This is a genomic window from Sandaracinaceae bacterium, assembly GCA_016706685.1.
Taxonomy (GTDB): domain Bacteria; phylum Myxococcota_A; class Polyangia; order Polyangiales; family Houyiibacteriaceae; genus JADJJE01.
Map to the genome: position 1 here is coordinate 54,173 of JADJJE010000056.1, position 56,527 is coordinate 110,699.

Annotated in this window: 51 protein-coding genes, 1 tRNA gene and 1 pseudogene (2 of these 53 cut by a window edge); 31 read left to right on the forward strand and 22 right to left on the reverse strand. The window is 70.2% G+C overall.

The genetic code is table 11. The features are described 5' to 3' along the window. From rpsF to IPI43_32870, 3 genes are all read left to right on the forward strand, one after another. On the forward strand, positions 1 to 156 hold the 3' end of the coding sequence (gene rpsF, locus IPI43_32860; GenBank protein MBK7778852.1) for a 30S ribosomal protein S6. 378 nt of this gene lie to the left of the window's left edge; the window shows 156 of its 534 coding nt (coding positions 379-534); its start codon lies off the left edge, out of view; the stop codon is at positions 154 to 156. A 133-nt stretch (positions 157 to 289) separates the two neighbouring features. Continuing rightward, on the forward strand, positions 290 to 550 hold the full coding sequence (locus tag IPI43_32865) for a 30S ribosomal protein S18 (protein MBK7778853.1): 261 nt from the start codon (positions 290 to 292) through the stop codon (positions 548 to 550). Positions 551 to 557: 7 nt separating this feature from the next. Continuing rightward, entirely contained in the window at positions 558 to 1,019 is a 462-nt protein-coding gene (locus IPI43_32870) for a 50S ribosomal protein L9 (GenBank protein ID MBK7778854.1), read from the forward strand. A 419-nt stretch (positions 1,020 to 1,438) separates the two neighbouring features. On the opposite strand, the gene IPI43_32875 is transcribed toward IPI43_32870, so the two are convergent. Beyond that, complete coding sequence (locus tag IPI43_32875) at positions 1,439 to 2,008, reverse strand: YqgE/AlgH family protein (protein MBK7778855.1); 570 nt, start codon at positions 2,006 to 2,008, stop codon at positions 1,439 to 1,441. 73 nt (positions 2,009 to 2,081) lie between these two features. On the opposite strand from IPI43_32875, the gene IPI43_32880 reads away from it, so the two are divergent. The 6 genes from IPI43_32880 (at position 2,082) to IPI43_32905 (ending at position 8,228) form a co-directional block, all read left to right on the forward strand. Beyond that, positions 2,082 to 3,287, forward strand: coding sequence for a DUF2236 domain-containing protein (locus IPI43_32880; protein MBK7778856.1), 1,206 nt, complete (start codon positions 2,082 to 2,084; stop codon positions 3,285 to 3,287). A 3-nt stretch (positions 3,288 to 3,290) separates the two neighbouring features. Beyond that, on the forward strand, positions 3,291 to 4,634 hold the full coding sequence (locus IPI43_32885) for an FAD-dependent oxidoreductase (GenBank protein MBK7778857.1): 1,344 nt from the start codon (positions 3,291 to 3,293) through the stop codon (positions 4,632 to 4,634). 27 nt (positions 4,635 to 4,661) lie between these two features. Beyond that, entirely contained in the window at positions 4,662 to 5,495 is an 834-nt protein-coding gene (locus tag IPI43_32890) for a 1-acyl-sn-glycerol-3-phosphate acyltransferase (protein ID MBK7778858.1), read from the forward strand. An 8-nt stretch (positions 5,496 to 5,503) separates the two neighbouring features. Next, positions 5,504 to 6,331 carry a hypothetical protein gene (locus IPI43_32895; protein ID MBK7778859.1) on the forward strand — a complete coding sequence of 276 codons (828 nt, stop codon included), beginning with the start codon at positions 5,504 to 5,506 and terminating at the stop codon, positions 6,329 to 6,331. A 4-nt stretch (positions 6,332 to 6,335) separates the two neighbouring features. Then, positions 6,336 to 6,824 (forward strand): acyl-CoA thioesterase, encoded by a 489-nt coding sequence (locus IPI43_32900; protein MBK7778860.1) that lies wholly within the window; start codon positions 6,336 to 6,338, stop codon positions 6,822 to 6,824. A gap of 114 nt (positions 6,825 to 6,938) precedes the next feature. Next, entirely contained in the window at positions 6,939 to 8,228 is a 1,290-nt protein-coding gene (locus IPI43_32905; GenBank protein ID MBK7778861.1) for a tetratricopeptide repeat protein, read from the forward strand. A 7-nt stretch (positions 8,229 to 8,235) separates the two neighbouring features. Here the strand turns inward: IPI43_32905 and IPI43_32910 are convergent, their stop codons facing one another. Next, on the reverse strand, positions 8,236 to 8,889 hold the full coding sequence (locus IPI43_32910) for a hypothetical protein (GenBank protein MBK7778862.1): 654 nt from the start codon (positions 8,887 to 8,889) through the stop codon (positions 8,236 to 8,238). A gap of 131 nt (positions 8,890 to 9,020) precedes the next feature. On the opposite strand from IPI43_32910, the gene IPI43_32915 reads away from it, so the two are divergent. The 3 genes from IPI43_32915 to bamD are packed head-to-tail and all read left to right on the forward strand — an operon-like array spanning position 9,021 to position 11,573. Further along, positions 9,021 to 9,473 carry a hypothetical protein gene (locus IPI43_32915; protein ID MBK7778863.1) on the forward strand — a complete coding sequence of 151 codons (453 nt, stop codon included), beginning with the start codon at positions 9,021 to 9,023 and terminating at the stop codon, positions 9,471 to 9,473. 32 nt (positions 9,474 to 9,505) lie between these two features. Continuing rightward, on the forward strand, positions 9,506 to 10,684 hold the full coding sequence (locus tag IPI43_32920; GenBank protein MBK7778864.1) for a serine hydrolase: 1,179 nt from the start codon (positions 9,506 to 9,508) through the stop codon (positions 10,682 to 10,684). A 52-nt stretch (positions 10,685 to 10,736) separates the two neighbouring features. Continuing rightward, the gene (bamD, locus tag IPI43_32925) at positions 10,737 to 11,573 is read left to right on the forward strand and encodes an outer membrane protein assembly factor BamD (GenBank protein MBK7778865.1); all 837 of its coding nucleotides are present in this window, start codon (positions 10,737 to 10,739) and stop codon (positions 11,571 to 11,573) included. A 24-nt stretch (positions 11,574 to 11,597) separates the two neighbouring features. Here bamD and IPI43_32930 read toward each other — a convergent pair whose 3' ends face one another. Beyond that, a complete protein-coding gene (locus IPI43_32930; GenBank protein ID MBK7778866.1) occupies positions 11,598 to 12,311 on the reverse strand; it encodes a tetratricopeptide repeat protein in 714 nt (237 codons plus the stop codon). A gap of 120 nt (positions 12,312 to 12,431) precedes the next feature. Between IPI43_32930 and IPI43_32935 the strand changes: the two genes are divergently transcribed. The 4 genes from IPI43_32935 to cysK all read left to right on the forward strand — a co-directional run bounded on the left by IPI43_32935 (position 12,432) and on the right by cysK (position 17,283). After that, positions 12,432 to 12,734, forward strand: a complete 303-nt coding sequence (locus tag IPI43_32935; protein MBK7778867.1) for a (2Fe-2S)-binding protein — start codon at positions 12,432 to 12,434, stop codon at positions 12,732 to 12,734. A gap of 79 nt (positions 12,735 to 12,813) precedes the next feature. After that, positions 12,814 to 13,920, forward strand: coding sequence for a PhoH family protein (locus IPI43_32940; protein ID MBK7778868.1), 1,107 nt, complete (start codon positions 12,814 to 12,816; stop codon positions 13,918 to 13,920). After that, on the forward strand, positions 13,917 to 16,328 hold the full coding sequence (locus tag IPI43_32945) for a hypothetical protein (GenBank protein MBK7778869.1): 2,412 nt from the start codon (positions 13,917 to 13,919) through the stop codon (positions 16,326 to 16,328). The genes IPI43_32940 and IPI43_32945 overlap by 4 nt, the downstream gene beginning before the upstream one ends. 46 nt (positions 16,329 to 16,374) lie before the next feature. Further along, a complete protein-coding gene (gene cysK, locus IPI43_32950; GenBank protein ID MBK7778870.1) occupies positions 16,375 to 17,283 on the forward strand; it encodes a cysteine synthase A in 909 nt (302 codons plus the stop codon). Positions 17,284 to 17,759: 476 nt separating this feature from the next. On the opposite strand, the gene IPI43_32955 is transcribed toward cysK, so the two are convergent. From IPI43_32955 to IPI43_32965, 3 genes are all read right to left on the reverse strand, one after another. Next, positions 17,760 to 19,070, reverse strand: a complete 1,311-nt coding sequence (locus IPI43_32955; protein ID MBK7778871.1) for a citrate synthase — start codon at positions 19,068 to 19,070, stop codon at positions 17,760 to 17,762. Between the two features lie 64 nt (positions 19,071 to 19,134). After that, the gene (locus IPI43_32960) at positions 19,135 to 20,673 is read right to left on the reverse strand and encodes an HAD-IG family 5'-nucleotidase (GenBank protein MBK7778872.1); all 1,539 of its coding nucleotides are present in this window, start codon (positions 20,671 to 20,673) and stop codon (positions 19,135 to 19,137) included. A 130-nt stretch (positions 20,674 to 20,803) separates the two neighbouring features. After that, positions 20,804 to 20,876 (reverse strand) — tRNA-Ala (locus IPI43_32965). 153 nt (positions 20,877 to 21,029) lie between these two features. Here IPI43_32965 and IPI43_32970 point away from each other — a divergent pair. After that, positions 21,030 to 22,871 carry a PDZ domain-containing protein gene (locus IPI43_32970; protein MBK7778873.1) on the forward strand — a complete coding sequence of 614 codons (1,842 nt, stop codon included), beginning with the start codon at positions 21,030 to 21,032 and terminating at the stop codon, positions 22,869 to 22,871. A 243-nt stretch (positions 22,872 to 23,114) separates the two neighbouring features. Here IPI43_32970 and IPI43_32975 read toward each other — a convergent pair whose 3' ends face one another. Further along, positions 23,115 to 23,516 (reverse strand): TfoX/Sxy family protein, encoded by a 402-nt coding sequence (locus IPI43_32975; protein MBK7778874.1) that lies wholly within the window; start codon positions 23,514 to 23,516, stop codon positions 23,115 to 23,117. Positions 23,517 to 23,551: 35 nt separating this feature from the next. Then, positions 23,552 to 24,028, reverse strand: coding sequence for a hypothetical protein (locus tag IPI43_32980; GenBank protein MBK7778875.1), 477 nt, complete (start codon positions 24,026 to 24,028; stop codon positions 23,552 to 23,554). A 194-nt stretch (positions 24,029 to 24,222) separates the two neighbouring features. Between IPI43_32980 and IPI43_32985 the strand changes: the two genes are divergently transcribed. Next, on the forward strand, positions 24,223 to 25,368 hold the full coding sequence (locus tag IPI43_32985; GenBank protein ID MBK7778876.1) for a hypothetical protein: 1,146 nt from the start codon (positions 24,223 to 24,225) through the stop codon (positions 25,366 to 25,368). Further along, entirely contained in the window at positions 25,365 to 25,859 is a 495-nt protein-coding gene (locus IPI43_32990; GenBank protein ID MBK7778877.1) for an acyl-CoA thioesterase, read from the forward strand. Before IPI43_32985 ends, IPI43_32990 begins: the two co-directional genes overlap by 4 nt. A gap of 8 nt (positions 25,860 to 25,867) precedes the next feature. Here the strand turns inward: IPI43_32990 and IPI43_32995 are convergent, their stop codons facing one another. From IPI43_32995 to IPI43_33030, 8 genes are all read right to left on the reverse strand, one after another. Continuing rightward, positions 25,868 to 26,515, reverse strand: coding sequence for a hypothetical protein (locus IPI43_32995; GenBank protein ID MBK7778878.1), 648 nt, complete (start codon positions 26,513 to 26,515; stop codon positions 25,868 to 25,870). After that, positions 26,512 to 26,916 (reverse strand): hypothetical protein, encoded by a 405-nt coding sequence (locus IPI43_33000; GenBank protein MBK7778879.1) that lies wholly within the window; start codon positions 26,914 to 26,916, stop codon positions 26,512 to 26,514. Before IPI43_33000 ends, IPI43_32995 begins: the two co-directional genes overlap by 4 nt. Before the next feature lie 68 nt (positions 26,917 to 26,984). Continuing rightward, positions 26,985 to 28,172 carry a hypothetical protein gene (locus IPI43_33005; protein MBK7778880.1) on the reverse strand — a complete coding sequence of 396 codons (1,188 nt, stop codon included), beginning with the start codon at positions 28,170 to 28,172 and terminating at the stop codon, positions 26,985 to 26,987. Beyond that, positions 28,163 to 29,098, reverse strand: coding sequence for a bifunctional riboflavin kinase/FAD synthetase (locus tag IPI43_33010; GenBank protein MBK7778881.1), 936 nt, complete (start codon positions 29,096 to 29,098; stop codon positions 28,163 to 28,165). The genes IPI43_33005 and IPI43_33010 overlap by 10 nt, the downstream gene beginning before the upstream one ends. Positions 29,099 to 29,200: 102 nt before the next feature. Then, positions 29,201 to 31,279, reverse strand: a complete 2,079-nt coding sequence (locus tag IPI43_33015; protein ID MBK7778882.1) for a hypothetical protein — start codon at positions 31,277 to 31,279, stop codon at positions 29,201 to 29,203. Between the two features lie 10 nt (positions 31,280 to 31,289). Continuing rightward, positions 31,290 to 33,992 (reverse strand): TonB-dependent receptor, encoded by a 2,703-nt coding sequence (locus IPI43_33020; GenBank protein MBK7778883.1) that lies wholly within the window; start codon positions 33,990 to 33,992, stop codon positions 31,290 to 31,292. 15 nt (positions 33,993 to 34,007) lie between these two features. Next, the gene (locus IPI43_33025) at positions 34,008 to 36,638 is read right to left on the reverse strand and encodes a TonB-dependent receptor (protein ID MBK7778884.1); all 2,631 of its coding nucleotides are present in this window, start codon (positions 36,636 to 36,638) and stop codon (positions 34,008 to 34,010) included. Between the two features lie 39 nt (positions 36,639 to 36,677). Then, a complete protein-coding gene (locus IPI43_33030) occupies positions 36,678 to 38,210 on the reverse strand; it encodes a serine/threonine protein kinase (GenBank protein ID MBK7778885.1) in 1,533 nt (510 codons plus the stop codon). A gap of 256 nt (positions 38,211 to 38,466) precedes the next feature. On the opposite strand from IPI43_33030, the gene IPI43_33035 reads away from it, so the two are divergent. The 3 genes from IPI43_33035 (at position 38,467) to IPI43_33045 (ending at position 41,936) form a co-directional block, all read left to right on the forward strand. Further along, positions 38,467 to 40,506, forward strand: a complete 2,040-nt coding sequence (locus IPI43_33035) for a hypothetical protein (GenBank protein ID MBK7778886.1) — start codon at positions 38,467 to 38,469, stop codon at positions 40,504 to 40,506. Between the two features lie 67 nt (positions 40,507 to 40,573). Next, positions 40,574 to 40,846 (forward strand): exodeoxyribonuclease VII small subunit, encoded by a 273-nt coding sequence (gene xseB, locus IPI43_33040; GenBank protein MBK7778887.1) that lies wholly within the window; start codon positions 40,574 to 40,576, stop codon positions 40,844 to 40,846. 28 nt (positions 40,847 to 40,874) lie between these two features. Next, positions 40,875 to 41,936 carry a hypothetical protein gene (locus IPI43_33045; protein MBK7778888.1) on the forward strand — a complete coding sequence of 354 codons (1,062 nt, stop codon included), beginning with the start codon at positions 40,875 to 40,877 and terminating at the stop codon, positions 41,934 to 41,936. Between the two features lie 7 nt (positions 41,937 to 41,943). Here IPI43_33045 and IPI43_33050 read toward each other — a convergent pair whose 3' ends face one another. Further along, positions 41,944 to 44,178, reverse strand: a complete 2,235-nt coding sequence (locus IPI43_33050) for a sulfatase (protein MBK7778889.1) — start codon at positions 44,176 to 44,178, stop codon at positions 41,944 to 41,946. Between the two features lie 336 nt (positions 44,179 to 44,514). On the opposite strand from IPI43_33050, the gene IPI43_33055 reads away from it, so the two are divergent. The 6 genes from IPI43_33055 (at position 44,515) to dctP (ending at position 51,119) form a co-directional block, all read left to right on the forward strand. After that, positions 44,515 to 44,877 (forward strand): carboxypeptidase regulatory-like domain-containing protein, encoded by a 363-nt coding sequence (locus IPI43_33055; GenBank protein MBK7778890.1) that lies wholly within the window; start codon positions 44,515 to 44,517, stop codon positions 44,875 to 44,877. A gap of 99 nt (positions 44,878 to 44,976) precedes the next feature. Then, the gene (locus tag IPI43_33060; GenBank protein ID MBK7778891.1) at positions 44,977 to 47,316 is read left to right on the forward strand and encodes an OmpA family protein; all 2,340 of its coding nucleotides are present in this window, start codon (positions 44,977 to 44,979) and stop codon (positions 47,314 to 47,316) included. Between the two features lie 51 nt (positions 47,317 to 47,367). After that, entirely contained in the window at positions 47,368 to 47,958 is a 591-nt protein-coding gene (locus tag IPI43_33065; GenBank protein ID MBK7778892.1) for a hypothetical protein, read from the forward strand. After that, the gene (locus tag IPI43_33070) at positions 47,955 to 48,890 is read left to right on the forward strand and encodes a matrixin family metalloprotease (GenBank protein ID MBK7778893.1); all 936 of its coding nucleotides are present in this window, start codon (positions 47,955 to 47,957) and stop codon (positions 48,888 to 48,890) included. The genes IPI43_33065 and IPI43_33070 overlap by 4 nt, the downstream gene beginning before the upstream one ends. A gap of 33 nt (positions 48,891 to 48,923) precedes the next feature. Continuing rightward, a complete protein-coding gene (locus IPI43_33075) occupies positions 48,924 to 49,952 on the forward strand; it encodes a hypothetical protein (protein ID MBK7778894.1) in 1,029 nt (342 codons plus the stop codon). A gap of 141 nt (positions 49,953 to 50,093) precedes the next feature. After that, positions 50,094 to 51,119 carry a TRAP transporter substrate-binding protein DctP gene (gene dctP, locus IPI43_33080; protein ID MBK7778895.1) on the forward strand — a complete coding sequence of 342 codons (1,026 nt, stop codon included), beginning with the start codon at positions 50,094 to 50,096 and terminating at the stop codon, positions 51,117 to 51,119. Between the two features lie 98 nt (positions 51,120 to 51,217). Here the strand turns inward: dctP and IPI43_33085 are convergent, their stop codons facing one another. From IPI43_33085 to IPI43_33100, 4 genes are all read right to left on the reverse strand, one after another. Then, positions 51,218 to 52,156 carry a hypothetical protein gene (locus IPI43_33085; GenBank protein ID MBK7778896.1) on the reverse strand — a complete coding sequence of 313 codons (939 nt, stop codon included), beginning with the start codon at positions 52,154 to 52,156 and terminating at the stop codon, positions 51,218 to 51,220. 79 nt (positions 52,157 to 52,235) lie between these two features. Further along, entirely contained in the window at positions 52,236 to 52,805 is a 570-nt protein-coding gene (locus IPI43_33090) for a biopolymer transporter ExbD (protein MBK7778897.1), read from the reverse strand. A 9-nt stretch (positions 52,806 to 52,814) separates the two neighbouring features. Continuing rightward, on the reverse strand, positions 52,815 to 53,291 hold the full coding sequence (locus IPI43_33095) for a biopolymer transporter ExbD (protein ID MBK7778898.1): 477 nt from the start codon (positions 53,289 to 53,291) through the stop codon (positions 52,815 to 52,817). Between the two features lie 67 nt (positions 53,292 to 53,358). Next, positions 53,359 to 54,012 carry a MotA/TolQ/ExbB proton channel family protein gene (locus IPI43_33100; GenBank protein ID MBK7778899.1) on the reverse strand — a complete coding sequence of 218 codons (654 nt, stop codon included), beginning with the start codon at positions 54,010 to 54,012 and terminating at the stop codon, positions 53,359 to 53,361. 529 nt (positions 54,013 to 54,541) lie between these two features. Here IPI43_33100 and IPI43_33105 point away from each other — a divergent pair. The 3 genes from IPI43_33105 to IPI43_33115 are packed head-to-tail and all read left to right on the forward strand — an operon-like array spanning position 54,542 to position 56,356. Continuing rightward, positions 54,542 to 55,147: a MotA/TolQ/ExbB proton channel family protein gene (locus IPI43_33105; protein ID MBK7778900.1), complete on the forward strand. Its 606-nt coding sequence runs from the start codon at positions 54,542 to 54,544 to the stop codon at positions 55,145 to 55,147. A gap of 10 nt (positions 55,148 to 55,157) precedes the next feature. Next, positions 55,158 to 55,721, forward strand: coding sequence for a biopolymer transporter ExbD (locus IPI43_33110; GenBank protein ID MBK7778901.1), 564 nt, complete (start codon positions 55,158 to 55,160; stop codon positions 55,719 to 55,721). A 2-nt stretch (positions 55,722 to 55,723) separates the two neighbouring features. Then, positions 55,724 to 56,356 (forward strand): biopolymer transporter ExbD, encoded by a 633-nt coding sequence (locus tag IPI43_33115; protein MBK7778902.1) that lies wholly within the window; start codon positions 55,724 to 55,726, stop codon positions 56,354 to 56,356. Positions 56,357 to 56,482: 126 nt separating this feature from the next. Here IPI43_33115 and typA read toward each other — a convergent pair. Continuing rightward, positions 56,483 to 56,527, reverse strand: a pseudogene (typA, locus tag IPI43_33120) (translational GTPase TypA) (it continues 1,789 nt past the right edge of the window).

Sequence of the window (56,527 nt, forward strand, 5' to 3'; positions counted from 1 at the left end):
CAGAGCGAGGACGAGCCCGAGCTGACGTTCGCGCAGCGCCTGGGCCTCGAGGAACGCGCCCGTCGCGACGACCGTGAGATGGACGTCCCCGAGGACGACGCGGACGAGCCCGAGGACGCCGCGAGCACCGACGACAACGAAGATGAGGAGGCCTGAGATGAACGACAACGACGACAACCAGATCGACGGCGGCTCGTCTGATGCCCTCGGAGCGCGTCGGCGTCGCAGCGGCGGCGGCGGTGGTGGTGGTGGTGGCGGCAACGACCGTGGCGACCGCGGCGACCGCAACATGGGTGGCGGCATGGGCGGCGGTCTGAACGGCCCCGGCGGCCCCGGCGGCCGCAGCAAGCGCTCGCCCGCCTTCTCCGGCGAAGAAGCCCAGAGCTTCGACTACAAGGACCCGCAGCAGCTGAAGTACTTCATCAGCGACCGCGGCAAGATCACCCCCCGCCGAGTGAGCGGTCTCTCCGCGAAGCAGCAGCGCGCCCTCACCCTCGCGGTGAAGCGCGCCCGCAATATCGCCCTCCTGCCCTACACCGACTCGAAGTGAGGCTCTGATGGCATCGAACGTACAGGTTGTGTTGAAGAGCGAGGTCGAGCACCTCGGAAGCTTCGGTCAGATCGTCAAGGTGCGTCGCGGCTACGCGCGCAACTTCCTCATCCCGCGTGGGCTCGCCGTCATGGCGACCCGCGCCACGATGAAGCAGGCCGAGCACGAGCGCGCCATGGCCGAGAAGAAGGCCCAGAAGCTCCGCGAAGAGCAGGAGAAGATGGCGGAGAGCCTCAAGGGCGTCGTCATCATGGTGGCCAAGGAAGCCAGCCCCGACGGCAAGCTGTTCGGGTCCGTCACGGCGCAGGACGTCGCCGAGGCGCTCGAGCGCAAGGAGATCCGCATCGACAAGCGCAAGCTGGTCATGCCGGACGAGGCCATCAAGGACGTCGGGTCCTACATGGTCGAGATCAAGTTCGCCTACGGCGTGCGCGCCCAGGTGAAGCTCGAGGTCAAGACGCGCTCCTGAGCGAACGTCTCTGACGAGATGAGAGAGCGAGCCTGGAAACGGGCTCGCTCTTTTGTTTTGGAAATGGGCACCCACGGCTTCAGCCTGAGGGTTCAACACATCTTGCTAGGGGACCGTCTCGCCTTGCGGCAAGGTTCTATGGGCACCCCCGGCTGGAAGCCGGGGGCAGCAGACCAGGCCTGGACCTGCTGAAAGTCCGCCCTTGGGCGGACTGCCTGTTCGACAACAGGGTGTGTTCTACCAAGGGTGGCCGGGCGCAGTGTCTGAGTACCCTCAGTAGGGCAAACCCTGCTGGTAGCCACGTAGTCCGCCGCCGAAAGGCGGGGGACTTTATGCTCATCAGCCACCTGGTTTGCTGCCCCCGGCTTCCAGCCGGGGGTGCCCAAAAGAGGCTTGAAACTCAGTTCCCCGGGGCAACCTCAGGCGCTCGACACCTGCGCGGTCATGCGGCCCGGGTCGATGCCCAAGGCCGCCAGCGCTGCCGTCCAGCGCTCGTCCACGGGGGTGGAGAAGATCAGGTCGAGGTCCAAGTCGGCCGGGATCCACGAGCCCTGCTGCATCTCGCGCTCGAGCTGCCCGGCGGACCAGCCCGAGTAGCCCAGCAGCATGACGCCGCGGCCGGGACCGTCACCGTGGGCCATTTGCTCCAGCACGCCCAGGGATGCCGTGAACGCCAGGCGCTCACCGATGACCAGGGCGCGGTCCTCGTCGCCCTCGGCGGCCAGCGTGTCCTCGCGGTCGTAGACGATCCAGCCCGACTGCGGGGACACCGGGCCCCCCATGAGCACCGGCAGCGAGGTGGTCACCGTGCGCGGGATGTCCATCTGGTCGATGAGGGTGTCGAGCGCCACCCCGGCCAGCTTGTTGATGACGAAGCCGAAGCTGCCGCCCGCGTCATGGTCCACGACCAACACCACGCTGTGGTGAAAGAAGGGGCAGCTCAGCGAGGGAGCGGCGACCAAGAGCCCGGGGGCGATACCGGTGTTCACGTCCAGAACCATAGCAACCCCCGAAGACACCCGGCACTTGCCATTTTCACAATTCACCGGTAGGTGAATTGGTATGCGCCAGTCTCCCGTCCATCTGACAGTCCCGAGTGAGGGCGAGTTCGTCGAGCGCTACGTCAACCGCGAGCAGGCACGCCGCACGTATGGACCCCTGGCCGACCGCTATGCGCGCTTCTACCTGGAAGCCGATCCCGTGGCCGACGCCCTGGCCGACGCGATCGCCGAGCGTCGCGTGACGCGGGCACAGGTGGACTCGGCTCTGCGCAAGGGCCTGCCCAGCGTGAGCGACCCCGCCCCCGAGCTGCGCGCGTTCATCGAGGCCGTGGAGACGGTGCCCGCGTGGGTGGACTTCGCGCTGCTCAACGAGGGCGCCCGCGTGTACCAGCGCCTGGGGCCCGCGGCCATGTTCATCCTCAGCGCGTGGTCGCTGATGAACGGCTACCACTCGGCGCCAGCGGTGAAGCCGCTGATGTGGACGCGCCAGCTGGACAAGATGGCCCCGCGGCGGCTGGCCGAGACGGGCCGCTTCGTGATCGAGACCGTGGAAGAGGACGGGCTGCGGCGCTACCACGAGGGCTTCCGTATCGCCGCGCACGTGCGCGTGATGCACGCCACGGTGCGGCGCATGATCCTGGCGAGTGGCGACTGGAACACCGCCGCCTGGGGGTTGCCCATCAACCAGGCCGACATGGCGGGCACCACGCTGGAATTCTCGGCGCTGGTGCTGCGCGGCGCGGACGCCATGGGCTTCCTGCTGAGCAAGCGCGACCAGCGCGCCATCATGCACCTGTGGCGCTACTCGGGGTACCTGAGCGGCGTGCACCCGGACCTGCTGGCGGAGCTCAGCTCGCTCGAGCGCACCGAGAACTTCACGAACCTGATCTACAGCATCCAGCCGGGCCCCGACGCGGACTCGCTGGCGCTGGCGGCTGCCCTGCGGCGTGTGCCGGCGTCGCGCTCGCGCAACGCGTGGGAGGATCGTCTGGCGGAGCTGGTGATGCGCTATCACGACGGGCTGACCTACGCGTTCAACGGCGACGAGATCGCGTCCTCGCTGAAGGTGCCGAACCCCGAGTGGCGGCACGTCATCCACCTGACGCGCGCCGTGATCAGACCGCTCGAGGTGCTGCGGCGGGTGACCCCAGGGATGAACCAGGCGGTCACGCAGCTGGGTCGCTACCTGTTCCGCGCCAACGTGGAGGGCATGCTGGCGGGCAAGGAGCCGGGCTTCGAGGCCAAGCGTGCGAGCGCGGCGGCCTGAGCGATGACCCGCAAGACGTGCCTGGTGGTGGGAGGAGGCCTCTCGGGGCTCGCCTCGGCGGTGTGGCTGGCCGAGGCTGGCCACTCGGTCACCTTGCTGGAGCGGCGCGGCGCACTGGGCGGGCGCACCATCGCCATCCCGCAGCCCGAGGTGCACGACGTGCCGGACAACGGGCAGCACGTGTTCGCCAGCGGCTATCAGCACCTCTTTCGCTTCCTCGAGAGCGTGGGGACGCGCCAGCACGTGTGCTTCCCGGGGACCATGACGTTCCGCATGCCGGGCGGCGCCACACACCAGAACTCGGTGAAGGGCCTCGCCGCGCTGCGGCCTGCGCTGGGTGATCTTCCTGGCGTCACGGGGCTCGACCGCGTGCGCACGGCCGTGGCGCAGGCGCGCTTGATTCGGCAGTCGCTGAACCAGCCCGCCGACCTCGACAACATCACCGCCGATGAGTGGTTCAGGCGCATCGGCATGCCGGAGAGTGCGCGCAAGGCACAGTGGGACGGCATCGTCATCGGCCTGACCGGGGACAAGCCCGACATCAGCTCGGCCAAGGTGCCGGCGGACTTGCTGGCCACGGGGGTGCGGCGCGCCATCGCCACGCGCACGCCGGTGTCCATTGGCTACCCTACGGTGGACCTCGACACGCTGTTCATCCGCAGCACGGAGAAGGTGTTCGCCGAGCGCGGGGTGACGGTGCGCACCAGCGCGGCCGTGCGCTGCGTGAACGTGGAAGACGGGCAGCTGCAGGGCGTGACGCTGGTGGACGGCGAGGAGTTGACCGCCGACATCGTCATTTGCGCGGTGCCCGTGTGGAAGGTGCGCGGCATGCTGGACCAGGTGCCGGGGCACGAGGTCATCTACCGGGCGTGCGACCACCTCACGCCGGTGCCCATCGTGAGCGTCAACCTGTACGTGGACCGCTCCATCGGGATGATGGACTGGGGGGAGATCCTGTACGGCGGCGAGGGCGTGCTGGAACAAGTGTGGGACCGCCAGCGCATGCACGGGCGCGACCCCGCGAAGACCTGGTTCTACTCCACCACGGTGTCGGCGGCGTACACGCTCGTGAAGCAGAGCAACGCCGAGATCCTGGCGGCGCAGCTGGACATGCTGCGGCGCTACTACCCAGACGCGCGCGACGCGCAGGTGGTGCACAGCCACATCGTGCGCATGCCGTCGTCCACGTTCGCCCAGCGCCCTGGAACAGCCGGGGTGCGTCCGCCGCAGCGCACCCAGGTGCGTGGCCTGGCCATCGCCGGCGACTGGACCCGCACCGACTGGACCACCACCATGGAGGGCGCGTGCCAGAGCGCCGCGCAGGCGGTGGACGCGGTGCTGGGCTGAGCGCCCGCGAGGGCCTATCCTGCCCGCATGGTGGTCACCTCGGAGAGCTCCGACACGACAGCGAGTGCCGGCTCTGCGCCCCGCGGACTCTGGGCCACGCTGCGCGTGAAGCGCCGCCTGCTGCTCTTCGCCGCGCTGCTGGCATGGAGCCTGGGCCGGCTGCGGGTGGAGCTCGCGCTGACGGGCCCCAACGAAGCGAAGCGGGAGGCCGTGCGGGTGCGCACGAAGGCACGCGTCAGCCGGCAACTGCTGCGCGTCTTCGGCGTGGTGATGGAGGGCGAGAACCACATGCCACCGGCCACCCGCGCGCGCTTGGTGGTGGCCAACCACCGCACCGCCTTCGACATCGGGGTGATGATGGCGCAGTTCGGCGGGTTGATGCTGTCGCGCGGGGACCTGTCCAGCTGGCCCATCATCGGGCGCCTGGCGCGCGAAGGGCACACCATCTTCGTGGACCGCGAGAGCGGGCACAGCGGGGCGCGCGCCATCCGGGCCATCCGGCGCGCGCTCGAGGCCGGGAACACGGTCAGCGTGTACCCCGAGGGCACCACGTACATCGGAGACGACGTGCGCGCGTTCTCGCCGGGCGCCTTCGCCGCCGCGCGCGGGCTGGCGGTGGACATCGTGCCGGTGGGTCTGGCCTACGACGCGAACGCGGGCGTGGAGTACTTCCACACGCCGTTCCTCGAGCACCTCGAGCGCGTGGCGGCGCGGCCGCGCACCCGCGTGGTGCTGTGCGTGGGCGAGCCGTTCCCGGCCGAGGGCAAGAGCGCAGACCTGGCCGCGCGCGCGGAGCGTGAGGTGCAGGCCTTGGTCTTGCATGCCCGTGCGCTGCACAACGACCAACGAGGCGCAACATGAGTGTGACGGTGTCCCTATGGCTCTTCGGAGCGCTCATGGCGCTCTTCTTCGCGTGGATCCTTGGCCACATGCAGCGGGGCGACGCGCGCATCCGCACCGAGCGCATGCTGGGCCTCGAGGAGCGCGCGGTGCCCCAGCTGGTGCCCGGCGAGGTGAACGCCATGCGCGGCACCCTGGCCGCAGCGACCGGGAGCGAGCCGCTGTCGTCGCCCATCGACGGAACGCCGTGCCTCTTCTTCGACGCGCTGCTCACGCGCGAGGGCAGCGTGCGGGGCACGCCCCAGCCGCTCGAGACCGTGCACCAGGAGCGCCAACTGGCCGAAACGGACCTCCGAGGGGTGGCACCGGGCACGGACTTCCGGGCGCCCGCGACAGAGACCGACGCGCGCGTGCGGCTCCAGCTGGAGGGCGCACTGCTGCACCCGCGCGATGGCGTGGTCACGCGCGAGGCCGAGTGGCGCGACGGCGAGTGGAGCGCGGACGCATGGCAGGCCGCCGGCTGGCTGGACAGTGAGCGGCGCTACGTGGAGGCGCTGGGCGTGGAGCTGCCGGGGGCGCTCGACGCGGGCATGCTGCGCCTGCGCTACGAGCAGCTGCGGCCCGGCGACGAGGCGCTGGTGATCGGCGAGGTGAGCCGCGACCCGGTCGCGCGCGTGACCACGCTGGGCTCGTCGCCACGCTTTCAGCTGGAGCTCACCAGCGGCTCGCTGGCGGACTACCAGCGCGCGCAGCTGGGGGCCCACCGCGCCATGCAGCGCGCGTCGCGGGGGTTCGTGGGGCTGGCGGCAGTGCTGGTGGCGTTGGCTGGGCTGACCTTCGCCGGTGTGCTCTCCTGAGCGCATGAGTGACCCGTACGTGCTGCCCGCTAGCCGACCGCCGAGCGACTCCTTCACCGAGATGACCGAGATGGTGCTGCCACAGCACACCAACGTGGTGGGCACCGCGTTCGGGGGCGTCATCATGAGCTGGGTGGACATCTGCGCCGCCATCTCCGCGCAGCGCCACTGCGGTGAGGTGGCCGTGACGGCGCGCATCGACGCCATGGAGTTCCACGCGCCGATCCGGCTGGGTGACGTGGTGCGACTCACGGCACGCGTGAACGCAGCCTTCGGGTCTTCCATGGAAGTGGGCGTGCGCGTGGAGCGCGAGGACCGCCGCACCCAGGCGCGCACCGTGTGCGTGGAGTCGTTCCTCACCTTCGTGAACGTGGTGGACGGCCGCACCAAGGCGGTCCCGCGCCTGCTGCTCACCACCGACGAGGAGCGCGCGCTCGAGGAAGCGGCGCGCGCGCGGCGTGAGCAGCGGCTGGCGGCGCGGGCTCAATCGTAACGGAATGTTGCGAGCTGGCCGTCAGCAGTCATAATTCTGGGACACACATGTCGGTGGTGTGCCTGCGTCGGGGGTGACGCACGCACCTTCGACTCCCTGCTGGACCGGACCCTGATGCGACTCACCCACGTTGCTCTCCTCGCTGCCCTCGTCGTGCTCGGCGCCTGCATGGCGCTGCCCGCCAGCGAAGCGCAGGCCCAGGCGCCGCTGCTGCCGGACCTGCAGCGTGCGGCCCGGCGGGCACGCACCGAGGCCGCGCCGCACCGTGCGTATGCGCGCGCGCTCCTGCGGGCAGGCCGCTTCCGCGACGCCGAGCGTGAGTTCAAGGTGGCGGCTCGGCTGTCGCGCAACCAGCCGAGCGCGCTGCTGGAGGTGGCCGAGGCCACCTTCGCCACGGGGGACTGGAACGCCGCGCGCCGCGCGTGCACGGCCATCGAGACGGCTACCGAGCAGCACTCGGCGTGGTCGCGCGTGTGCCGCGCGCAGGCCTTCTTGGTGGGGCAGCGCAGCGCGCGCGCCTTCGAGGAGTTGGAGCTGGCGCTCGCCGAGATGCCGGACCTGGCCCAGGCGCACCTGGCGTTGGGCGATGCGCACCGCTTCCGCGCCGACACCGAGCAGGCGTTGCGGGCGTACCGCCGCGCGGCCGAGCTGGACGCCACGTCGGCCGCGCCGCACCTGGGCATGGGCCTGCTGTATGCCGCGACGGGGCGCCGCGACGAGGCCATCGCCGCCCTGCGCGAGGCACAGCGCCTGGAAGGCAGCTGGCCAGCGGTGCAGCGCGCGCTGGGCCAGCTGCTGCCGCCCGAAGAGGGCCTGCCGCTGCTGCGCGCGGCCGCCGAGGGCTACCCCGACTGGGCCGCCGCGCAGGCCGACCTGGGCCGCGCCGAGCAGCTGGCGGGTCACCCCGCGGAGGCGCGCGCGGCGCTCACGCGGGCGCTCCAGCTCGACCCGGAGCTGGCCCCTGCGCACGCCACGCTGGGCCTGGTCCAGCTGGCCCAGGGAGAGCGCGAGGCAGCCGAGGCGAGCTTCCGTCATGCGCTTCAGCTGGTGCCCAACGACGCCGCCACGGCCACGGCGCTGGCCGACCTGTTCGCCGCCACCGAGCGCTACGAAGAGGCCCTCGAGCAATACCGCGCGGCGGCCGACATGAGCCCCAGCGATCCCACGCCGTTACTCTCGGGTGCGCGGTTGGCGGTGCGCCTCGGGCGCTCGCTGTTCGCCACGGCGTACCTGGACCTCGCGCTCGAGCGGCGCCCCGGAAACTGGGGCGCGCTCGACCTCTACGGAGACGTCATGCTCGCGCGCGGCGACCGGGCGCGCGCCCGGACGTATTTCCAGGACGCGCTGCGTGCTGCTCCGGTCGAGGCGCGGGCGGGCATCGAGGCGAAGCTGCGCGGGCTGTAGCGCCGGCTCAGCTGCGCTCACACTCGTAGGACTCGTACTCGGCGTTGAACGTGCACGTCACGACCACACGCGCGCTGTCCACCTCGCCACGGCCGGAGGAGTCGGGGTCGCCCGTGTCGGGGTAGTAGGTATCCGCGCCGGTCACGCGGATGCGCACGCCCGTCGCCATCCGCTCGATCCGGCCGAGCCGATAGGAAGAGGTCATGCCCGGAACGTCGTAGGACTGGCCGAGCTCCTCCGTGGTGGCGTAGTCCGCACCCGCCGAGCGCACCACGAGGTAGGCGACGACCACGTCGCCGCTCACTGTGTCGTGGTACTGGCACTCGAGCACGTCGGCGCGTGAGTCGTTGGGCAGCGTGACGCCACCACGCTTGAACTCGCTGCGCTGGAGGGTCTCGGGCTCGGGCACCAGCGACTCGCACAGCGCGGGCGCGGCCGCCGGCGTCATGTCGATGGGCTCCGGAGGTGGTGGCTCCTCGACCGGCTCCGCGTCCGGCGGGGGCTCGACCACGGCCACGGTCGCAGCGGGTTCGGTCGTCGCTTCGCCAGCCGTCGTGTCCGTCTCCGCCGGGGTGGTCTCGGGTTCAGGCTCCGTGACCGGTGCGGTGGTGGCCGTTGGGGCGCTCTCGTGCGCGCACCCCGTGAGGAGGGCGATGGTCACGAGCACGAGGCGAGAAGTGCGAGCAACGCGAGAGAGGGGGGAGCGCTGGTCCATGGCGTGAGGAGGTACCACACTCCTAGGGCGGACTGCCTCCCGTAACCACGGGGTGCTCATCTCGCACATCACCGACCATGGACAACACAACCATGCACTTCACGGATGAAGTCACGTTGGAGTCGATAGCGAGGTGCATCGCCACCGTCGCAGGAATAGATGCGGGTTCGCTCATCATCGGAACCCAGGGCTCCTACACGTTCGGTGAAGCGAGCTCCTACGATGGGAAAACACTGCTGCTGATGCATCGCTATGGCGCTGGCGACTTTGTTCAGGAGGTCTTCGTCACGCTCGGCGGCGCCAGGCTGCTATCAGCGACCGGGTCTCGGAAGGCGTTTCTCGTGGCGCTGGCTTCGTCCCTCGGGTCGGAGGTCTTGACCGACGCCCTGGGCAACGCGGACGACGCGTACCACCTGGTTGGCGTCGATGGATCGCTCACGACGGTAGCCGTCCAAGAGCCGGAAGAATATGGCTTCACCGGGCTGTACGTACGGTCTATGGCGAGGGGACGCGCTCGCGCAGACCATTGACCCCCGCCACGCCGGCTGCCTACGCTGGCCCCATGTCGCCAATCTCCGTATCACTGCGCGCTCCCCACCGTCCCTTGCGCGCGCTCGTGTTGGTCACCGCCACCCTAGCCGCCACTGGCCTAGGCTCGTGTGCCAGCGACAGCCGCTTCGAGTTCGCCGAGGGCACCCCCGAGGACGTGGGCATGGACTCCGCCGTGCTCGAGGGCGCGCGCACGTACGCGTTCACCGAGGGGCGCAACACGCAGGGCGTGGTGGTGGTGCGGCGCGGGACCATCGTGGCCGAGTGGTACGACCCGCGGCGCGACGCGAGCAGCCGCGGCGCCAGCTGGTCCATGGCCAAGAGCTTCACCAGCGCGCTGGTGGGCATCGCCATCGACCGCGGCGAGATCCCCTCGGTCGACGAACCGATGACCACGTACATCCCGGAGTGGGAGGGCACCGACAAGGAGGGCATGCGGCTGCGCGACGTGCTCGAGATGGCGTCCGGCCTCGAGTGGAACGAGGACTACAATCCGGCCGAGGCCAGCGGCTCCGACATCATCGAGATGGTGCTGGACTCGAGCGGCTCGCTGCTGAGCGTGGTGCTGGACAACCCCGTGACCGCACCGCCCGGCACGCGCTTCAACTACTCGAGCGGCGACACCATGCTGCTCTCGCGCGTCATCGCGGTGGCCACGGGCATGCCGGCCGGCGACTACGCGCGCGAGCACCTCTTCGAGCCCATGGGCGTCTCGGACGGCGCGTGGTGGCGCGACCTGTCCGGCGACACGCTCACCTTCTGCTGCGTGGACATGCCCAGCCGCGACTTCGCGCGCTTCGGCCAGCTGTTCCTCGACGGCGGGCGACTCGGCGGTCGGCGCATCCTCTCCGAGGAGTGGGTCACCGAGTCCACCTCACCCTCACGCTCGTACGAAGGCTACGGCTACCAGTGGTGGCTCGAGGGCAACACACAGCCGGGCGTCCCAGAAGACATGTACGCCGCCATCGGTCACGACGGCCAGTACATCTACGTCATCCCCAGCCTCGAGCTCGTCGTCGTCCGCAACGGCTGGTACGCACCCTACCTGGGCGACACCGTGGCCGACCCGAGCCTCTTCGGCCGCTACCCGAGCGATGGAATCATCCCCAGCCGCGGCACGCGCCCACCCAGCGACTGGAGCGACGCGGAGTTCCTCGCCCCCATCGTGGCCAGCATCACCAACGCCCCCTGAGCTGGCCCCGCCGGGGCTTGTACGAAATGCTCTGGGGCGCTACGAAGCCGACATGCGATTGCCGTTCCGTCTTCTGCCCCTCCTCGCGCTCGGCGCGATCAGCGTGCTCGCCGCATGCACCGGGGGCAGCACCAGCACGTCCAGCCAGGTCACGCTGCAGGGCGAGGAGAGCAGCGGCGGCGACAGCGCAGACCCCGCGCGCACCGCGTACGAAGAGGCGCTGGCCGAGTTCCGCGACGGCGACTGCATCGAGGGCGAGCCGCTGTTCACGGCCGTCCGCACCGAGTTCCGCTTCAGCCGCTTCGCCGCCCTGGCCGAGCTGCGCATCGCCGACTGCAAGTTCGAGACGAAGGCCTACGCCGAGGCCATCGCGGGCTACCGCGAGTTCGTGCGCTTCCGCCCGTCGCACGCGGAGGTGGTCTACGCGCGCTTCCGCATCGCCGAGAGCTACTACGCGCAGATCCCCGCCGACTGGTTCCTGGTGCCGCCTTCGTGGGAGCGCGACCAGGGCGCCACGCGTGACGCGCTGAGCCAGCTCCGCCGCTTCATCTTGGACTTCGCAGAAGACACGCGCGTGCCCGAGGCGCGCCGTATGGAGCAGCGCTGCCTGGCCCTCATGGCCGAGCACGAGCTGTACGTGGCCGAGTTCTACCGCAGTCGGCGCGCCTACCGCGCCACCATCGCGCGCATCCAGACGCTGCTCGCCACCTACCACGGCAGTGGCGTCGAGCCGCGCGCGCTGCTGCTGCTGGGGCGGACGTTCCTGGACACCGAGGAGCCCGAGCGCGCCCGTCAGGCGTTCGAAGAGCTGGTGGCCAGCTTCCCGGAGTCGGAGCAGGCGGGTGCCGCGCGCACCGAGCTGAGCGACCTCCCCGCGATCAGCCCCTGACGCCTCGCGCCTGCGTTCCGCCCATCACTGCCCGCGCTGCTGCGTGTCCAGCATGCGCACGTACATGACCGCGGCCTTGTTGTCGGGCTCGAGCTCCACGGCGCGCACCCAGGAGCGACGCGCCGCGCCCAGGTCGCCGAGGCCCAGCTGCACCACGCCCAGCGCCACGTGCGCGGGCACGTAGCCCTCGCGGTACTTGAGCGCCTCCTTCAGCTCGTGGATGGCCGCCGCCGGGTCGCCCTGTTGCTTGTAGAGGTTGGCTAGCTTCACGCGCACGTCGGCGAAGTGCGGGCACAGCATGAGCGCCTTGCGCAGCTCGTGCATGGCCTCCGAGATGAGCCCCACGTCGGTGTAGCCCTGCGCGGTCTCCACGTGCAGGTTGGCGATCTTGCCCATGACGAAGGGGTCCAGCTTGCCAGGCGACTCTTCGCCGTGGTCCATGGCGGCCTGATAGATGCGCTTGGCGTCGTCGTAGCGGCCGAGGTCGTTGTAGGTGACCGACAGGTTGAGCGCCGCCTCGGTGTAGTTGGGGTTGACGCGCAGCGACTCTTCGAAGTGGTGCTGCGCGTCCTCGAGCTGCCCACGATCGTGCGCGATGACGCCCAGCATGTTGAGGATGTCGGCGAAGCGGACGTCGCGCGCGAGGCACTCGCGCAGGTAGTGCTCTGCCTTGTCGAATTCGCGCTTCTCGTAGTGCTCGCGGCCGAGTGCGAGGACCTGCTTGGTGCGTTCGTCCATGTACCCCGAAGGTATCCCGGAGCCGGCCCGCGCAGCAAGGACGGTGACTGCGCGGTCCCGGAACGAAGGCGCGCGCGTGCGTTGACGCAGGCCAGTGAGCGTGGCTTGGTTGCAGCCGTCATGGCGCGACTCCGCTTCCAACCCTCTGGCTTCGAACTCTCGGTCGCGCTCGAGCCCGGCGGACTGCGGGTGCTCGACGTGTGCGACGACCACAGCGCGTGCGAGGTGCCCTACTCGTGCCGCTCGGCCAACTGCGGCACGTGCCGCGTGCGCGTGCTCACCGGGGCCGAGCTGTTCGCGCCGCCAGGCGAAGACGAGCTCGCCGTGCTGGACCTCTTCGGCAACCTGCCGCACGAGCGGCTGGCGTGTCAGCTGCTCATGATCCGCGAGGGCGAAGCCACGCTCGAGGTCGCCGACACGTGAGCGTGCGCTCTTGCGGATTGCGGAGCGGCGCCCCAGGTTGGGCCGGCGCCCGTAGCGCGCATGAGGTAGCATCGTGACCATGACATCCATCGCAGCACCCCTCCCGCCGCCCACCACGGTCGACGTGGAGGTCGGGGAGCCGGAGCTGCTGCTCAAGCTCACGGGGCCGAACGGCGCGCACCTCCGCGCGCTGGGCGAAGAGTTCCGCGTGACGCTGGGTCAGCGCGGCACCACCCTGCGCATCCACGGCGCACCGGAAGACGTCGCCGCCATGGAGCGCACGCTGGTCCAGCTGCTAGACGTGCTGGGCGACCGCAACCTCACCAGCCTCGAGCTGGCCCGCGCGGCGCGCACGCTGCGCACGCACCCGCAGGTGAACCTGCGCCGCCTGTTCGACGACGTGGTCGCCACCTCGCAGGGGCGCCGCTCCATCGCGCCCAAGGGCCTCACGCAGCAGCTCTACCTGCAGGCCATCCGCGAACACGACGTGGTCTTCGGCGTGGGCCCGGCCGGCACGGGCAAGACGTACCTCGCCATGGCCATGGCCGTGCGCGCACTCCTCGAGAAGCGCGTGAAGCGCATCATCCTCACGCGCCCCGCGGTGGAGGCGGGCGAGAAGCTGGGCTTCCTGCCGGGTGACCTGGCCGAGAAGATCAACCCGTACCTGCGGCCGCTGTACGACGCGCTGCACGACATGATGGACCCCGAGAAGGTGGCCCTGCTCATGGAGCGCGGCACCATCGAGGTGGCCCCGCTCGCCTTCATGCGCGGGCGCACGCTCAACGCCAGCTTCGTGATCCTGGACGAGGCGCAGAACACTACGGCCGAGCAGATGAAGATGTTCCTGACGCGCCTCGGGTTCGACTCGCAGGCGGTCATCACGGGCGACATCACCCAGGTGGACTTGCCCCACTCCACGCGCAGCGGCCTGCGCGACGCCGAGGACCTGCTGCAGGGTGTGGAGGGCATCTCGTTCGTCCGCTTCAACGACAACGACGTGGTGCGCCACCCGCTGGTGCAGCGCATCGTGCGCGCCTACGACGAGCGCGACACGCGTCGCGAGGCCGAGCGTGACCGGAAGCGCCGCGAGCGCGGCGAGCCGAGCGAGAGCGACGACGCACGCCACGACGCACGCGACCCGCGCGCTGCCGGTGACCCCGGCAAGCCAGGAGCGCCGCTGTCGTGACGCCGAGCCGCGGCGCCGCGAGCGCCCGCGCCCTGCTGCTGACGCTGATGCTGATGACGGGCTGCGGGGACGGCGGGGACGTGCTCGACCCGCCGCTGCCACCGTCCATGGGGGCCAGCGGTGGCGCCGGGTCCACCGCGGGCGTGGCCATCTGCGCCGGCAACCTGCACACCTGCGTCATCACCGAGGGTGGGCAGGTGGCGTGCGCCGGCCTCGGGCTGGACGGCCAGCTGGGCAGCGCCGAGCACCGCACACGGCGCTCCTTCGCAGCGGTGCCGGGAGTGGAGGGTGCCACCAGCCTCGCGTGCGGGAGCCGGCACACCTGCGTGACCACGCGCGCGGGCGCGCTGTTCTGCTGGGGTGAGGCCGCCAGCGAGCAGCTGGGAGTGGAAGACGCCACGCTCGGCCCCGTGCAGGTGCCGGGCGTGACGGGCGCCGTGCAGGTGGCGGCAGGCGACGCGTTCACCTGCGTTCGCACCCGCGAGCGGGAGGTCTACTGCCTGGGCGCGCTGCCGGAGCCGGAGGAAGAGAGCACGCCCAGCGGCGAGGCTCCCGCCGACGACGGAGAGGTGCTGGCCAACACCGCGGCGTTGCAAGGCGTCATCGACATCGCCGCCGGGAGCGGCCACCTGTGCGTGCTGCTGGAAGACGGCACGCTGCGCTGTCGCGGCGACAACCGCGCGGGCCAGCTGGGCGTCGCGCCCACTCGCGCCGAAGGCTGGACCGAGACGCGCCTCGAGGGCGTGGTGGACGTGGAAGCCGGCGGCGCGCTCACGTGTGGCCGGCTGCGCGAGGGTGGCGAGCTCCGCTGCTTCGGCGCGGGCTCACAGGGCCAGCTGGGGGACGGCATGCGCTCGGCGGCCAGCTTCATCCCGGTGCCCGTGAAAGAGGTGCGCGACGCCCACGCGCTGTCCATCGGCAGCACGCACGCGTGCGCCATCGTGGGCGCGGCCCACACGCTCACGTGCTGGGGCGAGAGCTCGGAGGACCGCCTCGGCTCGCCCACCGTCGAAGGTCAGGGGCCCACCGTGGTGCGTGGCCTAGAGGGCGCCATCCGCGTGGCCACGGGTGGCGCGCACAGCTGCGCCATCACACACGACGGCAGCCTGTGGTGTTGGGGGCGCTCCCGCGAGGGCCAGCTGGGCATCTCGGGCTACGACCCGGTGCGCACCGCTCGCCGCATCGGCGCGCTGCGCGAGCTGACCGCCACGCCCAGCGCTACGGGCACGCCCAGGTCGCCGCGCGGCAGCAACCCGCCGTCTCTCGCAGCCGCGCTGAGCACCCCGGCCACGCGCGCGATCGTCACCGGCGCCGACCACGTCTGTGTGCTCGGCGCCGACGGCGGGGTCTCTTGTTGGGGCAGCGGCGAGCTCGGCCAGCTGGGCCACGGCCGCTCGGACTCGTCGTTCGAGCGCAGCGTGCGTGTCGTCGGGCTCGAGGGCGTGGTGGCGCTGAGCGCGGGCGCCAACCACACCTGCGCGCTGCTCGCCGACGCGCGCGTGGCCTGCTGGGGCGAGCAAGAGGGCGGCTTCGGCGATGGCTCGGGCGACCCCTCTTCGCTGCCGGTGGAGGTGCACGCGTTCCGCGGCGCGCGCGCCGTGTCGGCGGGCGACCGCATGACCTGCGCGCTGCTCGGCGACGGCTCGGTGCGCTGCAGTGGTGCGGCGCTGTTCGAGTCCCACGAGCGCCTTGCGGCGCGCACCGCGGGGCGTGGCCTCGGCGTGCGCACCATCACCGGGCTGACCGAGCCCAGCGGTGTGGCCGTGGGGAGCGCGCTCGGCTGCGCCATCGTCGCCGACGGTCGCGTCTCGTGCTGGGGCCCCACGCCAGGGCGCGCCACCACCGAGGCCCGCCAGGTGCGCGGGCTGGCCGGCGCCGTGCAACTGGACATAGGGCACCGCACGGGCTGCGCGGCGTCGCGCGGCGGCCGCATCAGCTGTTGGGAGGTGCCGCTCGGAAGCGTGGCGCCCATCACCTCGGAGCTGGTCAACGGGCTCACGTTCGTGGACCGCGTGGTGGTGGGCGAGGGCGTGTTCTGCGCCAAGCCGCGCCGTGGCGGCTACCTGTGTTGGGGCGAGAACCGGCTCGGGCAGACGGGCACGGGCTTGGAAGCTGCCATGGTGCGCAGCCCCAGCCCGCTCGCGGACACCGCGGTGACCGACCAAGGGCGGCGCGCCTCGCTGGACTGCAGCGACGGCTTCTGTTGCGGCCTCCACCCGTCCGGCGCCATCAGCTGCGCGGGGGCGGGCCCGCTGGTGCACCTGGCCAGCCGGGACTCCGCGCGCCCACGCACGCCGCTCATGGTGCCCTTCCGTGCGGACCCCGCGCCGCCAGCCGAGGCCCCCGCCGACGCCCCGGCGGCTGCTCCTGCGGTTACCCCGGCCGCCCCACCCGCACCCGCGCCCTGAAGCGGACGTCGGGCACGCCGGACGGCGCGTGGTAAGCTCGCGGGGCATGACCACTCGCATCTACGACAGCGCGCTCCAGCTCATCGGTCGGACCCCACTCGTGCGCCTCAAGCGCCTGAGCGGGCACGTGGGCGCCGAGGTGTGCGCGAAGCTCGAGTCGCAGAACCCGGGAGGCTCGGTAAAGGACCGCCCCGCGCTCGCCATGGTGGAGCACGAAGAGCGCGCGGGCCGCTTGCTGCCTGGCGCCACGTTGGTCGAAGCCACCAGCGGCAACACGGGCATCAGCCTCGCCATGATCGCGGCCGTGCGCGGCTACCAGTGCATCATCGTCATGCCCGAGGACATGAGCCTCGCGCGCCGCAACATCCTCGCGTCGTACGGCGCCACGGTGGTGCTCACGTCAGCCGAGGACGGCATGGCCGGCGCGGTGGAGCGGGCCGAGCGCATCGCCGCCGAGACCAACAACTCGTTCATGCCGCGCCAGTTCGAGAACCCGGCCAACCCGGACGTGCACGCGCTCACCACGGCCGAAGAGATCTGGGAGGCCACCGAAGGCAAGATCGACGCGTTCGTGGCGGGCGTGGGCACGGGCGGCACGCTCACCGGCATCGCGCGTGTGCTGAAGGAGCGCCTGCCGACTGTGCGCATCGTGGCCGTGGAGCCGCGCGCCAGCGCCGTGCTCTCGGGCGGCCAGCCGGGCCTACACGGCATCCAGGGCCTGGGCGCGGGCTTCATCCCGGGCGTGCTGGACACCGAGCTGATCGACGACGTGGTGACCGTCACGGACCTGGCCGCCGAGCGCATGGCCGGCCGGCTGGCCCGCGAAGAGGGCTTCCTCACGGGCCCCTCCGCGGGCGCCAACGTGCACGCCGCCCTCGAGGTAGCGCGCCGCATGGAGAAGGGGCAGCGCGTGGTCACCATCTTGTGCGACGGCGGCGAGCGTTATCTGTGCTGAGAGGTCTCGACTGCAGTCCACGCTGAGAGCCCACACACAGGGCACCCACTGCTTCAGCCTGATCATTCAACACAAGTCTTGGCAGGCCCTGGTCAGCATGAATCGGTCCTGTTTCAAGGGGAATTGGCACCCCGGCTTGAAAGCCGGGGCAGCATCCCCCGCCCTGACAGGCGCGGAAGTCCAGCCCCTAACGGGCCCGGACTGGGCAGTTCCAAGCAGGAGAAAGGTTGAGCGCAAAGGCGCGGATGACGCAGAACCCGAGACCCATCCGACCTTGAACGACGCAGTCCGCGCCCGGCAGGGGGCGGACTTCCGCAATTGATCCAGGCCCAGGATGCTGCCCCGGGTTTCAACCCGGGGTGCCCATAGTGCCTTGCAGCAAGCCGATTCGGCCCTCTAGCAAGATGTGTTGAATCCTCAGGCTTCAGCTGTGGGTGCCCATTGAACCTTGCAGCAAGCAAGGCCAACGCGACGGTCTACCGGTCCTTCATCGCCACGTAGTCGCGGCGCGCGGCCCCCAGGTACACCTGGCGCGGGCGCGCGATCTTCTGCTCCGGGTCGTTGAGCATCTCTTCCCACTGCGCCAGCCAGCCCGGCGCGCGGCCGATGGCGAAGAGCACGGGGAAGAGGTCCATGGGCAGGCCCATGCTCTGGTAGATGAGCCCCGAGTAGAAGTCCACGTTGGGGTACAGCTTGCGCGACACGAAGTACTCGTCCTCGAGCGCGATCTTCTCGAGCGCCACCGCGATGTCCACGAGCGGGTTCTTGGCCACCTCGTCGAACACCGAGTAGGCCAGCTGCTTGATGACCTTCGCGCGGGGGTCGTAGTTCTTGTAGACGCGGTGGCCGAAGCCCATCAGGCGCACCTCGCCGGACTTCGCGCGCTTCACGTAGTCGGAGATGTTGTTGACCGAGCCGATCTCGCCGAGCATGCGCACCACCGCCTCGTTGGCGCCGCCGTGCAGCGGGCCGTAGAGCGCCGCGCAGCTGGCCGCGAGCGCCGAGTAGGGGTCCACGTGCGACGAGCCCACCGCGCGCATGGCGGTGGTGGAGCAGTTCTGCTCGTGGTCGGCGTGCAGGATGAACAGCACGTCGAGCGCCTTCTCGATGATGGGGTTGGGCTGGTACTTCACCTCGGTCATCTTGAAGAGCATGTTCAAGAAATTGCCCGAGTAGCTGAGGTCGTTGTCCGGGTACACGTAGGGCAGGCCGCGCCGGTGGCGATACGCATACGCGGCGAGCGTGGGCATCTTGGCGATGATGCGCAGGATCTGCAGGCGACGCACCGCCGGGTCGTCGAGGTCCTTGGCGTCCGGGTAGAACGTGGAGAGCGCCGCCACGGTGCTGGTCAGGATGCCCATCGGGTGCGCGTCGTAGCGGAACGCGTCGATGAACTCGCGGATGTTCTCGTGCACCATGGTGTGCATGGTGATCTGGTGGGTGAAGTCCTCGAGCCCCTTGCGGGAAGGGAGCTCACCATCCAGCAGGAGCGCCGACGTCTCCAGGAACGACGAGTCCTCGGCGAGCTGCTGGATGGGGTAGCCGCGGTACTCGAGGATGCCCTCGTCGCCGTCGATGAACGTGATGCGGCTCGTGGTGGAGGCCGTGTTCATGAACGCCGGGTCATAGGTCATGAGCCCGAAGTCGGAGTCCTTGACCTTGATCTTGCGCAGATCCATCGCGCGGATGGTGTCGTGCGTGACGGGGACCGTGTAGGTCCTGCCCGTGCGGTTGTCGGTGATGGTGAGCGTCTGGTTGTCGGGGGACGACGACGATTCCTGCGTCATGGACAGTCCTTGGGTGGGCAGCGGGGGGAGCCTTGTGGGGCTGAGAATACCTGGCAACGCGCGCTCAGGGCGAGAGTTCGTGCGGCATTCTGTCACGCGGGCTTCGGAAATAATGTGTCGGGGAGTAGGCGAACAAGTTGGAAACACGTGACGTGTAGAGGCACGCGAAGACCTCGAGCTGGTGACCGAAGCTGGACAGCTCGGTGCCCTCCTTGAAGAGCGACCCCCAGCCCGGGTGGAACTCCTGCGCGATGCGCTCCTCGAGGTCGTCCTGGTTCAGCTCCAGCTCGCGCAGGCGCGCGCGCAGCTTGTCCGAAGACTTGCGCAGCCGGGCGCGGTTGGCCACCAGCTCGGGCGCGGCCACCTCCTCGGGCAGCTCGCCCACCTGCGTCTCGATGGTCTTGATGCGCGCCTGGTGCTCGTGGATGGCGTCGAGCAGCCCCTCGCGCTGCGCGGTCTGCTCCAGCAAGCGCTCGGACCAGGGCAGCACCTTCTGATGCGCCAGCAGCTCGGCGTCCATCTCCTGGATCACCATCATGGTGCGCCAGGCGGTCTCTTTCTTGGCTCGCAGCACGTCGCCGTGGATGTGGTCGCCCACGTAGAGCACGCGGTCCTCCACCACGCCCAGCGCCTGCTCGAAGGTCTCGAGGCAGCCGCCGGCATACACGCGCCCGCGCTCGAGCTCGGCCACGGGGGCCCCGAGCGCGCCGCCCCGCAGCACCTCGCGGAAGGGCGTCTGGCTGGTGAAGAACGCGGGCTTCTGGGCATCGGTGATGACCCAGTCGAAGTAGCGGTGGTAGCTCGGGTAGTCGGGCGAGCGACCCAGCAGGTGCGCCATGATCGCGTCCGTGTAGGCCGCGTCCGAGTCCGTGAGGAGGAACAGCCGCTTGCCAGCACTGCGCAGTCGATGGAGTGCCGCGCCTAGCGCAGGGTCCACGTCCAGGTAGCGATCGGGCTCGTCCACCACGCGCTTGCGCAGCGAGCCATCGCGCGTGCACTCGTCCACTGCCGCGCGCACGTCGCGGAACAGGCTGGCGTAGTCGCGCCGCGGGCTGCCCGGGTTGCCCAGCCCGCGGTCCACGGCGTCCACGGCGGCGGCGAAGAGGCTCACCTCCGGCAGCGACCCGAGCGCGTCCAACCACACGTAGCGCCCCGAGGAAGGCCGCAGCTTGTGTGTGTGGTAGGCGGCGCGGCGCTCCTCGCGCGTGAGCTCCACCAGCCCGTGGAAGGCCCGCTTCACGTACTTGTAGCGGTCCATCTTGAGCAGGTTGCCGAGGCGCAGGTCCACCAGCAGCCCGCGGATGGGGAAGTCTTGGTCCACCACCAACGCACGGAAGCTCTCGGGGTAGCCGCGGGCCACCAGCTTCTCGATGGCCAGCTCCACCAGCAGCGCCCCCAGCTCTCGCCGGTGGTAGTGCGCCAGCGTGTAGTCCATGTCGAAGCCCACCACCTCGATGCGGTCGAGGCGCAGGTTGCGGTTGCAGAAGACGCGCCGCTCGAGGGGCGGCGGGCGAACGGACGCAGGCAGCAGGTTCAGCTCCGGCAGAGGGAGCGTGAGCTGAGTCGCGAGGGGGTCCGAGCTCGCGTTGGCAGAGGGCGACATGCGGGCGGGATGGTACCAGCGGCGCCCCCTGCTCGGGCCGAAAAGCAGTGGCGCCCGCCCGTTGAAGAACGGGCGCGTTAAAGAACAACAGCGAGCCGGTTGGGGCTCGCTGTTGCTCTTTCTTACTTTGTGGAGCTGAGGGGGATCGAACCCCTGACCTCCGCACTGCCAGTGCGGCGCTCTCCCAGCTGAGCTACAACCCCTGGGGACGGGGGCTTTCTGAAGGGTTCCTCCCAGGTTGTCAAAGGGATTTCTGCAACCCACCGAAATCTTGACGACTTTGACGGCTTTGGCGACGGTCGAGGGCCCCTCGCCGCGCAGTGCGTGCGATCGGGTGCCCGAGCAACGAGATCTGCGTGACCCACCACCCCGGCGAGGCCCCTGCCCGCACGCCTGCTTGCCGTCGCCACCCGCGGCGCTCTGTGCGCGTGCTGCGTGGGCGTGGCGTGGCCGGGGTGGCGATCGCCAGCGCCCTGGCCGTCCTGGTGATCGCGGGGCCGGGCGGCTGCGGGACCAACCCCGCGCCGGCCATGCTGCTGGACGTGGACGAGGTCACGCCCGCCGTGGTGGAGCCCGGCTCGGTGCTGCGCATCGCGGGCGACGGCTTCCCCGTGGCGCGCGACGCCATGGTGGTGCTGGTGGGGCAGCTGGCGCGCCCGGGCAACGCGCCGCTCGACGTGAACCACACGCTGCGCGGGCACGCGCGCTCCGAGCAGCTGATCGAGGTGCAGCTGGGCGAGCCGGACCTCACGGCGCTGGGCGGCCGCGGCACGTTCACGGGCAGCCTGCACATCACCTTCTCGGGCATCGCGTCACGGCGTGACGTGGCTGGCTCGGTCGACGGAGTGGAGTTCGACCTGCGGCTGAGCGCCGACGGCGGCCTGCACGAGGCGCTCGAGCGAGGCGAGCGCGCCGAAGCGGCGCTCGACGAGCTGGGCATCACGCCCGCGGACGAGCAGTCGCCCAGCGGCGGCCTGCGCATCGGTGAGGTGCGCCCGGACAGCGCGGCGGCGCGCGCCACGTTGACGGCCGGCGACGTGCTGGTGCGCTTCGATGGGGTGCGCGTGCTGGAGCTGGGCGACCTGGCCCCGCGGCCGGGCGTGCTGCGGGTGACGCTGGAAGTGGAGCGGCCGGGCACCAGCCAGCCCACCACGCTGGAGATGCCGCTGCGTGGTCCGCCCGAGGGGCAGAAGGGCCGCGTGCTGCTGATGCTGGTGCTGCTCGGTGCGTTGGTGGTGTTCGTGGCCAGCGTGCCCGCCACCTCGGGGCCGCTCACGCTGTTCGTGCGTGACGCGGTGGACGTGAAGGCCCCGCACGCCATCGACTGGCTCCTGGGCTACGCGCCTGGCACGCGCGTCGGGACCCCGCGCAAGCAGCTCTGGCTGTCACGGGGGCTGGCCCTGCTGGCGGTGAGCGGAGCCTTCGCGGGCATGGCCGTGGCGGGGCGGGTGTTCGACCGGCTGTTCGACACGGGTGCGCTGACGGGCTTGGCGCTGATGCTGCGCCTGTCCATCCAGGTGTTCGGGCTGCGCACCTACGGCCGCCCGGAGCGCTGGCTCACGTCGGCCTTCGTGCTGCGCGGCGCGCCCATGGCGCTGAGCGTGGTGGCCGTGCTGATCCTGGGCGGCACCAACCACCTGCGCGGGCTGCAGGTGGCGCAGGGCGGCGCGCTCTGGGACTTCATGGTGTTCCGTCACCCCATCGCGTTCCTGCTGTTCCCGGTCTTCGCCGTGGCGGCGCTGGGTGGGCCGAGCGCCACCATCTCGGACCCGCGCACACCCGTCTTCGTGGCCGCGGCGGCGCGTGCACACCTCTTGGTGGTGGCCGGGCTCGGCACGGTGGTCTTCCTCGGCGGCTGGCACCCCATCACGCTCGGCGGCGCCGTCCCCGAGCTGGGCGCGGCGGTGCTGGGCGTGCTCGTCTTCGTGCTCAAGTGCTGGGGCCTCATGCTGCTGGGCCTGCGCCTGCGCATCCAGAGCGGCGCCGTCGGCGAGCGCCCGCCCACGTTCCTGCTGCCCGCCGCCGTGCTGGGGCTGGTGGCGTCGTGCGCCTGGATTGCGCTCGGAGTGCCCGCCGACGTGGAGACCCTGAGCGGGCCCGTGCTGCTGGCCACCAGCGCGCTGGTGGTGGGCATCACGCTCTTCCGACGGCACCAAGCGGGAAGCGGCACCGAGGTGCACCTACACCCGTTCCTCTGAAGGGCGGCGGGCGTAGTCGTAGTCGTAGTCGTAGTCGTAGTCGTAGTCGTAGTCGTAGTCGTGCTCGTGCTCGTGCTCGCCAACATCGCCCCCGACCGACAGCCACTCCCGCCGCGGTGTGCGGGGGTGGGGGGGGCACGAGTACGAGCACGAGCACGAGCACGTCTACGACTACGACTACGTCTACGTCTACGTCCGTCAGCGCCCACGCTCACGCCCACGTGGACGCAGCGCCCGGGCCACTCAGCCGTCACCTCGTCGCCCACCACTCTTCCCGCGGCTCCCCCGCAGCCCCGCCCCCGCCTTCGAGCGCGCCGCCCGCTGCGATGCTTCCACGCCGAGGCGGGCCCACTCCACCAGCAGATCGCCGTCATCGAGCGCGGCCACGGGCGCGCGGCGGTAGCTCATGCTCATGGTCCCGCCGCCCTTTTTCGCGTACACGAAGCGCGGCAGGCCAGCCGCCTCGAAGCGCGCCTCGGTCACGTCGTCCACCTTGAGGTACAGCTCGTCCTCGTGCACCAGCGCGAACATCACACCGTCGAGGTAGATGCCGTGTCCGCCGAACATCGCCCGCGCGCGCACGGCGCCGAGGGGCTGCAGCAGGTCCACCCAGTGAGCGACGAGCTCGTTGCGTGGCGCGTTCATGGCGCAGTGACCTCGAGCGTCATGCCGCGAGCCTACTACCGCTGCGGATACAGCTGGGCATCCACGCGCACCAGGCGCGGCCCCTCGGAGAGCAGCACCGTCAGCACCGCGTGGGTCGGCGCGAGCATGCCACCCGCGCCCCGCGCTCCTCCCTGCTCCACGCGCAGCGTGCGGCCCTGGCGCTCGCATGGCGTACCCGCCGGGATCGCCAGCTCCTGCTCGTGCGTGGCCGGCGTCTCGAACCGGCAGCGCAGCGCGCCACCGAGGGTCACCACGTAGCGCTGCCCTTCGCGTTCCACGCGCATGGTCTGCTGCTCGGGCGGCTGCCACTGAGAGAGGTCGCGCGCGGGCGCGCCGGGCGCAGGCGCGCTGCGGTCGCTGGTCCACTCCACGTCGCACCGGCCGTCGAGGCGCGCGGAGTCGTATTCCCCGCGGGCGCAGGCCTGCACCCCCGCGGCACCGGAGCGCTCGCCTTCGATCCACGCGCCACCGCAGCCCAGCAGCGCCAGCAACCAGACGGTCCTCCCAGCCTGTGTCCACTCCGGAGTTGTTCGAGACGGCCGCGCCATGTTCCCGTGCGAGCCACAGCCTACGCCGTTCCGTCGACGCCCTGCACCTACGTCTGCTCGACGAGGGCTCCGCTGCAACGGTGCTAGAGTCGGCCATGGACAGGCGGCGTCACGCGTCGTGCGAAAGTACTAGCGCCATGAAGCCACCAATCGACCCACGGTCCGAGACCGTCGTCTCCACACGACGCGACTTCGTGCGGACGGCCAGCGCGGGCCTCCTGGCGTTGGGGCTCCCGTCGCTGACGGGGTGTGCCACCATGCGCGACATGACCGCGTCCATCGCCGCGCGCCGGGCCGAGACCCTCACTGCCGTCCTCGAAGGCGAGACCTCGCTGCGCTACGTCGGCGCGCAGGCACGGCCGGAGCTGCCGGCGCATCTCCGTGCGGGCTCGGCGGTCCGCCGGTGGGGCGGCAGGCTAGTGGTCGTGCAAGACGATGTGCACGCGCTCGGCTTCCTGGACGAGGTCACGGGAGACATCACCGCGCTGCTGCTGCCGCCCGGGGCCGATGGCAGCCATGTGTTCGGAGACGACCTCGGCAACAAGGCGCTGAAGATGGACCTCGAGGCGTGCGTGACCCTGCCGGATGGGCGGCTCGTCGCGCTCGGCTCGGGGTCCACCCCGGCCCGCGAGCGCCTGGTGGTCGTGGGCCCAGCGGGCGATGTGCGCCAACAGAACGCCCATGCACTCTACGCAGCCATGCACGCGCGCCCCGAGTTCACGGGCTCGGAGCTCAACATCGAAGGGGCCACCGTGGTGGGCGCGGCGCTCCTGCTCTTCCAGCGCGGCAACGGGGCACCGCGAGACGGGCGGCTGCCGGTGAACGCCGTGGGGCGCATGGAGCTCGGTGCGTTCGTGTCGTTCCTCGACGGCGGTCCTGCGCCGGTGCTGGGCGACGTGGTCCAAGTGGACCTCGGGCAGGTGGGCCGCGTGCGCTTCGGGTTCACGGACGCGTGCACGCTCCCAGACGGGCGCGTAGCGTTCCTCGCTGGCGCCGAAGACTCGCCGGACACCTACCGCGACGGGCAGGTCGTGGGCTGCCGCTTCGGCCTGCTCGATGGAAGCTCGGCCACCTACACGGACGTGCAGACGCCCGATGGGTCAGGGAGTCGGCTGAAGCTGGAGGGGCTCGACTTCGTCGCCGAGCACCCCGATGGCACCCTCGAGTTCGTGGTCGTCGCGGACATGGACGACCCCCACGTGCCGGCCCTGCGCGCCTCCCTGCGCGTACGCGGCGCGGCGACCACCCCCACAGACGCGCCCTCGGAAGGGAGCCACCCATGAGCGACCCGTCGCAGCCAGTGCCCACCCCACGCGTGCTCTCCATGACGCAGCTGATGACGCCGGACATGGTGAACTTCTCCGGCAAGATCCACGGCGGCGCGCTGCTCAAGATCCTCGACGAGGTCGCCTTCACCTGCGCGGCCCGCTACACGGGGCGCTACGTGGTGACCCTGCTGGTGGACGACGTGCGCTTCCGCGCGCCGGTGCACGTGGGCGAGCTGGTCACCTTCCTCGCGTCGGTGAACTGGGTGGGCCGCACGTCGCTCGAGGTGGGCATCCGCGTGGTGGCCGAGAACTACCGCACTGGCAGCTCGCGGCACGTCATCTCCTGCTTCTTCGTGATGGTGGCCATGGACGACGACGGGCGCCCGCGCGAGGTCACCAAGTTCACACCCAGCAACGAGGTGGAACAGCGGCGCTGGGCCGACGCGGAGGGCCGCCAGGAGGTGCTGCGGGCGTCACGCGCCGCGCGCCCGGACGACGGCGAATAGCTCTTCAGCTAAGGCGATTCGGGTTCCCGCGAGGCCCGCAGCAGCTCACCGAAGCGGCCGCCCGTGAGCCCGTCCAGCAGCGCCTCGAGCTCGGCGATGCGCACCACGGACGAGACGCTCACGTCGCCGAGGGCCTGCTCCAGCTGGAGCCTGCGCCGCTCGAAGTAGAGGCCCACCACCAAGCGCACCACCTGCACGCGCGCGGCGGCCTGCGCACGCGCCTCGCGCGACCAGGCGGCTTCGTCGCCCGAGTAGACCGCGCGCGGCAGCTGGAACACCAGCGTGCCCTCGAGCACCGCGTCGTCATCGGTGGAGAGGTTGGTGCCCGTCTGGGTCTCGCTCGCGTCGCGCTCGCGCCCGCGCCGAGCACGCACCCGCAGCTCGGGCAGCAGCGCGCTGCGACGCGCCCTCCGCGCGGCCCGGCTGGGGTCCGTGCTGCCCGCGTCGTGCAGGGTCAGCGCTTCACGCAGCACCTCGGCCACGGTGGGTTCGTGGTCGAAGCTCGCGGCGAGCGCGTCCAGGTCGGGCCGGGGCGGCGCGCCCGTAGTGGCCGGCGGTGGCGCAGGCACCACCGGGCGCGTCTGCGCAGAAGCAGGGCACGTGTGCAGCACCAGCAGGCCTAGGGGGAGCGCGAGCGCGCGCATCGAGGGGGTCACGGGGCCACCCCCCACGCAGCCAGCACGCGCGCCGCACGAACGCGCTCCCAGGCACACGTGTCCACGCGCCTGCACGTTCGGGTGGGCTCTGGAGCCCACGCGTCTTCTTGCGCGCGAGCGGTATCTCGCTCGAGCTCGGCGAGCGTGGGCTCGTACGCACGCCACGCGGGAGGCGCGACGGCGCTGCCCACCCTCACGCGCCGCAACGGAAAGGACACCGAGCCCTCCACGGACACGTCGCGCGGGGTCCACGAGCGGCGGAAGGTCACGAGCACCTCGGGCAGCATGCGCGCGCGCGCCGAGGGCGCCACGGAGCAGCCCAGCACGGCGGCTGGGAGCAAGACGAGCGCCACGGCGAGTCCGAGCGGCGAGGCGGGAGCAGGCAGAGCAGGGAACGGCATGCCCGCTTCTCGGCGCTCCCCTCACGCGGTTGCGTGCGCGTGCGGATTTCCTGCGACCCGCCTGCGCGTCAGACCACGTCCAGCACGGGCGCGGCCGCCACCGACACGAACTGGTCGCCATCGCGGAAGCCCACCGCCGCCGTCACGAACGACCCCGGCGCGATGGGCCCGAGCGTGTGCTCGCCGCTGGGCTGCACTTCCTTGTCGGTCAGCGTGCGCGTCACGGCGCCGTCCCCGCCGGGGGCCAGCACCAGCACGCGCGCCACCAGGGTCCCGCTTGCGCCCATGGTGCGGGCGCTCGCGATGGACTCCTCGCTCAAGCCCCACGCCAGGAGCACGCGGCGGTCGGGCAGCAGCATGGTGACCAGCTCGGCGCGAGGGGAAGAGTCCACGCGGCCACCCGCCACCAGCGGCGCGCGGGGCAGCCCGAGGGCGTGTTGCACGGCGGCCAGGTCGGCCTCGAGGCCCACGTCGCCCGGGCGTTCCGCCAGCAGGTTCTCGAGGATGGCGAGCGCACGGCGATGATGGCCCTGCTCGTGCAGCAGCCGCGCCATGGTGCGGGTGGGGATGGGCTCGTCCTCGAGCTCGCGCGGGACCCGAATGGGCACCGTCACGGCCGCCTCCCGCCGTGCCGCCGCCTTGGTCAGCAGCTGCTGCTCGTCGGCCACCCGCAGGATCTCATCTCGAAGCGGCCCGAGGTCCATGGTGACCGCGGTGTGGCGCGGCTGCTCCACGGCGGGCGGGCTGGGCTCTGGGCTGGTTTCGGGCGCTGCGTCTTCGCTGAACGACGGCAGCTTCATCTTGTTGGTGGGGTCGGTGCGCTCGAGCGTGGGACGCGGCTCGACCTCCACGGAGGGGCGCGGCGGCAGCTCCGAGGCCTCGGGCCCACCCGCCGGCCGCGAGACGGCGGGCAGACCGGCAGGCGTCTCGGACACCCGCATGCGTTGGGTGTCTCCGCGGCCCTCGCCTCCGGTCGAGGCAGCGGCTTCCACCGACGGCGGCGACGAGGGCGGGAGTGGATCCCTACGCGGTGCAGACGGGGTGGGCGGCGGCGGCGGGCTCGAGCGCCCACGCAGCGTGCGTGCCACGCCCAGCACACCCCGGAAGATCGCCTTTGCGGTGTCGATGGCGCCCGTGGCGGGCGGGGCCTCGATGGCCCGAATGAGCTGCGCCCGCGTCAGGTGCGTCACCTCGCGAACGCCACGCCGCGTGGCCTCCTGCTCCAGCTCCTCGCGCGTCATCCTGCTCAAATCCACCGCAGCAGCTCCTCGTCCGTGGCCGCGAGGGCTTCGCGCGCGCGCTCGCAGTCTTGTTGAATTTGCGCCACCAGCGCGTCCACTCCGGCGAACTTCTGCTCGGGCCGCACGCGCGCCACGAAGCCTACACGCAGCGTCTTGCCATAGAGGTCGCCATCGAAATCGAAGAGGTGCACCTCCACGGAGCGCCCGGCCCCGAAGGTGGGCCGCTGCCCCAGGTTGGCGACCCCGAGGAGGCGCTGGCCGTCCCCACCCGTCACCGACACGGCCACCGCATAGACGCCGTCGGCCGGCAGCTGGACCTCCCCGAGGCGCAGGTTGGCGGTGGGGAACCCTATGGTCCGGCCGCGCTGGTCGCCGAGGACGACCTCACCCTCCACGTCGTGGACGCGCGTCATCATGCGGGCCGCAGCCACCACATCGCCCTCTTCGGCCAGCACGCGGCGAACCCGCGTGGACGACACCGGATCGCCCTCGAACAGCACGGGGCGCACCACCGTCACGGAGAAGCCGTGCTCACGCCCGAGCGCCCGCAGGGTCTCCACGTTCCCGGTGCGCTTGCTGCCGAAGTGGAAGTCGGGCCCCACCACCACGGCGCGCGCGCGGCAGCGCTCCACCAGCACCCGCCGCACGAAGCTCTCGGGAGAGGTCTGCGCAAAGTCACGGTCGAACGCCAGCACGGCCACGTCGTCGCAGCCCGCACCGCGCATCAACTCCACGCGGCGCGCCATGGGCGTGAGCAGCACGGGGGCGCGGTCGGGCGCCAGCACGCTGGTGGGGTGCGGGTCGAAGCACATGCCCATGGTGCTTAGCCCCGAGCGAGCGGCCAGGTCCCTCGCGGTCGAGATGAGCGCGCGGTGACCCAGGTGCACACCATCGTGGTTGCCTGGCGTCACGACGGAGGGGGAGAGGTCCGAGGGGTTCATAGGGCAGCGCGAGCATACCAGGCGTGGGCAAATTTGCCGCAAACGAAGACCCCACGGGGCTCAGGGTCCCGCGGGGTCGGTATGTCGCGCTCGGACGCGCGGTCAGTCGCAGGCGACCGTGGGCGAGTCACCCGCCACAGCGGCGCAGCACGCCTCGGGCATCTCGAACGGAACGCAGTCCGGCACGCCGTCGGTCACCGTGCGCGGCGAGCCCGCCATCAGGTTGCCGCTTCCGTCGGGGACGGGGATGGGCGCGCAGACCGGCAGGCCACAGAGGTGGGCGATCCCGCAGCAGCAGCTCGTGATCGCGTCGACGCGCGTCGACGCGGGCGGGTTCTCGTACTCCTCGAAGTCGACGTAGTTGACGGGGCGGATGCTCATGTCCACGGGGTCGACCGCCATCGCGCACTCGGCGCGGCCGCTCTGGCGCGAGCGGGCGTTGCTGGGGTTGGAGTCGTACACCGGGAAGGCCGCAACCGCGCTCTGCGACACCACGATGTCCTCCACCTGGCCGGGGGTGCCGAGCTCGTTGGGGACGGTCCACACCTGACCCACGAAGCTGCCTGGCGGGTTGAGGCGGATGCCCGTCTCCGAGATGTTGGCAGTGATGAACACGGGGTTCTCCTCGAAGACGCCGCGGGCATCACCCTGGAGCACGTTCATGCCGTACAATCCCGTCGGCATCTCCTGACAGTCCACGGTCGCCGCCTCGTAGAAGGCGGTGGAGCCGGCCGGCGGTAGGATGGGGATCTGACAGCGCGGGTCGTCCGGGTTGGTGGTCATGGCGCCCACGGGCACGACCGCGAGCGCGATGTTGGGGTAGCGCACAACCGTGCGGTTTGTAGGATTGCCCGGAAATTCGCGGTCAACCAGGCCGCCGTAGCCCACCCACAAGCGCGGGTCCACGCTGGGTACCATGGCCACGGAGGGGATGTTGGCCTCGGCCTCGCGGTCGACGGCGGTCGCGTCCGGGATGGGCTGACCGCTCGAGAGATCGATGCTCCCGTCAGGATTGCGGACGTAGTCGAACGCGAAGCGCTGCATCAGCACCAGCGGGCTGAGCCAGGGCACGAACCCGGGATCCGTGGGCCGCGGGGCCTGGGCGCTCAGCGTGGGGTGTGGGTCGGCGAGGCCGTCCTGGTTCGCGTCGATGGAGCGCACGTACCATGCGTAGGCAGCCGGGTCGTCCACGGCGAACGAGACGCCACCCTCACAGGCAGCGATGGCGAAGTCTTTTCCGGTGAAGCGCGCGCGGCAGCACCGGGCGTGCTCGTCCACGTCATCGGTCCTGAGGTCATCGCTCACGCCGGCGCAGTCGACCGCGCCTTCGGGCGCGGGGCTGCCCACGGGGTCCAGCGCCGTGCGCCCGAGCATGGTCAGCGTGGTGTTGGAGAGCGCCAGCAGCGTGGGCGGATCCGTGGAGAGCGGCGCCTCGCTGTCGAGGCCGTCCGTGGACACCGTGAACACGGGTGGCTCGGTGTTGACGGCGGCACCCAGCGAGACGGCCACGCCGGTGAGGCGCTGCCCGTCGGGGCGGAACTCGAGGTCACCGAAGGTCACCGGCAGGAACTCGGGCACGGCGGCCGTGGCGTCCACGAGCGCGGCGCCCGTGATGTCGCCGCGGGTGGGCGAGGTGCGCACCGAGAAGAACGGGTTGAAGTCGCCGTCCGTGTCGTAGAAGCCCTGCACGCGATAGGTGATGCTCTCCTCGACACCGGGGGTGAGGTCTACGAACTCGCCGTCGGCCGCGCCGGCAGGCCGCTCGAGCGGGATCTCCGGCCAGGTGAACGCCACCGAGCGCTGTACCGTGACAGCCAGGTCTGCCGGCGTGGGGTTCTGCGGGAGACAGGCCGTGGCCGGGTCACCGAAGACGCGCTCACCGGGGACGGTCAGGAGGCTGGCCGCGCCCGTGCCGGTGCCCTCCGGCGGCGGCAGCAAGCGCACGTCGAAGAGGGTGAGGATGATACGGCCCTGGATGCGCGTGGGCGCGCCCGCGGCGTCGAAGTCGCAGGTGGGACGTGGCCCCACGTAGAGCACGGTGCCCTCGATGACGCCTGTGGGATCCGGTGCGTTGCCGCCCAGCCAGCGGGGGTCGTCGACAGGGGGGCTGTCACAGGCCACCGCGCAGAAGGCAGCGACGGCGGCGAGGCAACCACGGGTGATGTTGTGTCGGATGCGCATTCTGGATCTCCTAGAAGCGATAGGTCGCAGAGGCGACGACGCGAGCTTCGAGCTGCTGCCCACGGGGATGCTGGCGGTGACGGTTGTTGGTGATGTTGAAGCCGGTAACACCCAGCTCGAGGGCGTCGTCCAGGAGTCGATAGCCGATACGGGCGTTGACCAGGTAGTAGGCCGGTTGACTCAAGTTGACGCTGACCAGGTTGGAGTTCTCGTCGAACGTCTCCTCGAGCCACTTCTGGCCGCTGGCGTAGTGCACGTCCAGGGAGAGGTCGAGACCGAACGCCGAACGGTACTGCACGCCGGCGTTGACCTTGTGAGCGCTGGTGCGCTCTTCGTCGGGGCGACGCGGATTGTCCAGCGCCCACGTCTGGTTGTAGGCGTAGTTCGCGTAGATATCGAGACCGTCCACGGGATAGAAGCGGCCGTTGACCTCACCACCGAGCACGTGGAAGAGACCTGGCTCGTTGCTGAAGATGGTGGTGCCGATGGGGAACGCCGCCGGTCCGTCCGTGTAGCCGAGCACACCGCTGCCGAACTGCCCGAGCGTGGTGGGCAGCAGCTCTCCGATGGAGATGATGTTCTCGACGCGGTTGTAGTAGAGCGAGATGTCGAAGTCGAAGCGGTCGGACGCGGCGTTTCGGTAGCCGATCTCGACCGACTGAATGGACTCGGGGGTGAGCGGGTCCTGACCCAGCTCGAGGCGGGCCGTCTCGGACCCGTAGTTGCGCGCCGTAACGCCCGGCGCGGGGGTCGGGAAGTCGAGCGCCATGTAGGTCTCGAGCAGCGTCTGCGTGCGGAAGGCGGTGGAGAACGAAGCGCGCAGAGCGTGGCCTTCGGCGGGTGTGACCACCAACGCGATACGCGGCGAGAACTGCACGTTCTCGAGGACGGGGTGCCGGTCCACGCGGAAGCCCACGACCAACTGCAGCGGGTCGGCCAGCCGCATCGCGTCCTGGAACACCACGCGGAAGTGGTCCTCGGTGGGCGTCTGGTTGACGAACGTCCAGTCGATGCGCTTCCAGCGATAGCCCACGCCCAGCGTGATGTTGTGCGTGGTGGAGCCGAGCTCGAACGTGTGGGCGAAGCGGCCGTCCACGTCGATGGTGTCGCTGACGAACTCACCCAGGAGTGGGTCGGGACCAACGACGCCGCTGGAGACACCGATGCGGTTCCACCACACGCGCACGGAGCCCCAGGACGTGTCGAGTGACGCGGTGGTGTGCGTGCTGGTGGCGGTGGCCTGCCAGTCCACGAACGAACCGAACGCCTGGAAGCCGAAGCGCCCGTCTGAGACGCCGGCCTCGAAGTTCAGGGCCGCCTCGTCCGAGAGGCGGTAGCTGAGGGCGCCGAACGCGCGCTTGTTGCGGATGATCTGCTCACCGTTGAGGAAAGGCTCGGAGATGCCGACGGTGGCGTCGGTGACGGTGCGCTCCCAGCGGTCGAACTGATCGTAACCGGCCGACAAGCGGTAGGAGATGCGCCCTGCGCGGCCGCTGGACCAGGCCCCTGCGCGGAGTGAGGACCCCATGCCGCCACCAATGGTCACGCCCGTCTCGGCGCGGTCGCCTGGCGCCACGGTGATGATGTTGATGATGCCGCTGAAGCCGTTGGCGCCGTAGAGAGCAGACGCCGGACCGCGGATGATCTCAATGCGCTCGATGTCCTCCACCCCGATGGGGAAGTACGCGAAGAGGTTGGCTCCGAGGGCGTCCACGTACGCTTGACGGTTGTTGATGAGCACCAAGACGCGCGGGCTGAGCTGCTGGTTGAAGCCGCGGATGCCCACCTGGACGTCAGCGCCGTTGGTGTTCATGACATCGGCGCCCGCCACGCGGCGGAAGAGCTCACCGATGTGGGTGATACCCGTGAGGCGAATGTCCTGCGCCGTGATGATGGTGATGGCGTTGGGTGCGTCGAGGGGGTTCTGCGCAGCACCCGTCGACGACACGACGCTCTCGTCGTAGAGGTCCTGGCCGCCGGCAGCGATGGCGATGTCGCCTGCCTCGCCGGTGCCCGTCTCCGTGGTGCCGGTCTCCGTGGTCCCCGTCTCCGTGGTCCCGGTCTCCGTGGTCCCCGTCCCCGTGGTCCCCGTCTCGCTGCTGCCCGCGCCGCCCTCACGCAGCTCCTGAGCCATGGCTCGCAAGCGCTCCGCGCGTGCGATGAGCGACGGATCGTTGGCCGTAATACCCAGCGTCTCGATCTGCGTGGCCGTGTCCTCGAGGGCCACGATGTCCTCTTCGCTGGCGGTCGCGACGGTGGGCCCGGGCTCGGGGTCGGTCTCGGAGGGCTCACCGGTGCCGGTGGCTACCGCAGTGGTCCCTGCCGCTTCGGCGATGCGCGCCTCGATCGCGACGATGAACTGACGCACCTCCTCGCGGTCCGGTGGGTCCGACTCCACGTACTGCTCGAAGTACTCGAGCGCCTCTTCGTAGCGGCCTGCCTCCGCGTAGGCGCGCCCGATGTTGTAGAGCACGTTCGGGTGGGGAAGGATGTCGTAGGCGACCTGCAGCTCGGCCACGCCAGCGTCGATTTGGCCCTCTTGAACGAGCGCCATGCCTGCGCGGAAGTGGCGGCGAGCCTCGGTGCGCACGTCGGCCCGCGCGGGCGCCGCGAGCAGCATGGTGCTCAGCAACCCCAGCAGCAGCGCTGCACGCAGACCGCCGCGGCGAGGGGCAGGTCGAGGAGAGGTCGTGTGGTGGATGAGTCGTGTCACGGTTCTCTCCTGGCCTCAGAAGCGGACATCTACGTGGCCCAGGAAGCGGGTGTCGATGCGCTGCCCGAGCGGGTGCATGCGGACATCATTGAAGAGTAGGTTCCAGCCGGAGACGGCCAGCTCCAGCTTGTCGTCCAGCAAGCGCCAGCCAACGCGTGCGTTGAGCAGCGTGTAGGCCGGCACGTCGTCGGACCGGTACTCGACACCCGTCTCGACGTTGTCGTACTGCTCCACCCACAGCTGGGAGCTGACCCAGTGGAGGTCCATCGAGAGGTCGAGGCCGATGCTGGAGCGGTACTGGAAGCCGCCGTTGACCTGATGGAGCGAGGTGCGTTGGTCTTCGAAGAAGACTTCGAGGCCTGGCGGCGCCGCGTCCACGGGCGACACGTCGCTGATGGCGTAGTTCGCGTACACATCGAGACCGTCGATGGGGAACACGCGCGCGCCGATCTCACCACCGAGCTGACGGAAGCGGCCGTCGAGGTTGCTGAAGCGCGTGACGCCGAGCGCGAACGCCTCGACTTGCTCGTCATAGAACGACTCCGAGAGGGGCAGGGTCGCGATCTCGTTGAGGCCGATGAGGTTGTCGACGAAGTTGAGGTAGATGTTGACCTCGAGCGCGAAGTAGTCGGAGTCTTGGTTGGTGTAGCCGAGCTCCGTGGAGAGGATGCGCTCCGGCTGGAGGTTCGGGTTGCCCACCCCGAGCACGGTGGCGCCGCGCACGGGCGTGCGGTTCTCGAAGGCGAGGTACGACTCGATGAACGACGGGCTGCGGAACGCGGTGCCCACCGTGGCGCGCAGCGAGGACCCGTCGGTCAGGCGGCCGACGAGCGCGGCGCGCGGGGAGAAGCGCACCTTCGAGAGCAGCGGATGGCGGTCGACACGTGCGCTGACGGTCAGGCGCAGCCGCTCGTGCAGCGTGAGCACGTCCTGGAGGTACGCGTTGTAGTGGTCCTCGGTGGTGTCGTCGCCCCAGTCGAAGTCGAGCGACTTGAAGCGGTACCCGGCGCCGACGGAGAGGTTGTGGTCCACCAGGAAGTGGAAGCGCCGCGAGAAGCTCGCCTCCACATCGATGACGTGCGACTCGAACGAGCCGTCGGTCGCGAGGCCGCCCGGCACGAACTCGACCGTGTCCACGTTGGCTGTGAAGGCGTTCCAGTAGCCACGCAGCTGGATGCCCTGCGGCGTGTTGAACTGGACGTGGGACTGCGCGAACACGATGTCCGAGGTGTAGAGTTCGCGCAGACGGGCGATGCCCTGCACGGTATTCTCGGCTCCAGAGGTGACGGCTGTGCCGAACTGGAGGAGGTAGTCTTGGTCCTCACCGAGAGCGGTGCGGATGTCGGCGTTGAAGCGCAGGGCCCCGATGCTGCGGTTGGGGTTGGGCGACGAAGGCGCGATGTCTTGCCGGTTGGGGTCCACGAACAGCTGGAAGTTGTCGCGGTGCTCGTAGCTGGCACCGAAGCGGTAGCCGACGCGCCCCTCGCGCCCAGCCACCGAGGCGGCCATGCCGAAGGTGCCCGCGCTGCCGGCCAGCGCGGCCACATAGCTCTCGGCGTCAGCGGGGTTCTTCAAGATGATGTTGATGATGCCGCTGAAGGCGTCGGCGCCGTAGAGGGCGGCGGCCGGACCGCGAATGACCTCGATGCGCTCGATGTCGCGGATGTTGAACGGCACCAGCTGCAAGAACGGCGTGGCCAAGAAGTCGAGGCGGATGGTGCGGCCGTTGATCAAGACGAGGGTCTTGTTGGACTGGCGCTGGTTGAAGCCGCGCACGTTGACGTCGGTGTGGGCCGGCGTGGTGGACATGACCGAAACACCAGCAGCGCGGCGCAGGATCTCACCGAGCGAGATCTGCCCGGAGAGGCGAAGGTCCTGCGCGGTGATCGTGGTGGTCGAGTTCGGGGCGTCGATGGGCGACTCGGCGAAGCGCGAGGCCGAGATGATCTCCTCCTCGAACACGGAGCGCTGAGCGCCGAGCTGCTCGCCCGGGAGCGCCGCGGTCCCCGTCGCGGTCCCCGAGCCCGTCTCGGTTCCCGTGCCCGCCTCGGTCCCCGTGCCCGTCGCGGTCCCCGTGGTCGCGCCGCTGCCCCCAGCGCGCAGGGACTCGGCCAACGCACGCAGGCGGGCGGCGCGCTCTTGCAGCGCGGGGTTGCCGGTGGTCTCGTACAACACCTCGACCTGCACGGCGGCGTCCTCGATGGCACGCAGGTCGTCCTCGGAGACATCCACCTGTGGGGCGACCGCGGCCTCGGTGCCCTCGGTGGTGCCTTCCGTCGGGTCGGTGACCGCCACGGCGGACTCACCCACACGCTCGTGGATGGCCGCGATGAACTGGGCGACCTCCTCCCGGTCTGGGGGGTCCGAGTCCATGTACTGCTCGAAGTAGTCGAGCGCCTCTTCGTAGCGACCCGCCTCGGCATAGGCGCGGCCGATGTTGTAGAGCACGTTCGGGTGCGGAAGGATGTCGTACGCGACCTGCAGCTCGGCCACGCCAGCGTCCACCTGGCCCTCTTGGATCAAGGCCATCCCCGCGCGGAAGTGGCGGCGCGCTTCGGTGCGCACATCGGCCCGCGCGGTCGAGGCGACGAGCACGATCATCGACGCCGAGAGCGCCAGGACGAAGTTCCACGTGGCGCGTCGCATGCGTCCTCCCGAGCTAGTTTTCGTGGGGTGATTCATGGATCAATACGGCTCGAGTTTGTATCCCATGAGCCCAACCGAGGACTCGCTCCCTTCCATGGTGCCGGAAGTGGATGGGGTTCGGGAAGTAGTCGGTGGGCGCCGCGCGCGCTCGTCGTCGTCCAGCGGCTGGAGACGGCCGCTCACGTGCATGACGCGCCCCACCACCGTGCGAACGGCGTTCAGGTCGCGGTAGCCGTCGAGCTGGAAACGGAAGGTCACGCTACGGCCGCGTGCCGCGTCTTCACCCGTCCACGTTAGCGTGGCAGGCGTGGTGTGGACCACCTCGCTGTCGCCGATGCGCACCTGCGCGCCGGGCGGCTCCGACACGATGGTCACGACCGTCTCGAGGGCTCCTGGGGTCGCCACCGAGGGCTCGTCCGGCTGCACCACGTCCGCTGCCGGGGACGGCGTGGGCACGCTGGTGGGATGCTGGTTCTCGCTCGACCGCACCAACGCGAAGCCGCCGGCCGCGACGGAGAGCACCAGCAAGCCGACCAGCAGGAACCACTTCGCGCGGGTGCCGGTGCTGCGGGCGTCCGAGCTGGACGTGAGGCCACCCAGGCTCTCGAGCGCCGAATCGGGCCCCATGCCCGTGCCGAGCCCCGAATACGACAGCGTGGTCGACCCCGACGCGGTGCCGAACTCACCGCTCAGGCTCGCGTCGCCGCTACGAGAGACGGCCAGCCCTTGCTCGGTGGCCACGTGGGTCAGCGCCGAGAGCATCTCGTCCATGCTGGCGAAGCGGTCGCCCGGCGCCTTTGCCATGGAGCGGCGGACCAGCTGCTCGAGCCCGTAGGGCACCTCGACGTTGTGTGTCGCCATGGGAGGCACGTCCTCGTGGACGTGTGCCATGAGGATGTTCACGGAGTTGGCACGCTCGAACGGTGCGCGCCCCGTCAGCATCTCGTACAGCAGCACGCCCAGAGCATAGATGTCGGCGCGCCCGTCCACGCGGTCGCCTCGGATCTGCTCGGGCGACATGTACTTGGGCGAGCCCATGAACAGCCCGGTCTGCGTGAGGTCTTCGCCCTTGTCGCCGAGGTCCTTCACGAGGCCGAAGTCCAGCACCTTCACGAAGTCCTGCTGCTCACCGTGCGTGACCAGGAAGACGTTGGCGGGCTTCAGGTCTCGGTGAATGATGCCGAGCGAGTGGGCCTCGCGCAGGCTGCGGCAGATCTGCCGGGCGATGTGCGTGGCCTTGGCGGCCGAGAGCGGGGCTTCGTCGCGCAGGTAGCGGTGCAGCGTGCGCCCCTCCAGCAGCTCCATGGCGATGAAGTAGACGTCGTCGTCGGTCTTGCCGTAGTCGAAGATGGTGACGGTGTTCGGGTGCGTCAGCTTCGACTGCGTGGACGCCTCGAGGAAGAAGCGCTTGTGGAACTCCGGGTCGTTGTCGCCTTCGTAGGTGGCCTCGAGGACCTTGAGCGCGATCTGTCGACCGAGCGGTGCCTGTTCCGCGCGGTAGACCTTGCCCATGCCGCCGCGCGCGATGAGCGAGACGATCCGGAAGCGATCGTTGATCGTCCGCCCGATCATCGGATCGGGCGCACTACCCCGCGGTTCGCTCGCTTTCGCAGTCTCGTCCGCCACCACGTTCTCCACCGCCAAGGCCATCCAATTATGCCGCTGGCGAACCTGATTGATCGGGGAGCCGGGCGGGGAAGTCAATGTTCTTGGTGGGGTAGGCGCCACTCACTGCACGATGACACTGAGTGCCTTCGACAGGGACGTTCCGCTGGGACTGTCCGCGCACCATCATTGGCTGCAAGACCCGCACTGGGTAGGATGTCGCGTGCCTCGCGCCCCTGCCCTCTCCGCCATGCTGATCGCGCTCGCCCTGCCCGTTGCGTTGGCTGCCTCGGCTGCGGCGCAGGGCCCGTGGTGGGCACCTCGCTACGGCGAGCCGCTCGAAGCCAGCTCCGTGGCCGAGCGCACGCGCGCCGCCCAAGAGCTGGGGCGGGAGACCCGCCGCGGCCGAGCGGTGCAGGCCACCCAGCGTCTGGTGACCGCGCTCCACCAGGAGCGACACCCCGCCGTGCGAGACGCCATCGTGGGTGCGTTGGCGCGCCTGGGGCACCCCGATGCGCTCGAGGCGCTCGAGGAGGAGCTGCAGGTGAGCCGCGCGCGCGAGCTGCAGCGCCTCCTGCTGGCCATCGCGGCCATCGCCGAGGCAGGCTCCCCACGCGCCGCGACCCTGCTGGTGGAGCAACTCAGCACGCGCGGGCGCTCCGAATTCGCGCGCGAGGCGCTGCGCCGGGCAGGCTTGGTCACGCTGCCGGCCTTGCTGCGGGCGCTGCGCGATGCCACCGAGGGCCGGGCGGAGATCGCGCGGGCGCTCGGCGAAACGCGCTCGCACCAGGCCACCCCAGGCCTGCTGCAGGTGCTCGCTGGCGAGTGGCAGCCCGCCGACGGCGTCGCGGTACTGGACGCGCTGGCGGCCATCGCGGACCCGCGAGCACGGGGGGCGGTCCTCGCGGCGCTGGCAGATGCCCGCGATCCCCGCGTGGAGCGCGCGGCGCTGGCCGCCCTCGAAGCGCTGGGCGCCGGACCGGGCGCCGACGGTGTAGAGCAGCGACTGCAGTCGAGTGACTCCGGTGTGGCGCAAAAGGCCCTGGCCGCCCTGCTGCAAGTGGATCCCGAGCGCGGTGCCGTGGCGCTCACGGCCAGCGTAGCGGCCTCCGACCCTGCCGTGGTGCAGCAGGCCGCCGAGCTGGCGCTGGCTTGGCGACACCCGCTGGTGGTGCCCGTGCTGTTCGGCCTGGTGAACGAGGGCTCGCGCGCAGAGCGCGCCATGAGCGCGCTCGCAGAGCTGGACGGTGGCGCCGGGCTGCCGGTCCTGCTGCACGTGGCCCGTGAGAACGCCCAGCACGCCAGCACCGCGCGGCACGCCCTCGCCATGGCGCTGCGGCGGTGGGCACCGGCCCTCTCTCGCAGCCAGCGCCGAGAAGCGTTCGACGAAGTGCAGCGTGAGCCAGGGACCCGTGCCTGGCTGCTTCGTGCGCTGGCGGGCGACGAAGACGTGGAGCCGCTGTTGCGGCGCGCGCTCGGGTCCGAGGCCGCCATCACCCGCCTGCAAGCTGCCCACGCGCTCTCCGTGTTGGGACGCTTCGCGAGCGCTGGCGCGGGTGACGCGCTCCTCTCGGCGGCACAGCGTGAGATGAGCGCGCACGTCTTTCGAGAGCTGGCGTATGCCCACGTGGGGCTGGGGCAGCCGTGCTCGGACGGCGCCCGCGGCCTGGGCGCACGACTGCACGCCGCCGACACCCGCGACGCCGCCCTGGTCTTGATGTCAGGGTGCGGCGCCCAGCTCTCCCCGCGCCAGCACCGTGAAGTGGCGCAGCTGGCACGGCGTCAGCTGACGTCGGCCTCGCCCTCCGCGCGGGCGACGGCGGCCTGGGCGCTCGCACGGGCGGGCGACCCGCTGGCCACCCGCACGCTGCTCGCCCGCGCCGAGGCCGAGGCCGACCCGTGGGTGCGCCGGGCGTTCGCCCGGGCGGTGTGGGTGCTGGCCAGCCCGGTTCATGCCGCCGAAGCGCGCAGCCTCGCACGCGTGGAGTCGGACACGCTGAGCGCCGCGTGGTTACGTGACGCGGGCCGCGGCGAAGGCGCAGTTCGCTCCTTCCACGCCAGCGGCGACGAGATCCTGCGCGTGCAGATCCGCCCGGTAGACCCGGTCCCAGAGGGGCTCGTCGTGGAGGTGCGCCTCACCGAGGGCCGCGTGCTGCGGGTCACCACGTTTCCGGATGGATTGTTGGTGGTCCCCGACCTGGCGGCTGGCGTGGCCGACGTCGAAGTCGTGCCCAGCCCGCCACTCGACACCGAACGGGATTGACCCCCGCACGGTTGGTACGGCACGCTTCCCCCTCGCGTGACCGCCGCCCGGCGTCCGCGCTCGACCCATGTCCACTCCCGCAAAGCGCTCACGCCCCGAACCGAGCACGCCAGGCGACGCCCTGCGCGCTGCGTCGTTCGAAGCCGTCATGACCGAGCTGCAGTCGGTGGTCGCGCGCCTCGAGGAAGGCGAGCTCTCCCTCGAGGAGTCGCTCTTGGCCTTCGAGAAGGGCGTTCAGCTGTCCCGCGAGGGGAGCCGGCGCCTCGAAGAAGCCGAGCGCCGCGTCGAGGCGCTGCTCTCGAGCGACGCCGCCGCCCCCGACGAACTTTCTGCCCCCTGACCCGCATGCCTAGGAGCCCGAGAAGCCGATGAGCGAAGCCCTCACCGTACACAGTCACTTCGAAGACGTCGCCGCGCTAGCCGCTGGGCTCGCCGATCGCGTCGAGGAGGGCCGAGTCATCCTCTATGGGCCCACCAACTACGAGGCCGGCGAGACCATCCCCTTCGCCATCCTCTTGGTGGATGGCAGCCCCGTCATCGAGGGTCATGGCGTGGTGGCCGCCTCCGTGGACGGCGGCGAAGACCGCGACCCCGGCTTCCGCTACGACGTCGTCCTCACCGACCTGCAGATGGACGCGCGCTCCGAGATCATGTTCGCGCGCATCCTCATGGCGGGCGAGAGCGAGAGCCGCGAGACGTCCCTCCCGGACGAAGAAGCAGCTGGCTTCGAGCAGGTGGACGTGGGTGGCAGCGAAGACATGGGGGGCTTTCAGGACGAGTCCACCGCCGTGGCCGACCTCAGCTCGCACGCTGCGGCCATGATGCCCAGCGCCGGTCGCGACGTCGCTCCAAAGGCCACGCCGGTGCCCGTCGAAGTCGATGAAGACGACGACGTGCCGGTGTCGACCACGGTCGAGCCCGAGGCGTTCAGCGTGACCAAGGGCCAGTTCGTGGAGCCCGCGCGCGACTCGTACGATGATGACGCGGACGAAGACGCGTCGCAGGGCGCCTCCGGCGTGGTGCTCGTGGATGGCGCAATGGCGCCGCCCGTGGCTCCCCCGGCTCCGGCGGGCTTCACCGTCGCGCGCCTCGCCGCCGTCGGCCTCTCGCGCCCGGTGCATGCGGCCACGTGGTGGCCCGAGCCCACGCCGCGTCCCGACGCGGACCCCTCGTCCGGCGCGTTCCAGTACAGCGGCGCGCTGCCCATCCCGAACCAGCCGCCGCGCCCGGACCTCGATCCGAGCCAGCGCGTGGCGCCCGCGCCGCATCCCGTCCAAGAAGGCGCCGCTCCCGCGCCCATGCCGCGCCCCGCGCCCCGCGACGTCCGCGCCACCGTGAACGAACACGCCGCCACCTTCGCGGCCGACAACGACGACCCCTCCGACGAAGTCTCGGACGTCGAAGACGACGTGGACGTCGACCTCGAGTAGAGCCTCGTCAATCAATCAGGTAGCCGAGGGCGCGCAGCTGCGCCGCCGTCTCGGGATCGATGCGCGTGCTCGTTGCCTGGTGCTCGCGTGGACGCGCACCACGCCGAGGGCCGCGCGCCACGGGGTCGGCATCCGCCAGCCGGAGCCCCAACAAGGCGCGTAGGTGTCGGACGGCGAGCGGGCGTTGCGGCGCCAGGTCATGCTGCTCGGATGGATCCGACGCGAGGTCGAAGAGCCGAAACGTACCGTTGGCGCGGTGAATGAGCTTGAGGTCGGAAAGCGTGACGGTCCGCCAGTTCTCCATGAACCCACTGACCGTGGCCACCGGCGCGCTGCTGCTCTGACCCAGCAGCGCCGGCAGGAACGAGCGCCCCGAGATGCCCTCCGGTGCCGGGAGCCCGAGCGCGTCGAAGATGGTGGGCAGCACGTCCACCAGGCCCACGTCGTCACCCACTTCGCGCACGGCGGCGCGATCCGTGGGGAGGCCTGGATGCCGCACGAACATGGGCACGTGCAGCAGCTCCTCGTAGACGCTGTGGCCGTGCCCCACCGACCCGTGGTCCCAGAATTCCTCGCCGTGGTCCGACGTGATGATGACCAGCGTGTCGTCCGCGAGGTGACGCCGCTCGAGCCCGTCCATGATCGTCTGGAAGTGGATGTCGTGATACGTGATCTCGCCGTCGTAGAGCGCCTCGAGGTGCGCGCGGTCGGCGGCGGCCAGCGTGACCCGCCCCAGCTTCACGCGGCCCAGCAGGTCAGCGTTGTTGGCCACCGCGGCGGGCCCCGAGTAGCGCGTGTCGCCGTAGAGCGAGAGCGTCTCCTCCCGGCGGCGATACGGCACGTGCGGATCGATGGTGTGCACGTAGAGGAAGAAGGGGCGGGTGTCCTCGCGCTCGTCGAGCCAGCGCAGCACGTCCGCCGCCACGAACTCGGCGTCGTTGCGGCGCCCCTCGCGAATGTAGTTCCGGTACGTGTGCCAGCCCTGCTGGAAGCCGAAGCGATCGGACACGTAGCCATTCGCGATGAACGAGCCCGTGAAGAAGCCCTGCTCGCGCAGCAGCTCGGGCAGGAGCGCCACGGACTCCGGCACCACCGACGCGTCCTCCACGGCCGTGTGCTCCCACGGCATCAACGACGACAGCAACGTCGCGACGCTGGGCTTGGTCCAGTTCTCCTGCGAGTGAGCGCGCCGCATGGTGACAGCCTGCTGCACGAAGCTGGCGAGCCCAGGCGTGCGCACGCGTGTGCCCTGGTTGTACGGGCTCAAGTGGTCGGCGCGTAGCGTGTCCACCAGGTAGAGCAGCACGTTGCGCGGGCGGCGCACGCTGCTGGCCGCAGGCAGCGCCGCTCCCAGCACCACCACGCTCGGGCGCACCAGCTCGCTCGCGGCATCCTCCGGCCCGTCAGCCGAAGCGGCGCTCAGCTCGAGACGCACCAGCTCCCCCGCGAACGCCCCGAGGTCCACGTCGAAGGCCCCAGGCACGAGGTCGGCGACCGCTGCCGTCGCGTGGCCATCTCGTGCGACCGACAAGGCCACGGCGGGCCCAGGCCGCAGCACCCCGCGCAGACGGGCCTCGGCGGGGACGCGCAGCGTGAACCCCACGCGCTCGTCCCGGTGCAAGCGCAACAGAGGCTGGTCCCCCAGTAGGGCGGTCAACGCAGAGGGCGCGCTGCGCTCCTCCGCGAAGCGGTCGGCGGGGTCCCCGATTCGCATCCAGTCGAGCGCCAGCGTCGCGCCTCGCCCTGCGAGCGTCCCGCTCCCACCGCGCACGCGCAGCGTGAGGCTGTGCTCGCCCGTGTCGGCCCGCGGAAGGTCGATGACCAGGCGCGCGAAAGCGCCGTTGGTGGGCAGGCCGGCCAACACCTCGGCGCTCGCATCGCCCAGCAACCGCACCGGCACGCTCTCGCCATCCCAAGCAGCCAGCACCTCGGCGCCTCGAAAGCCGCGCGCGCGGAGGGTCACGCGCAGCGGCCCGCTGCTGTCCACGGGCACGCTGAGGGTCGCGCGGTTGCCCGCCGCCAGCGCGACGCTCGGAGAGCCATCGCCCTCCTCGGCCGCGCGCAGCCCGGTGGTCCAGCCACCCAACGTGTACTGCTCACCCTCGGGGGCGCCGAGGTCCACGACGCGTGTCCCGCGTCGCCAGCGCTCGGCACGCTCGGGGTGCTCCGCCATGCCGAGGACCGCGTGCGCCACCCGCTCGTCACGAGGCGCTTCGGCTGCCCCTGGTGCGTTGGCGCCCATGGCGGAGGAGCCCTGGGGGAGTGCGGACGGACCAGCAACCTCACCGGCGGCGGACTCGGGCTCGGCCGCCCCAGAGGGTGACGTCGGGCCACAGCCCAGCGCCACGAACGCGGCCCCGAGGCACGCGCAGACGGCAGCGCGAGCCAGCCAGCCAGCCAGCGGAGCGGGGCGCCGCCGCAGAAGAGACGGGGAAGTCGATGCGGTCATCACCCCGGAAGCTACCCATCCGGCCACGTGGAGGCGAGAAACGCGCCTTCACGGGGTGGGCCAAGTGCGCTAGCGTTGAATCGACTTCGCGGCACTCGCGTCCCAGCCGCCGGAGCTCACCCCCGACTCATGTCCATCTTCGCCCCTCTCCACCTCCGCACGCTGCGAGCCCGAGCCACCTTGCTGGCCGCCGTCGCGCTGCTCTCGTGCTCCACGTTCGTCGCTTCGGTCGCGCTGGCCGACGCGCTGGTGAACGTGCAGGTGCGCTCTGAAGCGGGGGCGCCCGTGGACGGCGTCGTGGTGCTGCGCTCGCGGGCCAACGCCGAGACCACCTACCAGTGCACCACGGCGCAGGGGGACTGCCACATCGACAACGTCCCGGGTGGCCAATACACCGCCACGTTCACACCCACGGGTGGCCCCAGCCAGGCGCCGCGCACCGTCATGATCCCGCCAGCGGGCATCGTCAGCCTGTTGGTCGCGGCGCGCTAGAGCGGGGTCCGGGCAGACACCCGGAACGCTTATTGGATCTGGGCGCGACGGGCGTGTAATGCTTCCCGGGGACCTCACTGGGGGTCGACAGGAGCATTCATGCGTTTTGTTCGCTTGGCCGTACTTTCTCTACTTTCTCTGTGGCACCTGAGCGCCGCGGCACCTCTCGCGCACGCTCAAGGCGACTTCGGAGACGAGTTCGACGACGAGTTCGGTCCCGCCCGGCCTGCACCTGCCCCCGCGCCTGCGCCGGCCCCCGCGCCGCGTGCCACCCCGGCGCCTGCGCCCGCCCCCACGCCTGCCCCGGCACGCGTCACGGACAACGAGTTCGACGACGAGTTCGGCGGCGCGCCTGCGGATCCGCAGCCGGCTCCCGCCCCGGTCGCCGAGGACGAGGCCACCACCACCGAGGTCACCATCGAGAGCGACGAGGCCTCGGCACCGCGCTCCGCACGGGAGCAGGCCGACGCCGACAGTGAGCTGCGCCTGCGCCTCTTCCGCGCACACAACACCTACCTCGGGCCCACGGGCGGTATCCACGTGGTCGGCGCCGACAGCGGCCCGCGCGGGAGCTTCCGCGTGGCCCTCATGGCCGAGTTCTTCCGCAGCAACGGCTTCCTGACCCCCAGCGACGGCGCCCAGCGCTTCGGCGGCGCGCTCTCGCTGAGCTGGACCGCTCACCAGAACATCGAGGTGTTCGCCTCGCTCCTCAGCTACGCCACCACCAACGCGGGCAGCGACCCGGACCTCATCCAGGTGCTGGGCGACACGCACCTCGGCATCAAGGGCTTCCACTGGGTTACCCCCTTCCTCGCCATCGGCGGCGACGTCGACCTGAACCTGCTGAACCACGTGGGTGACATCGGCGTGGTGTTGCGCAGCACCAGCCTAGGCATCCGCGCCAACCTCACGGCCGACCTGCGCGGCCTCGAGAGCTCCATTCCGTTCATCGTCCGCTTCAACGCGCGCTACTGGATGGACAACTCGAGTGAGCTGATCGAGGCCACCGAGCGACAGCGCTACGCCGGCCTGGCGGACCCGCTGCCCGTCGAGGACGAGCGCCGCCACCTCTTGACCGCCGCCGAGCGCTTCGCCCTCGAGGTCAACCGCACGGACTTCATCGACCTCTCGCTGGGCCTCGAGGCCCCGCTGCGCGTCATGGAGGACTTCTACATTCACCCCATGGTGGAGTGGAACTGGCGCCTGCCGGTCAACCGCCAGGGCTACGACTGCGTGTTCGTCCCCGACGCGGACCGCCCAAGCCGTCCCGAAGCCGGCGACGATGGCTGCCTCAAGGTCCAGGGCATCAGCTCCTTCCCGATGACGCTGTCCGTCGGCGTGCGCGTGCTGCCTCCGGTGCGCGGCCTGGCTGTCACCGTGGCGGCGGACATCGGCCTCACGGGCGTGAACACGCTGGTGCGCGAGCTCGCCCCCACGCAGCCCTACAACATCTTGATCGGCGCCAGCTACGCCTACGACACCACCCCGCCCGCCCCCGAGATCCGCGAGGTCGAAGTGGAGCGCGAGGTGCAGGTCGGGCCTCCGCCGCGTGGTCGCATCGCGGGCGTGGCCGTGGAGCAGGGCAGCGGGGCGCCGATCCCGGGCGCCATCGTGCGCTTCCCCGGTCGCACCGAGACCGCTCTGCTGGCAGGTCCGGACGGCACGTTCGTGACCTACCTGTTCGACCCCGGCGCGGTGGAGCTCGCCATCGAACACGAGGAGTACCGCCCCAACACGTGCTCGGCCACCATCCCCGAGCCGGCCGCCGGCGCCACCGAGGACATGCGCGTCGAAGTGCGCTGTGAGCTCGAGGCCCTGCCCCGTCGCGGCGACGTCGACGGTCGCGTCATCGACGAAGACGGCCCGGTCAGCGGCGCCGTGCTCGAGCTGAACGGTCCCTCCTCGCACCGCGTCGTCAGCGATGGGGCCGGCGCGTTCCGCCTGGAGGGCGTCCCGCCGGGCACGTACACCGCGCGTATCGAGTCCGAAGGTCACCTCATCAAGCTGACCGAGTTCTCGGTGGCCCCGCGCGAGACGGCGCGGCCCGAGATCACCCTGCTGCGCCGCCCACGTCGCTCGCTGGTGTCGGTCACCGCGCGCGCCATCGTCATCCGCCGGCAGATCAACTTCGCCACGGACAGCGACGAGATCCTCGAGCAGAGCTTCGGGCTCATGGAAGAGATCGCGGACGTCATCATGCGCAACCCGCAGCTGACCTCGATCGAGATCCAGGGACATACGGACGATCGCGGCGGGCGCGAGCACAACCAGGACCTCTCGCAGCGCCGGGCCGACTCGGTGCGCGCGTGGCTCACTCAGCACGGCGTGGAGGCCAGCCGGCTGCAGGCCATGGGCTACGGGCAGACCCGACCGCTGGTCCCCAACATCACGTCGGCGAACCGCGCGCGCAACCGCCGCGTGCAGTTCGTGGTGCAGTAACAGCGCGCGCTACGGGTTGCGTTTCGCCTCATGGCTGGCCAGCATGAGGCGATGCGATTCCGCTCGGCTTGGTTACTCGGCGCCCTCGCGGCGCTGAGCGTGCTCGCGACCGCCCTCGCCCCCATTCGCCCCGCGCGTGCGTCGGTGCTCGAGGCGCTCGAGATGCGTGATCTGGTGCACGCTGCCCACGAGATCGTGGTGGCGTCCACACGCTCGGCTCAGGCGCGCTACGACGGCCCACGCATCATCACCGAGAGCGTGGTGGAGGTGGAGGAGCGGATGCGTGGTGGCGTGACCAGGGAGCTGCGCGTGGTGACCCTCGGCGGGGCCGTGGACGGCGTGGGGATGCGCGTCGAAGGCGCGGCCCACCTGCCCGTGGGGGAGCGCGCCGTGCTCTTCCTGCGGCGCACCCACCGCGGCACCACGCTCGCCCCCGTTGGCATGGCGCAGGGCGTGCTGCCCGTGGCTCGTGACGCCGGAGGCCACGACATGGTGCTGCCCGGAGGCCGCGGGCTCTTGCTCATGCGTCGTGTGGCACAGGGCCAGCTCGTGCCGGCGCCCGCCGCCCTCCGCGAGCCGCGCCCTCTCGCTGAGCTGTTGGCCGAGGTCGAAGCGCTGGTCGCCGCCGACGAGGCTCCGTGAGCGCTCGCGTCCCGTTCGCATTCGCGCTCGCGCTCACGCTGACGCTCGGCGCCGGCGCGCCAGGCTCGGCCAGGGCGTGGTGTCAGATGACCACCAGCAACAGCGCGCCCACCCTCGAGATGCCGTGCGTCACGGAGGGCGTCCCGCTCGCCTGGCGTAACGGCTGCATGGCCTTCGCCGTGGACGAGCGCGGCGGCCTCGATGTGAGCGCGGCCCAGATCGAGGGCGTGCTGGACGCCAGCTTCCGCAGCTGGATGTCGGTGACGTGCGACGGCGCCTCCCCCGGCTTCAACGTCCTCGGCTACGCCGAGCGCGCCACCTGCCAGGAGGCCGAGTACCGAACCAACCGGGGCAACGTGAACGTGGTCGCCATGGTCTCGGACTGGGACGCGCGCGACTACGACCCCTCGGCATACGCCATCACCACGGTCTGGCACAACACGGACACGGGCCTGATCCTGGATGTGGACATCATGGTCAACGAGCAGCTGGGCCCTTACGCCATCTGCCCCGAGACCGGCTGCCCGCCCGCGCTTCCACGCAACCGCGTGGTGGACCTCGAGAACGTGCTCACCCACGAGCTCGGTCACTTCTTCGGCATCGCGCACTCGGATGTGCCGAACGCCACCATGTACCTGTCGGCGGCGCGTGGCGAGACGCTCAAGCGCACCCTCGAGGCCGATGACGTGGAAGCGATGTGCACCATCTACGCGCCCGGGACGCTGGATGCGTGCACGGACCACACGCCGCGAGGGGGCCTGGATCTGAACTGCGAGGACGATCCGGTGGGGAGCAGCTGCGTGGCGGCGACACCCACCTCGCGTGGTGACGTGCCCGTTGGCTGGGCCCTCTTCGGCGCAGGCCTCGCCGCCGTGGTCGTGCGTCGCCGCTGGGCTGTTCGTGGCACTCAGGGCCATCTCCGCCAGCGTTGACAACGTGTGGCATGGGTGCGTACACCAACACGCATGAACGCCAAGAGCGACCGAAACGTCGGCACCGCCGCACTCACTCCCTCGCACACGCGCCGCGCTGAAGCGCCCTCACCGGCCGAAACGGCTCATCCGCCCCACTTCGGCGGGCGCTCGCTGGACGGCGGGCTCGTGCTGGCGCTCCTCGCAGCGCTGTCCTGTGGCTACGCATGTGACACCACCGTGCTGGCCGCCAGCTCCACCGCCAAGGTCTTCGACCGCGCGGCGCCGGCCTTCGAAGAGTACTTCGACTACGAGCTCGCTGGGCAGGCGGCGCCGGGCAGTATCATGCAGCTCGAGGGCGTGCTGCGCGTCGTCCCGGACAACGAGATGGTGCTGGAGCGCCTTTGCCGCGCGTACATCGGCTACACCTTCGGCTTCATCGAAGACGCCATCGAGGTGGCCGAGCTCGAGGGCAACTATGACGAGGCCGACCGTCAGCGCGGTCGTGCCCGCATGTTCTACCGCCGCGCGCGCGACCTCGCGGTGCACTGGATGTCGCTCGACCACGACGGGTTCCAAGACGCCGTGGATGGCGGCCTCGAGCCCTTCGAGGCGTGGCTCGCGAACAATTTCGAAGACCCCGAGGACGCCGGCATCCTGCTGTGGACCGGGTACGCGTGGGGCTCGTACATCAACATGTCGAAGGACGACATGGCGGCCGTGGCCGACCTGCCCTATGCGCGTGCGCTCGCGGAGCACTCGCGCCGGCTCGACGCCACGTACTACCACGGCGCGGCGACCACCTTCCTGGCGGTCATCCAGACCAACATGCTCGGCGGCGACCTCGACGTCGCGCAGGCAGACTTCGAGCGGGCGCTCGAGATCAGCGAGCGACGCGCCCTCGTCGTGCAGGTGAACATGGCCCGGCACTACGCCGTGAAGCGGGGCGACCGCGAGCTCTTCCTGAGCCTGCTCCGTGAGGTCCTCGAGGCGGGTGACCCGCTCCCCGCGGCACGCCTCCCCAACCGCGTCGCGCGCCGTCGCGCCGAGCGCTACCTGGCCAACGTCGACCGTTACTTCTGAGCCCTTGGCCCGAGCCGGCGCTGGCCGGCTTGCCCCGCCCTCCCCATGATTGAATCATCCGCGACCCGGGACGTCACTTGGAGCGTCTTCCCGGGGCGCCCACGTCGGGGCCCCCTCGACACAACTGCTACGAGGAACGACATGAAGAAGCGAATCCTACTCCCTCTCATCGTTGCCGCGGTGGCCATGGCGCTGCCCGGCAGCAGCGCCCCGCCCGCCCAGGCGCAGGCCGCGCGCAACGTCGAGCTCCGCATCGCCACGCTGGCGCCAGACGGCTCCTCGTGGATGCGCGTCTTCAATGCGTGGAACCAGAGCCTCCAAGAAGCCACGGGTGACAACACGGGCGGCCGCGTGAGCCTGCGCCTCTATCCGGGCGGCAGCCAGGGGGACGAGCGCGACTTCATCCGCAAGATGCGCGACGGCCAGCTGGACGGCGCCGCCGTCACCACCACGGGCCTCGGCCAGGTGGCCCGCTCCACGCTCGTTCTGGCCGTCCCGGGCCTCATCACCGAGTACGCGCAGATGGACCGCGTGCGCCGCCGCCTCAACACCCAGCTCCTGCGCGGCTTCAGCGAGGGTGGCGTGACGCTGCTCGGCTGGGGTGACGTGGGCAAGTCGCGCCTGTTCTCCACGCAGGCCATCACGCGCCCCTCGGACCTCCGCAGCACGCGGCCGTGGCACTGGCGTGACGAGCCGATCTTCGGCGAGTTCCTCTCGGTGGTCGGCGCCACCCCGGTCCCGCTCGGCGTCAACGAGGTCTACCCGTCGCTCCAAACGGGCATCGTCAACGCCGTGCCCGGCTCGGCGCTCGCCGCGGTCTCGCTCCAGTGGCACACGCGCCTGCGCTTCGTGACGCAGCAGAACTCGGGCCTCATCGTGGGCGCCACCATCATCAACAAGCCCACCTTCGAGGCGCTCACCGCCGCGCAGCAGGCCGCTCTGACCAGCACCGCGGAGCGCGCCCACACCGCCCTCCGCCGGGCCATCCGCCGCGACGACGACCGCGCATACCAGACCGTGCTCCGCCGCGGCATCACGCAGACCGACCTGACGGCCACGCAGGCCGAGTGGGCCACCGCGCAGGCCACCACGCGCACGCGCCTGACCGGGCGCCTGTACTCGGCAGCCCTGCTCCGCAGCGTGGAGTCGGCGGCCGGCTCCAACTGACTTGCCGCCTCCGGCGAGTCCCAGCATGACGAGAGAAGGGCCCCACGGGGCCCTTCGCCAATTCCGGCGCCGCACGGGAACTACCCAGTCACACGCTCTCAGGGGCGCACGTCTTCGACGCCCACGGTGGGCTCCGAGGGGATGCCCACCGGCTCGCCCGCGAGGGCTCGAAGCGAACCGGCGATGGAGCAGTCCTGGGCGCCGCTGCGGCTGAGATCGAGCGCGCTGGGCCACGGGCCGCGGCTCTCGCCGATGCGGACCGGAATGAGACGCCCGTTGGCGCGCGTGCGGGTAGACATGAGCAGCTGGTCGCGGTCGAGATCCCAGACGTAGGCGTCCACCACACCCTCTGCGCGCCCGCCCCGCGTGACGATCAGCAGGAAGTAGTGGCTGCGCAGCATGGAGCGCACGAGCGGCACATCACGGCTCAGCCGGCGGTTCATCTCGTCTTCCAGCACCCGCAGGCGCATGGTGTCCTGCTCTTGGCGCAGGCCATCGGCCCACGCCGGCTCGAGGAAGCGCGCCAGGTCGTAGAGACCACGCGCGCTCACGGGGCTGACACCGAGGCAGCGCGTGATGGCGTCACGATTCATCTCACGCGCCGCGGTGGCGATCGTGGCAGGGTCGCGGGTGTGCTCCGCCTCGATGCGCAGGTAGAGCCCGCGCCAGTCGTGCATCTCGGACCAGCGGAAGCCGTCGGCGGCGTAGTTCTCGGGCGGCGGGTGGTCGCGACCCGCTTGGGTGATCCACCCGTTCAGCCTGCCAATGAACGAGTTCACTTCGGCGGCGGTGGGTGTGGCCTCGGCGTCGTAGCGGGCCAGCAGCTCTTCCCGCAGCGCCTCACGGGCGCGGACACGCCCGTAGATCTGCACCAGGAAGAACCCCGCGATGAGCCCCAGCCCGAGCAGCAGCAACCCCCAGCGACGGTTGGGCGCGAAGGCCAGCTTGCCCGCGTTGACCTCATAGCGCGCAGGCAAGAGGCCGGCGGCGTGGCTAGGCGACTCGGGCTCCTCGTGTTCGACGGGTTCGTGAGGCATCGGTTCCCTCAAATGACGACGGGCGCCCCCAGTGGGTGCGCCCGCGTGATGAAAGCTCTCGGCGCGACCGAGGGGCCGGTCAGTGCTCGGCTGCGGGGGCGGCCGGCGCGCCCTCTTCACCCGTGCCGTTGACGGCGAAGCTGATGTTCGGGAAGCCCGCCTGCGCGATGGAGAACATGACCTTCTTGATGACGCGGAAGTCCACGTTCACGTCGGCCTGGATGATGACCATGCCGGGGAACTCATCACCGGGGTGCAGCACCTGCCAGTTCTGCTTCAGGGTGTTCAGGTTCTGGATGAGCTGCTCGATGCGGCTCACGTCGGCGTTGGCGGCCAGCGTGGCGGCGTCGGCCACGCGGGTTCCGTCCAGCGTCACCGCGCGGTCATCGATGGAGATGATGGGCGCGACCTCGAGCGCTGTGGTGTGGTCCGCGGTGGGCATGGTGATGCTGGGCTGCTGGGCCACGAGCTCACCGGAGGCGGAGAACGACATGAGCAGGAAGACCACGAGCGTGATCAAGAAGTCGATGAAGGGGACGAGCGGGATGCTCTGGTCCACGCCCTTCTTGCCACCGCCGGCCACCTTCTCGTGGACGAAGTGGAGGGGGATCTTGTGGAGTAGAACCTTGCCGGGCTTTGCGATCGCCATGGTGTTACCTCAGAAGCTCGCGGCGCCGAGGGAGATCTCGGTCCACTCTTCGCCGCGGGCGGTGTCCATCGCCTCGATGACGTGCTGGTAGAGCACGCCGTCTTCGGGCGTGACGGTGATGTCGTGCCGGTTGGGGTATGCCTGACGCCACGCCTGGAGCTTGTTGCGAAGCTCGTCGACGTTGTAGTCCTCGCCGCTGCGCGGGACGTTGTGGGCGTCACCCGCCGTCGACGAGAGCAAGTAACCCGTCGACGTGATGCTGATGGTGAGCTTGTCGCGTTCCTCGGGGGGGGGTTCGTCCGAAGGCGCCGACGTGCTGGGCACGTTCTGGTTGGCCTCGATGCGTGCCAGCTGGTTCCACACCGCGGTCACGAGCAAGAACATCACGCAACACAGGAGAAGGTCGATGAAAGGGACTAGGGGGATCTCTTGGTCGACGGTCTTTTTCCCGCCGTGTCCGCCGCCGCCTCCGCCAATGGTTGCCATCTTGCTGCTCCTGTTGCCGTTGCTATCGAGAGGGTGGTGCGTCGCGGGCCGGAGCCCGCGAGACGCATCAGGCTTCGTCGCCCACGCCGGTGAGGTTGACCTTCGAGCGGTTGTTCACCACCAGGTTCATGACCTGGACGGTGGCCGCGTTGATGTCGTCGAGCAGGCCCTGGGTCTTACCGTTGAGGACGCCCATGCCGATGAGCGCCGTGATGGCGGCGATCAGACCGAAGGCCGTGCAGTTCATGGCTTCGGAGATGCCCTTCGCGAGCATGGTCGCCTTCGACGTGGAGTCTGCGCCGGCGACGGCCGCGAAGGCGGTGATGAGGCCGATCACGGTGCCGAAGAGGCCCGAGAGCATGGCGAGGTTGGCGAGCAGGCCGAGGTACGCGGTGCGATGCTCGATGAGCGGGAGCTCACGGAGGGCCGCTTCGTCCATGGCGGCCTGGACCTCTTCGTCCGGGCGGTTGACGCGCATGAGACCCGCCTTGACGATGCGGGCCAGGGGCGCATTGGCCGCCGAGCAGAGCTTGATCGCACGGGCGATGTCTCCCGCCAAGATGCACTTCTGCATCGTCGAGAGGAACACATCCTTATTGATCGAGGCCTTGTAGAGGTAGACCGAGCGCTCCGCGATGATCGCGATCGCGAGGATCAGCCAGAAGAGGATGATCCACATGGCCCAGCCGCCCTCTTGGTAGTGTTCCCAAAGTGTTGCCATGATCGTCTCCTGAGCCTTTCTGCGTTCCTGCGTTCGCTATCGAAGGCAGGTCTGTGTCGAGTGCCACTGCGGCTTTAGTTCTCGGGCCCGCGCCATGCGGATACTGAGATACTGCGCCTAAAGGGTTGATAACTCACGGGAAAACATGCGCTCCCGTGCTGTCTGTCATCGAGAAGGGCCGATGATACCGACTGCCCCATGCAAGTCAACATCGATCCGCGTGGCACAATCGAATGGGGAAATAGAGGAAGGACGAGCACCCGCGTTCGACACCTCGAGCGACGCGAGGTTCCCGGCTCGGAAGAACACGCTATCGATGCGTGCTTCGCGTTGACAACCTTCGGGCCGCTGCGGTAGCGTCCCCCCCGGTTCTCAGCACTCGCTGAGTCTTCACTTCTATCCACGTAAGAAAACGCCGTCCGCCGAGCAACTCGGGGCGGCGTCGGGGCAGGGGAGATGGGGCACAAGATGCTCTCATCGTTTCCGCCTCGAAGGAGCCTGACTGATGCAAGAGGTTGGCCACGCACTAATGGAGGGCGCGCCGTTCTCGTTCATCAACATCGCGGTGCTTGCCCTGGTACTCGCCATCGTTGCCGAGCGCTTCGTTTTCATCCTGAGCAAGTACCGCGTGAACGCCACGGAGTTCATGGCGCAGGTGCGCAAGCTGGTGCAGGCGGGGAACATCGACCGCGCCATCAAGCTCTGCGAGGCGGCGCCGCTGCCGCTCCTGCAGGTCATCAAGGCGGGGCTCACCCAGGTGAACCGCGGTGAAGATGCCGTCATCGCGAACATGGAGGAGAAGCTCGCGGAGGTGCTCCCCGCACTCGAGAAGCGCATCGCCTCGCTGTGGACGTTCGCGAACCTTGCGACCCTGATCGGTCTGCTCGGGACCATCCGCGGTCTGATCCGCGCCTTCGCGGCCGTCGGTACCATCGACGACCCGTCGCAGAAGACGGCCATGCTCTCGGCCGGTATCTCCGAGGCCATGTGGAACACCTTCCTCGGGCTGCTCATCGCCGTGATCGCCATGTTCTTCCACCTCATCCTGAACGGCATGGCCAAGCGCCAGAAGCACGAGATGGAGAAGGCGACCATGAAGCTCGAGAACCTGCTGACGCTGAAGCGACAGGGCTGAGCCAGGCGCTATGGCCAAGCAGCTGACAGGTCGCCAACGTGCTTACGTCAAGAAGCACTCGAAGTACCACGAACTGGATCCCTCCGAGGCTGACTCGGAGCTGAACATCATCCCGTTCTTGGACATCGTCATGAACTTGATCATGTTCTTGCTCATGACCGTGTCCACCGTGGCCTTCTTCTCGCAGGTCGAGGCGACGCTGCCACAGTACAGCTCCGGGCGCGCGGGCACTCGCTCGACCGCCAACGAGAACGCGCTGAACCTCATGGTCACCATCACGGAGAGCGGCATCATCGTGACGGGCAGCTCTGGAAAGCTCGCGCCCGGGTGCGAGAGCACCATGTCGGGCCGTGTCATCACCGTCCCGCGCGCAGGCGAGGGGTACGACTGGCGTGCGCTCACGGCTTGCGCCGAGAAGATCAAAGAGACCTTCGCGGACGAGCACCGTGTGACGGTCGGGGCAGACCCCACCATCCACTATGAGCACGTCATCCACGCCATGGACGCGATGCGCACCAACGCCTCGGGCGTGGAGCTCTTCCCTGAAGTGCTGCTGTCGGCAGGAGTGCGCTGAGCATGAGTGACGAGACGCAAGATCCGGGCGAGGGCGGCGGCTTCCAGGGCTTCCCGCAGGACGACGGCGAGAGCACGCCCGCGTCCATGACCGACCTCAAGCGCATGATCCGCTCGAAGAAGCGGCGCCACGAAGAGCACTCGGCGCACGGTCTGAACATCTACCCCATGATGGACATGATGACGATTCTGCTCGTCTTCATGGTCATGCAGCTGGCGTCGTCGTCGGCTGTCGCGGTTCAGCAGTCCGAAGAGCTGAGGATCCCGTACTCCACGTCCACCGTGGACATGGAAGACGCGGTGGCGGTGCAGATCTCACGCAGCGGCATCGTGGTGGACGGTCAGCTGGTGGTGGAGCTCCGCAACGGGCTCGTGGATCCCAGCCAGAAGCAGGGCGGCGCCAACGGCTTCCTCATCACGCGCATGAACCGCGAGATGAACCGCATCCGCGACCTGCGTAAGCTCATCGCGGCGTCCAACCCGCGGCGCCCGTTCACGGGCACCGTGTCCATCGTGGCGGACAAGCGCACGCCCTACCGCACGCTCACCGAGGTGATCTACACGCTGGGTCAGTCGGAGTTCAACAACCTGCGCTTCGTGGTAAACCGGCAAACCGCGGCCCCCGCGGCCCAGTAGGCCCCACGCAGCAGACATGAAAAAGGGCTCCTCACGGAGCCCTTTTCGTTTGTGGGGTGCCAGCCTGCGTCGAGCTGGGCTACCCGAGGGGCGGCGCAGCCAGCTCGAAGCCAGGCGTGCGCCCGGTCAGCTGCCGGCGTCCTTGCCCACGCGCTTCGGACGACGGTTGCA

Excerpts from the sequence above, each read along its gene's own strand:
- IPI43_32960 (MBK7778872.1), bottom strand. The coding sequence starts at position 20,673 with ATGTCGCCCTCTGCCAACGCGAGCTCGGACCCCCTCGCGACTCAGCTC.
- IPI43_33000 (MBK7778879.1), bottom strand. The coding sequence starts at position 26,916 with ATGCCGTTCCCTGCTCTGCCTGCTCCCGCCTCGCCGCTCGGACTCGCC.
- IPI43_32900 (MBK7778860.1), top strand. The coding sequence starts at position 6,336 with ATGAGTGACCCGTACGTGCTGCCCGCTAGCCGACCGCCGAGCGACTCC.
- IPI43_32940 (MBK7778868.1), top strand. The coding sequence starts at position 12,814 with ATGACATCCATCGCAGCACCCCTCCCGCCGCCCACCACGGTCGACGTG.
- IPI43_32885 (MBK7778857.1), top strand. The coding sequence starts at position 3,291 with ATGACCCGCAAGACGTGCCTGGTGGTGGGAGGAGGCCTCTCGGGGCTC.
- IPI43_32990 (MBK7778877.1), top strand. The coding sequence starts at position 25,365 with ATGAGCGACCCGTCGCAGCCAGTGCCCACCCCACGCGTGCTCTCCATG.
- IPI43_32890 (MBK7778858.1), top strand. The coding sequence starts at position 4,662 with ATGGTGGTCACCTCGGAGAGCTCCGACACGACAGCGAGTGCCGGCTCT.
- IPI43_32870 (MBK7778854.1), top strand. The coding sequence starts at position 558 with ATGGCATCGAACGTACAGGTTGTGTTGAAGAGCGAGGTCGAGCACCTC.
- IPI43_33110 (MBK7778901.1), top strand. The coding sequence starts at position 55,158 with ATGGCCAAGCAGCTGACAGGTCGCCAACGTGCTTACGTCAAGAAGCAC.
- IPI43_33090 (MBK7778897.1), bottom strand. The coding sequence starts at position 52,805 with ATGGCGATCGCAAAGCCCGGCAAGGTTCTACTCCACAAGATCCCCCTC.
- IPI43_32880 (MBK7778856.1), top strand. The coding sequence starts at position 2,082 with ATGCGCCAGTCTCCCGTCCATCTGACAGTCCCGAGTGAGGGCGAGTTC.
- IPI43_33065 (MBK7778892.1), top strand. The coding sequence starts at position 47,368 with ATGCGATTCCGCTCGGCTTGGTTACTCGGCGCCCTCGCGGCGCTGAGC.
- IPI43_33100 (MBK7778899.1), bottom strand. The coding sequence starts at position 54,012 with ATGGCAACACTTTGGGAACACTACCAAGAGGGCGGCTGGGCCATGTGG.
- IPI43_33075 (MBK7778894.1), top strand. The coding sequence starts at position 48,924 with ATGAACGCCAAGAGCGACCGAAACGTCGGCACCGCCGCACTCACTCCC.
- IPI43_33055 (MBK7778890.1), top strand. The coding sequence starts at position 44,515 with ATGTCCATCTTCGCCCCTCTCCACCTCCGCACGCTGCGAGCCCGAGCC.
- IPI43_33025 (MBK7778884.1), bottom strand. The coding sequence starts at position 36,638 with ATGCGACGCGCCACGTGGAACTTCGTCCTGGCGCTCTCGGCGTCGATG.
- IPI43_33030 (MBK7778885.1), bottom strand. The coding sequence starts at position 38,210 with ATGATCGGGCGGACGATCAACGATCGCTTCCGGATCGTCTCGCTCATC.
- IPI43_33015 (MBK7778882.1), bottom strand. The coding sequence starts at position 31,279 with ATGCGCATCCGACACAACATCACCCGTGGTTGCCTCGCCGCCGTCGCT.
- IPI43_33060 (MBK7778891.1), top strand. The coding sequence starts at position 44,977 with ATGCGTTTTGTTCGCTTGGCCGTACTTTCTCTACTTTCTCTGTGGCAC.
- IPI43_32935 (MBK7778867.1), top strand. The coding sequence starts at position 12,432 with ATGGCGCGACTCCGCTTCCAACCCTCTGGCTTCGAACTCTCGGTCGCG.
- dctP (MBK7778895.1), top strand. The coding sequence starts at position 50,094 with ATGAAGAAGCGAATCCTACTCCCTCTCATCGTTGCCGCGGTGGCCATG.
- IPI43_32975 (MBK7778874.1), bottom strand. The coding sequence starts at position 23,516 with ATGAACGCGCCACGCAACGAGCTCGTCGCTCACTGGGTGGACCTGCTG.
- IPI43_33045 (MBK7778888.1), top strand. The coding sequence starts at position 40,875 with ATGAGCGAAGCCCTCACCGTACACAGTCACTTCGAAGACGTCGCCGCG.
- IPI43_32915 (MBK7778863.1), top strand. The coding sequence starts at position 9,021 with ATGGACAACACAACCATGCACTTCACGGATGAAGTCACGTTGGAGTCG.
- IPI43_33115 (MBK7778902.1), top strand. The coding sequence starts at position 55,724 with ATGAGTGACGAGACGCAAGATCCGGGCGAGGGCGGCGGCTTCCAGGGC.
- IPI43_32985 (MBK7778876.1), top strand. The coding sequence starts at position 24,223 with ATGAAGCCACCAATCGACCCACGGTCCGAGACCGTCGTCTCCACACGA.
- cysK (MBK7778870.1), top strand. The coding sequence starts at position 16,375 with ATGACCACTCGCATCTACGACAGCGCGCTCCAGCTCATCGGTCGGACC.
- xseB (MBK7778887.1), top strand. The coding sequence starts at position 40,574 with ATGTCCACTCCCGCAAAGCGCTCACGCCCCGAACCGAGCACGCCAGGC.
- IPI43_32905 (MBK7778861.1), top strand. The coding sequence starts at position 6,939 with ATGCGACTCACCCACGTTGCTCTCCTCGCTGCCCTCGTCGTGCTCGGC.
- IPI43_33095 (MBK7778898.1), bottom strand. The coding sequence starts at position 53,291 with ATGGCAACCATTGGCGGAGGCGGCGGCGGACACGGCGGGAAAAAGACC.
- IPI43_32930 (MBK7778866.1), bottom strand. The coding sequence starts at position 12,311 with ATGGACGAACGCACCAAGCAGGTCCTCGCACTCGGCCGCGAGCACTAC.
- IPI43_33010 (MBK7778881.1), bottom strand. The coding sequence starts at position 29,098 with ATGAACCCCTCGGACCTCTCCCCCTCCGTCGTGACGCCAGGCAACCAC.
- IPI43_32920 (MBK7778864.1), top strand. The coding sequence starts at position 9,506 with ATGTCGCCAATCTCCGTATCACTGCGCGCTCCCCACCGTCCCTTGCGC.
- IPI43_33085 (MBK7778896.1), bottom strand. The coding sequence starts at position 52,156 with ATGCCTCACGAACCCGTCGAACACGAGGAGCCCGAGTCGCCTAGCCAC.
- IPI43_32955 (MBK7778871.1), bottom strand. The coding sequence starts at position 19,070 with ATGACGCAGGAATCGTCGTCGTCCCCCGACAACCAGACGCTCACCATC.
- IPI43_33105 (MBK7778900.1), top strand. The coding sequence starts at position 54,542 with ATGGAGGGCGCGCCGTTCTCGTTCATCAACATCGCGGTGCTTGCCCTG.
- IPI43_32865 (MBK7778853.1), top strand. The coding sequence starts at position 290 with ATGGGTGGCGGCATGGGCGGCGGTCTGAACGGCCCCGGCGGCCCCGGC.
- IPI43_33050 (MBK7778889.1), bottom strand. The coding sequence starts at position 44,178 with ATGGGCGCCAACGCACCAGGGGCAGCCGAAGCGCCTCGTGACGAGCGG.
- bamD (MBK7778865.1), top strand. The coding sequence starts at position 10,737 with ATGCGATTGCCGTTCCGTCTTCTGCCCCTCCTCGCGCTCGGCGCGATC.